Origin of the sequence: Streptomyces sp. NPDC051315, assembly GCF_044455165.1 — a bacterium.
Lineage (GTDB): Bacteria > Actinomycetota > Actinomycetes > Streptomycetales > Streptomycetaceae > Streptomyces.
The window spans coordinates 113,876-170,737 of record NZ_JBITEN010000003.1 but is presented as its reverse complement, the minus strand read 5'-3'; the positions used below and the strand labels follow the sequence as shown (position 1 = coordinate 170,737).

Below are 56,862 nucleotides of genomic sequence, written 5' to 3'. Positions count from 1 at the left end.
CGTCTCCGGACTGACCGTGGTGGGCGCCGCTCTCGTGGGGGCGCAGGCCGTCGGCGACGGGCGGCTGGACGGCGTGACGATGGCCGTCGTCGTCCTCACTCCGCTGGCCGCCTTCGAGGCCGTTCTGGGACTGCCGCTGGCCGTCCAGTACCGCCAGCGGGTACGCAGGAGCGCCGAGCGGGTGTACGAGGTGCTCGACTCCCCCGAGCCGGTGCGTGAACCGGAGCGGCCCCGGCAGGCGCCCGCCTCGCCGTTCCCGCTCGTCGTCAAGGCACTGTCCGCCCGGCACGCCGGCCAGGAGCGGGACGCGCTCACCGGTGTCGACCTCACCGTGACGCAGGGGCGCCGGATCGCCGTCGTGGGGCCCTCCGGTTCCGGCAAGACGACGCTCGCGCAGGTGCTGCTGCGGTTCCTGGACACGGGCGCGGGCTCGTACACCCTCGGCGGGGTCGACGCGTACGACCTGGACGGCGACGACGTACGGCGGCTGGTCGGGCTGTGCGCGCAGGACGCGCACCTCTTCGACAGTTCCGTCCGCGAGAACCTGTTGCTGGCGAAGAAGGACGCCACGGAGGACGAGCTGCGGGACGCGCTGGCGCGGGCCCGGCTGCTCGAATGGGCCGACAGCCTGCCCGACGGGCTCGACACGCTCGTCGGTGAGCACGGTGCCCGGCTGTCCGGCGGACAGCGGCAGCGGCTCGCGCTGGCCCGCGCGCTCCTCGCCGACTTCCCCGTCCTGGTGCTGGACGAGCCCGCCGAGCACCTCGACCTGGCGACCGCCGACGCACTCACCGCGGATCTGCTGGCCGCCACCGAAGGCCGGACGACGCTCCTCATCACCCACCGGCTGGCCGGTCTCGAGGCGGTGGACGAGGTAGTCGTGCTGGACGCGGGACGGGTCGTGCAGCGCGGCGCGTACGCGGAACTGGCCGACGTCGACGGGCCGTTGCGGAGGATGGTCGAGCGGGAGGCGGCGGTGGAGGAGCTGGTCGGGGCGCGGTGACCGTCACCACTGCACCGCCTCGGTCCGGGGAGGACGGCGGCGGTGCGGCGGGTGTCGTACCGACAGCCGTCCGCGATCACACCTTTCAGGGAGAAAGCTGGGCCATTCGGCGCGAGCGGTCCCCCGGGTGTACGACTTGAACAGGACCGGGGTCGGTTCGCCGGGACACGATCGCTGACATGCGCTCACCTCGCCGTCATCCGCTGCTCGTTCCGGCCCTGCTGTGCGCGGCCGCGGTGCTCGCGGCATGGCCCGCGGCGGCCGACGGGGAGCCCGGTGGGCACGACGGTCCCGCCCCGGACTCGATCAGCGCCCAGGTGGCGAGGCTGTACGAGGACGCGGCCGAGGCCACGCAGCGGTACGAGGCGGGGAGGTCCGAGGCGCAGGCCCAGTGGACAAAGGCCCAGCGGCTGGAGCAACTCGTCGACAGCGAACGGCAGGAGACCGCGGTGCTGCGCGATGACCTGGGGCGTATCGCGCGCGCCCAGTACCGCAGCGGCGGCGGTCTGCCGGCCGTCGCGGGGCTCGTCCTGGCGCGCAACCCCGACGAGTGGATGTGGGGGCAGCACGTCCTCTCCAGGGTGAGCGGGAAGGTCGACCGTGCGATCGCCGAGAGCCGGCGGGCCGAGGCACGGCTGGCCGCCGCCGAGGCGGAGGCCGCCGAGGCCTGGCAGGCGCTGGAGCGGCGCAACGCCGAACTCGCCGGCCTGAAGGCGGGCATCGAGCAGAAGCTGGAACAGGCGCGGTGGCAGTTGCAGGGGGAGGCGGACGCCTCGGTCGCGGCCGGTTCGTGCCGGGGAGCCGCGCGGCTCGACCAGCCACCGCCGCAGCTCAGCCAGGACTGGGTGCCGCCCGTCGAGGGCTACACCCTGTCCGCGAGCTTCGGCAGCGGCGGTGCCCGCTGGGCGAACCGGCACACCGGGCAGGACTTCGCGGTGCCGATCGGTACGCCGGTGCGGGCGGTCGGGGCGGGCCGCGTCGTGCGGGTGTCGTGCGGTGGCGCGTTCGGCATCGAGATCGTCCTCGAGCACGCCGACGGCTACTACACGCAGTACGCCCACCTCGCGGCCGTCGCCGTCGACCAGGGCGAGAGCGTCACTCCGGGGCAGTGGATCGGGCAGTCGGGCACCAGCGGCAACTCCACCGGCCCGCACCTGCACTTCGAGGCGCGGGTCACACCGGAGATGGGGTCGGCGGTGGACCCGGTGCCGTGGCTGGCGGCACGCGGGGCGTCCGTCGGTTAGGTCCGGTCCGACATCGTCCGGCGCACGGATCTACGACCGGACCCGCTCGGCGACGAGCTGCTCGATGACGACGGCGACACCGTCCTCGTTGTTGGCGACCGTCTGCCCGGAGGCCGCGGCGATCACGTCCGGGTGCGCGTTGCCCATGGCGTACGACCGGCCCGCCCAGGTGAGCATCTCGACGTCGTTCGGCATGTCACCGAACGCGACGACCTCCTCGTGCGAGATGCCGCGCTCGGCGCAGCACAGGGCGAGTGTGCTGGCCTTGGAGACTTCGGGGCCGCTGATCTCCAGCAGGGCGCTCGGGCTGGAACGGGTGACGTTGGCCCGGTCGCCGATGGCCAGTCGCGCGAGGGTGAGGAAGGCGTCGGGGTCGAGCGTGGGGTGGAAGGCGAGGATCTTCAGCACCGGCTCGTCGGCCCCGGAGGCGTCCGGCGCCAGCAGTTGCTCGGCCGGCGCCAGGGAGTCCGGGATCTCCATGTGCATCTTCGGATACTCCGGCTCCTGGTGGAAGCCGTACGTCTGCTCGACGGCGTACATCGTGCCGGGCGCCGCCTCGCGCAGCAGCCGTACGGCGTCCAGCGCGTTCTCCCGGGCCAGCTCGCGCACCTTCACGAACCGGTGGGCGCCGGGGCCGCCGTGCAGGTCGACCACGGCGGCGCCGTTGCCGCAGATGGCCAGGCCGTGCCCGTGGACGTGGTCGCTGACGACGTCCATCCAGCGGGCCGGGCGGCCGGTGACGAAGAAGACCTCGATGCCCGCCTCCTCGGCGGCCGCCAGGGCCGCGACGGTGCGTGGGGACACCGACTTGTCGTCGCGCAGCAGGGTGCCGTCGAGGTCGGTGGCGATCAGCCGTGGCGGGAGGGTGGCGGCCGGGGTCTCGGGCTGTCGAGTCGCTGAGGTCACCGGGCCATTCTCCCGTATCCGCCCGCACGGCCGTGCGAGAGTCCGCACAGATGAGGTGCGGGCGGCCGACGGGCGAGGCGGACACGGAGCGGAAGGCGGCCGGTCACCGAGGTCGGGCGGAGGTGAGGAGCGGCCGGCTGCCGAGGTCAGCGCAGCTGCGCCGGTGCCTCCATGGCGATCTGCTCGAAGACCTTCTCGTCGGCGGCGAAGTCGGAACCCGGGATCGGCCAGTGGATCACGAGCTCGGTGAAGCCGAGCTCCAGGTGCCGGCCCGCGAAGTCGACGAAGGCGTCCAGGGACTCCAGCGGACGGCTTCGGTCCGGGGTGAACCCGGTGAGCAGGATCTTGTCGAGCGTGTGCACCTCTCGTCCGAGGGTCGCGCAGGCGTCCGTGAGCTTCTCGACCTGACCGCGGAGGGCCTCCACCGACTGTTCAGGGGTGCCGTTCTCGTACAGCTTGGGGTCGCCGGTCGTCACCCAGGCCTGTCCGTGGCGGGCGGCGAGCTTCAGGCCCCGCGGACCGGTCGCGGCGACCGCGAAGGGCAGCCGGGGACGCTGGACGCAGCCGGGGATGTTGCGCGCCTCGTGTGCCGCGTAGAAGTCGCCTGTGTAGGACACGGAGTCCTCGCTGAGCAGCCGGTCGAGCAGTGGCACGAACTCGGCGAAGCGGTCGGCGCGCTCACGCGGCGTCCACGGATCCTGGCCGAGTGCGGTGGCGTCGAAGCCGGTTCCGCCCGCCCCGATGCCCAGGGTGACGCGCCCGCCGGAGATGTCGTCCAGGGAGATCAGCTCCTTGGCGAGGGTCACCGGGTGCCGGAAGTTCGGGGAGGTCACCAGCGTGCCCAGACGCAGACGGTCGGTGACGGACGCGGCGGCGGTCAGGGTCGGGATCGCGCCGAACCAGGGGCCGTCACGGAAGCTGCGCCAGGAGAGGTGGTCGTAGGTGTACGCGGTGTGGAAGCCGAGCTGCTCGGCGCGTGTCCAGGCCGAACGGCCGCCCTCGTTCCAGCGGCGGTACGGGAGGATCACGGTGCTCAGTCGCAGACTCATGGCATCGAGCGTATGCGGACGTCCGTGTTTCACGTGAAACAGTCACCGTGCGCGGTCGGCCAGCCACGGACTGAGCCCGACCAGGATGAACTCCTTGTGCACACGATCTCCCGGCAGCGGCACCATCAGGAACTGGCTCGGCGGGAAGCGTCGACTCTGGACCCAGGCGTGGCCGTCGTAGAGGGAGCGGAGGAAGGCGGGGACGTCATCGCGGGCCACGTCGGGGCATTCGACGCCGTCGACCGTGATCAGCGCGTCGCCGTCCGGGTGGAGCCGCACGCTGACAGGCGGCCGGCCGCCGAGCTCGACGTAGGCCTCATGCGGCAGGGAGCCGTCCGGGTCGGTGGTGACACCGACGCCCGCGGCGGTGCGGCGGGAGGTCTGATCGGCGCCGACGTCATGGGTGACCTCGATGGCGTGCCCGTACTCGGAGGCGATCGCCCGCAGGGCGGTGACGGCGGCCTCAGTGGTGGGGAGATGGTCCATGACGGCGATCATGCCGAAGGAGGGCCCTGCGCGGTTGCCGAACAGTGATCCAGCGCGGCGCCGGGCAAGGGCTCAGCGCGGCTCGGGAAAACGCAGGTACTGCGGGGGGACGGCTTTCGTCAGCCACACCCCGTTCGCGCTGACGTGGAAGACGTGGCCGTCGCGGTGCATGGCCGCCGCGTCCACGGAGAGGACCACCGGTCGGCCGCGACGGGCACCGACCCGGGTCGCGGTCTCACGGTCGGGCGAGAGGTGCACGTCGTGCCGGTTCATGGGCCGCAGTCCCTCGGCCCGGATCGCGTCGAGGTAGCGGGCAACGGTCCCGTGGTAGAGATACGGCGGCGGGGTGGCCGCGGGCAGGCCGAGGTCCACGTCGATGCTGTGGCCCTGGCTGGCGCGGATACGGGTGCCCTCGATCGCGAAGCGCTTCTTGTCGTTCGCGGCCACCACATGGTCCAGCTCGTCCCGGGTGAAGGGGAAGCCGTGGGCCGCGGCGGCCGCGATCAGCGTGTCGATCTCGACCCAGCCGCCCTCGTCGAGCGTCAGTCCGATGCGTTCGGGTTGGTGGCGCAGGTGTTTCGAGAGGTACTTCGACACCTTCACGGTGCGTCGTTCGTCCATCCACTCAGCATGGTGGGAGAGACGTGGATCACGCATGTTGTTTTGCGTCCGATGTTTGGTCCACAACCAACTGTGGTTATCCACAGGCGGATTGGCATTGCTGTGGACAACTGGCCGTCGATTGGCGGTGATTCGCCTAAATGGTCTGGTGAACGGTCACTTAGCCGGGAGGCGCCTAACGCAACCTTCTGGGAGCCCGGTTGGTGGGCGCGTATGCCGACCTGCGACAACTGCCCTACAGAGGGGGCTTCACGCGCGCCAACCGCCTCAACGCCCCTGGCGCGAAGCGGGACAACGCGTACGCCACCCGCGCTTCCGGTGTCACCGGGACCACCGCCTCGTTGAGAGTGACCGCTCGCAGGATCGCGTCGGCGACCTTCTCCGGTGGGTAGTTGCGGAGCCTGTACGCGCGCGCGGCGCGCTTCTGGCGGCGTTCCTCCTCCTCCGCGTCCACCCCGACGAACCGTGCCGTGGCCGTGATGTCGGTGTTCACCAGGCCGGGACAGACCGCCGTAACACCGATGTCCTGACCGGCCAGTTCGGCGCGCAGGCACTCGCTCAGCATCAGGACCGCCGCCTTCGAGGTGCTGTAGGCGGGCAGGGCCCTGGTCGGCTGGAAGGCCGCCGCCGAAGCGGTGTTGACGATGTGGCCGCCCTGCCCACGCTCGGCCATCTGCCGTCCGAAGAGACGGCAACCGTGAAGAACACCCCACAGGTTGACGTCCAGGACCTTGCGCCAGTCCTCGGGCGTCGTGTCGAAGAAGGAGCCCGACAACCCGATGCCCGCGTTGTTCACCAACACGTCCAACACGCCGTGTTCAGCGGCGACTTTGGACGCGAGCTTCTCCATCGCCTGCTCGTCGGAGACGTCCACTTCCTCCGCCCAGGCCTCCGGCGAGCCGATCAGCCGTGACGTCTCGGCGGTGCGGGCCGCGCCCTCCGCGTCCCGGTCGACGGCGATCACCCGCGCACCGGCCTCCGCGAAGGCGAGCGCCGTGGCCTGCCCGATTCCGCCGGCCGCGCCGGTGACCAACACGAGCTGACCGCCGAAGCGTTCGCCGTACGCATCGCCCGCCGGCCGAACCCCCCGCCGGGTACGCCGGCGGCGAGGCGCACCCTCGCGCCGCGCCTCGTGGGCCTCACCGCCCTCACCTGCACGCCCCTCGGCCTCCACCGACGTGACGAAGTCCGCGATCCAGGAGGACAGTTGGTCGGGACGGGTGCGCGGCACCCAGTGCTTCGCCGCGAGTGTCCGACGTGTCAACCGCGGTACCCACTGGTCCAGTTCGTCGTACAGCCGAGGCGAGAGGTAGGTGTCTCCCAAAGGCGTGATGAGCTGCACGGGCGCGTGTGCGTGCGCGTCGGTGCGTGGGCGGCGCAGCCGGGTCCGCACGTTGTCACGGTACAACCAGGCACCGTGGGCGGCGTCCTGGGGGAGCGAGGACGTCGGATAGTCGCCGTGAGGAACCTTCTCCAGCCGCCGCAGGATGCCCGGCCAGCGTTTGCCCAGAGGGCCGCGCCAGGCGAGCTCGGGCAGGGCGGGCGTGTGCAGCAGGTACACGTACCAGGACTTGGCGCCCTGGCCGAGGAGCTGGCCGACCCGGCGCGGAGTCGGCCGCCGCAGACGCCGGTCGATCCAGTGGCCGAAGTGGTCGAGGGACGGGCCGGACAGCGACGTGAAGGAGGCGATCCTGCCCCGAGTGCGCTCGACCGTGACGAACTCCCAGGCCTGGACGGAGCCCCAGTCGTGGCCGACCAGGTGCACCGGTCGGCCGGGGCTGACCGCGTCCACGACCGCCAGGAAGTCGTCGGTCAGTTTCTCCAGGGTGAACCCGCCCCGCAGCGGCTTGGGCGCGGTGGACCGGCCGTGGCCGCGGACGTCGTAGAGGACCACGTGGAAGCGGTCGGCCAGCCGGGAAGCGACCTCCGACCACACCTCCTTGCTGTCCGGGTAGCCGTGCACCAGGACGACCGTCGGCCGCTCGAGGTCCCCCAGCTCGGCCACGCACAGGTCGATCCCGCCGGTCCGCACCCGGCGCTCGCGCGCACCTTCCAGCATCGTCACTTCGCCTCCGCCTTCCCGTCCGCCTTCGCTCCGGCTCCCGCTGCCGCTTGCGTCTTCGTCTCCGCAGCGGCCTGCGCTGCCGCCGTCCCCTTCGTCTCCGCTTCCCCTGTCCCCTGCGTTTCCGCTCCCCCTGTCCCCTTCGTCTCCGCTTCCGCTGCGGCCTTCGCCTCCGTCCAGTGCCGCACGTGCGGCAGGTGGTCGTCCAGCCGGAAGGCGCGCTCCTCGGTGTCACGGGAATCGTTGACGACCAGGATCTCCTCGAATGTCACGCCGGGCCCCCGGAAGCCGAGGTGCGGCTCGACCGCCCACAGACCCGGCGGCGGTCGGTGATCGGAGAGGCGGTGCGGTGGCCGCAGCGGCGACCAGCCCTCACGGTGGCCGTGCGAGACGTCGGCCGCCAGGCCCTTCAAGGCCTGCGCGCCGCGTCCGAACCGCTGCGGCGACCGGCGGCGTTCACGCACCCTGTCCACCGTGTGGGCGATCACCCCGAAGGGGTACGCGTGGTGCCGGTTGGCATAGCCCTGGCGGACCAGGAATCCCCGCAGGTGGAGGGGGAGCGCGCGTGTCTCTGCCGTCGTCATGCCACCTCGTCCCGACCGGTCCGCGCTGACTGCGGTACGTGTCCGTAACTTGACCCCGCCGAATCTGGCACTTGTTAGAGAAAGCGTCAATAGCGCGGGACGGGGAGCCGTCGATCATGTCCCGTAACTCTCAAGCAGGGCATCCCCTACGGGCCCGTACACCTGAGGTCTGACGCGAAGACGGCTCTGAGGTCTGACGATTTCCGTGGTCTGCGTCACTACTTTCGACTACGTGACTGTGATCGCGACCGAAAGCCTGAGCAAGCGGTTCCCCCGGGTGACCGCGCTCGACCGGCTGTCCGTGGACGTCGGGCCGGGTGTGACCGGACTCGTCGGTGCCAACGGAGCCGGCAAGTCCACGCTCATCAAGATCCTGCTGGGTCTCTCGCCCGCCACGGAGGGCCGCGCCGAGGTGCTCGGCCTCGACGTCGCCACCAAGGGCGCCGCCATCCGGGAGCGCGTCGGCTACATGCCGGAACACGACTGCCTGCCACCCGACGTCTCGGCCACCGAGTTCGTCGTGCACATGGCGCGCATGTCCGGCCTGCCACCGACGGCGGCACGCGAGCGCACCGCGGACACCCTGCGCCATGTCGGCCTGTACGAGGAGCGCTACCGCCCCATCGGCGGCTACTCGACCGGCATGAAGCAGCGCGTGAAGCTCGCCCAGGCCCTCGTCCACGACCCGCAGCTGGTCTTCCTGGACGAGCCGACCAACGGTCTCGACCCGGTCGGCCGCGACGAGATGCTCGGCCTGATCCGCCGCATCCACACCGACTTCGGCATCTCGGTCCTGGTCACCTCCCACCTGCTGGGCGAGCTGGAGCGGACCTGCGACCACGTCGTCGTCGTCGACGGCGGCAAGCTCCTGCGCTCCAGCTCCACCACCGACTTCACCCAGACCACGACCACCCTCGCGATCGAGGTCACCGACACCGACGACCACCCCGACGGCACCCGCGCGGTGCGCGAGGCGCTCCACACACGCGGCGTCGACGTCCTCGACGCCGACGGCGGGCTGCCGGGCTCGGGCCACATCCTGCTGCTCACCGCGCGGGGCGAGGAGACGTACGACCTGGTGCGGGACGTGGTCGCCGACCTCGGCCTCGGCCTGGTGCGCATGGAGCAGCGCCGGCACCACATCTCCGAGGTCTTCAAGGACAGCGACGAGCAGCGGAAGGAGGCCGTCGGCCATGGCGGTTGAGCACCCCGTCACCACCCCCTCGGGTGGGGACCAGACCCGCATCCACAACATCGGCTACCGCAGCTACGACGGCCCGCGCCTGGGCCGTGCCTACGCCCGCCGCTCCCTCTACTCGCAGTCCCTGCGCGGCGCCTACGGCCTCGGCCGCTCGGTGAAGTCCAAGGTCCTGCCCATGCTGCTCTTCGTGGTCATGTGCGTGCCCGCGGCCATCATGGTCGCCGTCGCGGTCGCCACGAAGGCCAAGGAACTCCCCCTGGACTACACGCGCTACGCGATCGTCATGCAGGCCGTCATCAGCCTGTACGTCGCCTCGCAGGCACCCCAGTCCGTCTCCCGCGACCTGCGCTTCAAGACCGTGCCGCTGTACTTCTCGCGGCCGATCGAGACCGCCGACTACGTGCGCGCCAAGTTCGCGGCGCTCGCCTCGGCACTGTTCATCCTCACCGCCGCACCCCTGCTGGTCCTCTACGTGGGCGCCCTGCTGGCCAAGCTCGACTTCGCCGACCAGACCAAGGGCTTCGGCCAGGGACTCGTCTCCGTGGCCCTGCTGTCCCTGCTCTTCGCCGGCCTCGGCCTGGTCATCGCCGCGGTCACCCCGCGCCGCGGTTTCGGCATCGCGGCCGTCATCGCCGTCCTGACCATCTCCTACGGCGCGGTCTCCACCCTGCAGGCCATCGCCGACGCCCAGGGCAGCACCGGTGCGACGCCCTGGATCGGCCTGTTCTCGCCGATCACCCTCATCGACGGGGTGCAGTCCGCCTTCCTCGGCGCGACCTCGGCGTTCCCCGGCGGCATAGGCCCCTCGAACGGGGAGGGCGTGGTCTACGTCCTCGTCACCCTGGGCCTGATCGCCGCCAGCTACGGCCTCCTGATGCGCCGCTACCGGAAGGTGGGACTGTGACCACGCTCTCCATCGACCACGTCTCCCGCTGGTTCGGCAACGTGGTCGCCGTCAACGACATCACCATGACCATCGGCCCCGGCGTCACCGGCCTGCTCGGCCCCAACGGCGCCGGAAAGTCCACCCTCATCAACATGATGGGCGGCTTTCTCGCCCCCTCCACCGGCACCGTCACCCTCGACGGCCAGCAGGTGTGGCGCAACGAGCAGATCTACCGGCACATCGGCATCGTCCCCGAACGGGAGGCGATGTACGACTTCCTCACCGGGCGCGAGTTCGTCGTGGCCAACGCCGAGTTGCACGGCCTGGGCGCCAAGGCCGCCCAGAAGGCCCTGGCGACGGTGGAGATGGAGTACGCCCAGGACCGCAAGATCGCCACGTACTCAAAGGGCATGCGCCAACGCGTCAAGATGGCGAGCGCCCTGGTCCACGACCCGTCGCTGCTCCTGCTCGACGAGCCCTTCAACGGCATGGACCCGCGCCAGCGCATGCAGCTCATGGACCTGCTGCGGCGCATGGGTGACGAGGGCCGCACGGTGCTGTTCTCGTCCCACATCCTCGAAGAGGTCGAGCAACTCGCCCGGCACATCGAGGTCGTGGTCGCGGGACGCCATGCCGCCAGCGGCGACTTCCGCAGGATCCGCCGGCTGATGACCGACCGCCCGCACCGCTATCTGGTGCGCTCCAGCGACGACCGCGCTCTCGCGGCCGCGCTGATCGCCGACCCGTCGACCTCCGGCATCGAGGTCGACCTCGCCGAGGGCGCGCTGCGCATCCAGGCCGTCGACTTCGGCCGCTTCACGGCCCTGCTGCCGAAGGTGGCGCGCGACCACGGCATCCGCCTGCTCACGGTCTCGCCGTCCGACGAGTCCCTCGAGTCCGTCTTCTCGTATCTCGTCGCGGTGTAGGAGGCCGAACATGTACGACCCCACCGTCGCCCGGCTCACCTACCGGGCCCTGCTCGGCCGCCGCCGGGCCCTCATCCTTGGCGCGCTGCCGCTGCTGCTCATCGTGATTGCCGTGGTCGTGCGGGCCCTGGCCGGCGCCGACGACCAGACGGCGTCCGACCTGCTGGGCGGGCTCGCGCTCGCCACCATGGTGCCGATCATCGGCGTCATCGCGGGCACCGGCGCGATCGGCCCGGAGATCGACGACGGCTCCGTGGTGTACCTGCTGTCCAAGCCGCTGAAGCGGCCGACGATCATCTTCACCAAGCTCATCGTCGCCATAGCGGTGACCATGGTGTTCTCGGCGCTGCCCACCCTGATCGCCGGGTTCATCCTCAACGGCAACGGCCAGCAGATCGCCGTCGCCTACACGGTGGCCGCGCTGGTCGCCTCCATCGCCTACGCCGCGCTGTTCCTGCTGCTGGGCACGGTGTCCCGGCACGCGGTGGTCTTCGGACTCGTCTACGCCCTCGTCTGGGAAGCCCTGTTCGGCTCCCTGGTGCCGGGCGCGCGCACGCTCAGCGTCCAGCAGTGGTCGCTGGCCGTCGCGGACAAGGTCGCGGGCGGGGACCTCATCACCTCCGACGTGGGGCTGACGACGGCCACGGTCCTGCTGGTCGCGGTGACCGTGCTGGCCACCTGGTACGCGGGACAGAAACTGCGGGCGCTGACGCTGGCGGGCGAGGAGTAGGCCGCCCAGGCACGGTTCTTGACGAGGGCTTCACCTCTGTCCGGGCACACTGGGCAAAGGGGATACGACGGGAAGGGCGCCCGGAGGGACGAGATGGCGGACGAGGCGGCGTGGTACGACGGCCGGGAACCCGAGGGAGACCGGGGGCGCTCCGGGGACCGGGACGGCCACACGGAACGGGGCCCGGACGGGACGTGGGACGACCTGGTCCTCGACGAGGACTTCATACGCGCCGCCGAGACGTCCGAGCCGTCCGCCCGCGCCCGGATGCTCACCGCCCGTTGGCGCACCGAGAGGCCCGAGCCGCAGCCGTGGCGCTCCGACGAACCGCCCGCCGGCTGGTTCTTCAGCAAGGCCCGCCGACGGCGGTGGCGGCGCCGGTAGGCGCGGTGGGGCGGAGCCGTGGACGGACCTCGGGCGGCCCGCCCCTCGGACGGTTGCGGCCCGGCCGCGACCCCCGGGCGGCTCCCTCAACCCCGGTAGGGCTCCCCAACCCCCGTGACGCTCGCTCGCACGACCTGCTGCTCGTACGGCTCCCCACCCCCTTACCACCCGTTGCTCCTACGGCTCCGTCCGTCGTGAAGTCGCCTTGCTCGTAGGGCTCCGTCCGGTCGTGAATCCACCTTGCTCGTACGGCTCCACCCACCGTGAAGGCACCTGCCTCGTACGGGCGTTTTATTCGGTGGCGTCCAACTCGTCCGGCGGGCACAGTTGTTTGTGTCCGCAGCGCCGGGACGGTCCGGCGTCAGGTACTGGGAGAGGAGCGGGGCGATGCCCATGCACGGCAGTTCGTTCCGCTCCCGTCAGGGCAGCCCGCGGTGGGCTCCGGAGTAGCTACCCCTCCGTCGAGCTCGCCCCGCACGGGGAGCTGCCCGGGGCGGCCGCTTCGAGCACGCGATGTCGCTCTCGCGTGAGGCCGCCCACCCGGAGGATTGGCCGAGTGGTAAGGCACCGGCTTGCGCTGTGCTCCCGCACAGACAGGTCGCGGTCGGGTCTGAGAAGCCCGCGCACGTTCGAGTCGTGCATCCTCCGCGAGACGTTGTCACTGGGACTGGGGCAACATTCTTGGCCTGGGGTAGGCCGAGAAGGGCCCGGGGGTGGGCTACAGGGGGCGGGCCGTCGTGCGGGTGCGGGAGTGCTTTGGCTGGTCGCGCAGTTCCCCGAGCCCCTGATCGCCTTCGGCGATCGTCGCGGCGGGCAGCGTGCAGCTCGCCCTCCGAAACCCGCGGCCCTCCGGCACCGCATCACCCACGGGCGTCCTGTGCGCCCCGGCACCCCGCCGCCCGCGGGCGTCCCCTACGCCCCGCCACCCCGCGGGCGACTCGTCCACCCCGGCACCCCGGCACCCCGCCCCCCGCGGGCGACTCGTCCACCCCGGCACCCCGGCACCCCGCGGGTGACCCGCCCGCCCCGAAGCCCCAGCGAACCGGCGGGCCACCACGCCCCGCAGCCCCGGGCCCGCGTCATCTCGGCCACCCAGCCCGCTCTTCGCCCCTTGGCCCTTCGCTCTTCGCCCCCGCGAGCTGCTGAGTCCGGGGCTCTGGCGCCGAGCCTGCCGACGCGGTCTGGGGCCCGAAGCAGCCCCGTCCTTCGCTTCCGTCGAGCCGAAGTAACCCCGCCCCTCGTCCCTTCGCTGCTTCATCCCTACGCCGCTTCGCCTCTTCGGCCCTTCGCAAAGACGGTCCGAGACGACCGATGAGTTTCTCCGTGGTGCACGGTCAGAGAAGGTGGTTGGGTGCTGAGCCGTGCGTGTCGGCGAAGCGTGTACCGGCCGCACCTGTCGACATCCAGTCGACATCCATAGGACGAGAGACCGAGGAACCTCAGATGCGTACCTTGATCAGCACCGCTTTCATCTCGCTCGACGGCGTCGTGGAGGCCCCGGGTGGTGAGCCCGGTTACCGGAACGCGGGGTGGACGTTCAAGGACGTCGAGTTCCTCCCCGAGGCGTTCGACATCAAGGGCCGGGAGCAGAAGGAAGCCACGGCGATGCTGCTGGGCCGGGTCAGCTACCAGGCGTTCAGCCCCGTGTGGCCGGACATGGAGGACTTCGCCGACTACAAGGTGATGCCGAAGTACGTCGTCTCCACCACCCTCACCGAGGACGACCTGGTGTCGAACTGGGGGGAGACCACGATCCTGCGCTCGCTCGACGAGGTCGCCGCGCTGAAGGAGACCGAGGGCGGCCCGATCATCATCCACGGCAGCGCAGCCCTGAACCAGAGCCTGTCGGACGCCGGCCTGATCGACCGCTACCACCTGCTCGTCTTCCCGCTCCTGCTCGGCGCGGGCAAGCGTCTGTTCAGCACCACGGACAAGGACACCCAGAAGCTGAAGCTGGTCGAGCACGAGGCCTACGCCAACGGCCTGCAGAAGAACGTGTTCGACGTCGTCCGCTGACAAGGCCCGGCGTCGGCGCCGACGCCGGCTGGTCAGCCCAGCAGCCTCTCCACCACCACCGCGATCCCGTCGTCCTCGTTCGAGGAGGTCACCTCGTCGGCGACTGCCTGGAGTTCCGGGTGGGCGTTGGCCATGGCGACGCCTCGGGCGGCCCAGGCGAACATCGGGATGTCGTTGGGCATGTCGCCGAAGGCGATCGTGTCGGCGGCCTTCAGGCCCAGGCGGCGGGCGGCGAGGGAGAGGCCCGTGGCCTTGGACAGGCCGAGGGGGAGCAGTTCCACGATGCCCGCGCCGGCCATCGCGACGGTGACGAAACCGCCCGCGGCCTGGCGGGCCGCCTCGGCCAGCTCGTCGTCCGACAGCTCGGGATGCTGTATGTAGATCTTGTTCAGCGGGGCGGACCACAGATCCGACGCGTCCGTGAACGGCGTCGCCGGAAGCTTGCCGGTGACCGCGTATCCGGGGCCGACCAGCACCTCCCCCGTCAGCCCGTCCCGGCTCGCCGCGAGGTACAGCGGGCCGACCTCCGCCTCGATCTTGGCGAGCGCCACCCCGGCCAGCTGCCGGTCCAGGGTCACCGAGGTCAGCAGGCGGTGCTTGCCGGCGTCGTAGACCTGCGCGCCCTGGCCGCAGACGGCGAGACCGTCGTAGCCGAGGTCGTCGAGGATGTGCCGGGTCCAGGGGACCGCGCGGCCGGTGACGACGATGTGGGCCGCCCCCGCCGCGGTGGCCGCGGCAAGGGCGTCACGCGTGCGCTGCGAGATCGACTCGTCGGAGCGCAGCAGCGTCCCGTCGAGGTCGGTCGCGATCAGTCGGTAGGGGAAGCCCGGGACAGCGGCCTCTTCCTCGCCCTGGCTCACTTCGCCACCGGCTCCAGGACCTCTCGGCCGCCGAGGTACGGACGCAGCACCTCGGGCACGCGCACGGAGCCGTCGGCCTGCTGGTGGTTCTCGAGGATCGCCACGATGGTGCGCGGTACGGCGCACAGGGTGCCGTTCAGCGTGGCCAGCGGGCGGACCTGCTTGCCCTCACGGACCCGGATCTGCAGACGGCGGGACTGGAACTCGGTGCAGTCCGAGGTCGAGGTCAGCTCGCGGTACTTGCCCTGGGTCGGGATCCACGCCTCGCAGTCGAACTTGCGGGCGGCCGAGGAGCCCAGGTCGGCGGAGGCGACGTCGATCACGCGGAACGGCAGCTCCAGCGAGGTCAGCCACTGCTTCTCCCACTCCAGCAGGCGCTGGTGCTCGGCCTGCGAGTCCTCGGGAGTGACGTAGGTGAACATCTCGACCTTGTCGAACTGGTGCACGCGGAAGATGCCCCGCGTGTCCTTGCCGTGCGAGCCGGCCTCGCGGCGGAAGCAGGGCGAGAAGCCCGCGTAGCGCAGCGGCAGGCGCTCGGCGTCGATGATCTCGTCCATGTGGTACGCGGCGAGCGGGACCTCGGACGTGCCGACGAGGTAGAGGTCGTCCTTGTCCAGGTGGTAGACGTCCTGGGCCGCCTGGCCGAGGAAGCCGGTGCCCGCCATGGACTGGGGGCGCACCAGCGCCGGGGTGAGCATCGGGGTGAAGCCGGCGGCGGTGGCCTGCGCGATCGCCGCGTTCACCAGCGCGAGCTCCAGGAGCGCGCCGACGCCGGTGAGGAAGTAGAAGCGGGAGCCGGAGACCTTCGCGCCGCGCTCGACGTCGATCGCGCCGAGCAGCTGGCCGAGTTCCAGGTGATCCTTGGGCTCGAAGCCCTCGGCGCCGAAGTCGCGGATCTCGCCGTGCGTCTCCAGCGTGACGAAGTCCTCCTCGCCGCCGACGGGTACGTCCGGGTGGACGAGGTTGCCCAGCTGGAGCAGCAGTTCCTGGGTCTCGGTGTCGGCCGCGTCGCGCTCGGCGTCGGCCGCCTTGACGTCGGCCTTGAGCTGCTCGGCGCGCTTGAGCAGCTCGGCCTTCTCCTCCGCGGAGGCCTTGGGGATCAGCTTGCCGAGCTGCTTCTGCTCGACGCGCAGCTCGTCGAAGCGGACGCCGGACGACCTGCGCCGCTCGTCGGCAGACAGGAGAGCGTCGACGAGCGCGACGTCCTCTCCACGGGCACGCTGGGAGGCGCGCACACGGTCGGGGTCCTCACGGAGCAGGCGAAGGTCAATCACGTGCTCAAGGCTACCGGTGCGGGGTTGCGGCTCACGACTCACTATTGCCGGACATGCCTTGCGTTCCGAAATGGGATGGATCGACCTGTCTGTTCCATCCCCCCATACGTGATCCGACAGAGTCAAGGAAAAGGTGTCTCACTCCCTGGAACGGGGCGGGCGTACGGTGCCGTGTTGACTCGATTTCCTTGTGGAGAACGGGACTTGAGGGGCCTTGAGGCACTCGTTGTCCACAGGAATCCACACCCCGGAAAAGTTATCCACAGGCTGTGCGAAAGATCTGTGGACATCGGAGTGGATCATTCCGTTATCCGGTCACCGGGTGGGTAATTCCTTGGTCAAACCCTTCTCGCACCCACTTTCGGGTGGAAATGGGTCGCTCCAAAGGAGTGATCGAAGGAAACAGGTGGACGAAGAGTGATCTGTCGGGCTGAGGGCGCAGTTGAGCGCTGTAGGGCGATTTGTCGACTGAATGGCGCTTCGATGTCGACTTGTCCCCAGGTCGAGAAGCCGCCCTGTGGATAACTTCTGTGGATAACGAAGATATGCAGGTAGGACTGGCTAGAAACGGCCGTCCTGGCAGCGCGCCACCCAGTCCGACGCCGCCACGAACTCCTCGTCCGAGGTCCCGGGCAGCGGAGCCGGTACGTCCGCGGCGGTCACGTCCGCGCGCGGGTACGAGCCGAGGAAACGCACGTCGCTGCAGACCCGCTTGAGCCCCATGAGCGCCTCGGCCATGCGGCGGTCGGTGATGTGGCCGGCGGCGTCGATGCAGAAGCAGTAGTTGCCGATTCCGGCACCGGTCGGCCGGGACTGCAGCACCATGAGGTTGATGCCGCGGGTGGCGAACTCGCCCAGCAGATCACGCAGGCCACCCGGATGGTCGTCCCGCTGCCACAGCACGACGGAGGTCTTGTCGGCCCCGGTCGGTGCCGCGGGCCGGGCCGGTCGGCCCACCAGCACGAAGCGCGTCTGCGCGTTCTCCGCGTCGTGGATCTCGGTCTCCAGGGCCTCCAGCCCGTACCGGGCGGCCGCGAACTCGCCCGCGAAGGCGGCGTCGTAGCGGCCCTCCTGCACCAGGCGGGCGCCGTCGGCGTTCGAGGCGGCCGACTCCCAGACCGCGTCCGGGAGGTTCGCCCTCAGCCAGTTGCGCACCTGCGGCTGCGCGGCCGGGTGGGCGGTGACCGTCTTGATGTCCGTCAGCTTGGTGCCGGGCCGGACCAGCAGCGCGAAGGTGATCGACAGCAGCACCTCGCGGTAGATCATCAGCGGCTTGCCCGCGACCAGCTCGTCCAGGGTGGTGGTGATCCCGCCCTCGACGGAGTTCTCGATCGGCACGAACGCGGCCTCGGCCTCGCCGGTGCGCACCGCGTCCAGGGCGGACTGCACGGAGACGTACGGGATCAGCTGCCGGGTGGCCGTTTCGGGCAGCGTGCGCAGGGCGACCTCCGTGAAGGTGCCCTCGGGGCCGAGGTACGCATAGCTCGCTGGCATGACCTCACCCTAATGGCCCTTGTGGAACCGGAGCGCGCGCGTTTCACGCCAGCCGCTCACGCGAGTGAACTCGCGTGACCCGCACCCGGCGTGTCTCATCCCGTCCGTGACCCGCACCCGGCGTGTCTCATCCCTCCAGCAGTCGCTGCCCCACGTACTCCCCCTCCGCCGCCCCGCCCGGCACCGCGAACAGCCCGCTCGCCTCGTGGCGGATGTACTTCGACAGCGCGTCCCCACGGTCCAGCTTGCGCTGCACCGTGACGAAGCCGCGCAACGGGTCCGCCTGCCAGCAGATGAACAGCAGCCCCGCGTCCGGCACCCCGTTCGCGTCGATGCCGTCGTGGTACGAGAACGGGCGGCGCAGCATCGCCGCGCCCCCGTTCTGGTCGGGGCGCGTGATCCGGGCGTGGGCGTTGAGCGGGACGACGAGATCGCCGTTGGCGTCGGTCTTCTCCAGGTCCATCTCGGACGTCTCGGTGCCTCCGGACAGCGGCGCCCCGTCGGACTTCCGGCGCCCGATGATCTGCTCCTGCGTCTTGACCGACAGCTTCTCCCAGTCGTCGAGGAGCATGCGGATACGGCGGACGACGGCGTATGAGCCGTGGGCCATCCAGGCCGGGTCGTTCGATCCGGACGCCGGTACGAAGATCCGCTTCTCGAAGTCGGCGTCGGTCGGCTTGGGATTGCGGGTGCCGTCCATCTGGCCCATGAGATTGCGGGTGGTCATGGGGTGGGCGGTGGCGCCCGGTGTGCGGTTGAAGCCGTTCATCTGCCAGCGGACCTTGGCGGCGCTGCCCGCGTCCTTCTGGATCGCGCGCAGGGCGTGGAAGGCGACGAGGGCGTCGTTGGCCCCGATCTGCACCCACAGGTCACCGTTGCTGCGGGACTTGTCGAGCTGGTCCGAGGAGAAGTCGGGCAGCGGGTCCAGGGCGACCGGGCGCTGCTTCTCCAGACCGGTGCGGGAGAAGAAGCTGTGGCCGAAGCCGAAGGTGATCGTCAGCGAGGACGGTCCGGCGTCCCGCGCCACGTCCGTGTCGTCGTGCGGTGCAGCCTCGCCCGCCATCAGCCGCCGGGCCGTTTCCGACCAGCGCCGCAGCAGCGCGGCGGCCTCCTTGCGGCCCGCGCCGGCCGCGAGGTCGAAGGCGACGAGGTGGCCGCGGGCCTGGAGGCCCTGGGTGATACCGGGCTGATGTTTCACGTGGAACATCACCTGCTCGGACCCGATGGAGGACAGCGGGGTCGCCTGCGCGGGCGCGGCGGAATAGCCGGCGGCCCCGCCCGCGGCGCCGAGCACGAGCCCGGTGGCGCCGGCGGTGCCGAGGAGCTTGCGCCGGGTCAGACCCCCGGCAGCGGAGGACTCCCCGGGGGCGGAGGACTCCCCGGGGGCGGCCCCGGGCACGGTCTCGGAGGAGCGGACCGTCGGAGTGGACTGGTCGGGCATGGTGCGGTTCAGCCGATCTGCGCGTTCTTGGAGACGGTCACCTGGTCGATGTCGGAGGTCCGCACAGTCACGGCGACCTTCCATTCGCCGGCCATGGGGAGCTGCACTCCGTTCGCCGACCAGTGGCCGGTGGTGATGTGGTCGGGGACGACGGGCAGCGGCCCGATGCTCTTGGCCTCGAGGGTGAAGGCGATCTTCACCTCGGGGACGTCGAAGGCGCGGCCGTTGGGCCGGGTGACGTAGACGTGCATCTCATTGGCGCCGGTCCGCGCGGGGTCGAGGTCCACGCTGACGACGCCCCTGCCGTCGGTGCCACCGGTGTCGAAGGGCATGTCGAGGGTCAGGGCCCCGGAGGTGGCCGACGAGGACGACGACGAGGCCGCCGTGGCCGCCTTGGCCTCCTGCTCGGTACGGCCGGGCTCGGTGGACGTCAGCGCGGTGGTGACGGCGAGCAGCACGACGGCCACACCGGCCTCGGCGAGGACCGAGCGGCGCAGGCCGAAGCGGTGGGGGTCGGCGTCGCGCAGCCGCTTCTGCCGCGCGGTCTCCACGGCGGCCCGCTGCCGGGCGAGCTGCGCGGCCCGCTCGGGGTCCCCGGTCCCGGCCGTGGCCCCGGAACCGTCCGCCGCCGGGCCGGCACCGGTCTGTGCGCCTGCCGTCTCGCCGGACGACGTGCCGGTCGTCGTCTCGCCGGACAGCGCGTTCGCGGCGGCAGGCTCCCTCTCCTCCCGCGAGGTTTCCTCCCGCGAGGTTCCCTCCCGTGCGGTCCCCTCTCCCGGGTGCGTCTCCCCGGGGGTTTGCTCCCGTGAGGCTCCCTCCCCCGGCACCCCCCTGTGGGACGTCACCACCGTCTCCGCCAGTCGCGTCGTCCAGCGGCGCGAGATCCAGGCGATGCCGACGAGCAGGGCCACCAGGCCGATCTTGACGAGCAGGAGCTGCCCGTAGCGCGTGTCGGTGAAGGCCGACCAGGAGCCGAGCTGGCGCCACGACTGGTAGACGCCGGTCGCGACCAGGGCGAGGACGCTGCCGAAGGCGACCTGCGAGAACCGGCGGACGGCCGAGGTCTCGACCGGTGTGTCCGACCGGTACAGCGCCACGAGGAGCGTGCCCAGCCCGCCCAGCCAGGCGGCGACGGCCAGCAGGTGGAGGACGTCCACCGGCATCGCGATGCCCGTCTGCAGCCCGGTGGAGGCGTGCTCGGCCATCGCCCAGCTCGCCGCGAGGCCCGCGGCGACGACCGCACCGCCGACCGCGAGCCCGAAGGTCAGGTCCCGCTTCTCCTCGTCCTCGCGCTTGTCGTACGCGCCGAAGAGCACGGCGATGAACAGCGCGGCGGCGGCGAGCAGCAGCAGCCGGGAGACCAGCGCGGCGCCCGTCTTGGTCTGCAGGACCTGTCCGAGCAGGTCGAGGTCGAAGACGTCGCCCACCTTCCCGGAGCCGGTGTAGGAGCCGCGCAGGAGCAGCAGGAACAGGGTGGCCGCGGTGAGCGCGAGCCAGCCGGAGACGACGAGCCGCTGCACGGCCCGCACCCCGGTGCCACGCGGCCAGCAGGCCAGTACGAAGGCGGCCCCGCCGATCATGACGATGAACCCGGCGTACGACAGGTACCGCCCGAATCCGTACAGCGCGCCGACGACACCTCCGCCGGCTGCCTGGTCGGCAACCGAGACGCTGGTCTTCGAGGGGGCGCCGATGGAGAAGGTGTAGGCGCCGGCGACGGGGTGGCTGTCGGCCGACACCACCTGGTAGGTCACCGTGTACGTGCCGTCGGGCAGCCCCGAGTGCAGCCCCACGGCATAGGTCGTACCGCTGACGCCGGACGGCTTGCCGGTGTCGACGCGGTTGCCCTTCGGGTCGAGGACGCGCAGCGAGTCGCCGCCCAGCGCGACCTGTTCGGAGAAGGTCAGCGACACCCGCGTGGGCGCCTTGTCGACCACCGCCCCCTGCGCGGGGTCGCTGCCGGTCAGCGCGGCGTGCGCGGAGGCAGGCCCGGCGCCGGCGAGGAGCACGCCGATGACGGCGAGGAACAGCAGCACCAGCGTCCGGACCCGGGGAGCGAGCGCCCGCGTCCGGACCCGGGGGTCGGCGGCCCGGAGTCCCGGGGCGATGGTCTGGGTCAAGGCGGTCCCTCCCTCAGTGCCCGGTCTTCGGGGTGTAGGTGGCGGCTTCCACCGGCATCTCGACCTCGACGGTTCCGGACTCGGCGAAGTGCAGTTCCACGATCACCTTCTCGCCCTGCTTCGGCTTGCGCTTCAGCTTCTCGAACATCAGGTGGTTCCCGCCGCTGGCGAGCACGAGCCGGCCGTGGGCGGGGACGTCGAGGGAGCCGGCCTCCCGCATCGTCCCGTCGACGGTCTCGTGGACGGTGACGCTGCCCGCGACGTCGCTGGTGACGGAGGTCAGCTCGTCCTTCGTACCGCCGTCGTTGGCGATCGTCAGGAAGCCGGCCGCCATGGTGTCGGAGACCGGCTGCGGCATGTAGGCGGCGCTCACGGACAGGTCGGCGGCGGTGTCGTCGGTCTCGCCGGATCCGCAGCCCGCGAGGAGGAGGGCCCCGGTCAGCACGGTGGCGGCGCAGGCGGCGAACCGCCTCACGGCTTCTGTCCCTTGACGATCTCGGGCAGGTCCTTGGTGTAGTCGTCGACCGTGGCGTCCTCGCCGTAGAGGAGGTAGCCGCCGTCGGTCTTCGGGGAGAAGGCGATGACCTGGGTGCCGTGGGTGGAGACCAGCTTGCCGTTCTTGTCCTTGTGCGGCGGCTCGATGGAGATGCCGAGGGTGCGCGCGGCGGTCTGGATGGTGGTGAAGTCGCCGGTCAGACCGACCACCTGCGGGTCGATGCCCTTGAGCCAGGTGCCGAGCGCGGCCGGGGTGTCGCGGTCCGGGTCGGTGGTGACGAACACGACGCGCAGCTCGTCCTGCTCGGACGTGGGCAGCTGCTTCTTCGCCACGGCGATGTTGCTCATCGTCAGCGGGCAGACGTCGGGGCAGTGGGTGTAGCCGAAGTACAGCAGCGTCGGGTGACCGTCGGTCTCCTTGCGGAGGTCGTACGGCTTGCCCTGGGTGTCGGTCAGCACCAGGTTCGGCTTGGTGAAGGGCTGGTCGAGCACGGTCACGGCCTGCTGCGAGCCGTCCGCGGAGACGGCCGCGACGGGGCTGGAACCGCTGTCGCCGCTGCCGCAGGCGGAGAGGGTGAGGGTGGCCGCGGCGAGCAGCGCGGCCGCGGCGTACGTCTTCTTGCGCATGGAGAGGTGTCCCAGGTGTGGTGAAGGGCGGCGGGTGCCGGGGGCCGGGAGCGCCCCGGCACCCACTGCGGACGGCCTGACGTCAGGAGGCGTCGCCGGTCGCGGTCCGGCGGCGGCCGGCGAGCACGCCGTACGCCACTCCGGCGGCGCCGACGACGATGCCGACGATGCCGAGGACGCGGGCGGTGGTGTCGCTGCCGCCGGAGGAGTCGGAGGCCTCGCTCGTGGCGGCGGTGGCCTCGGCGTCATCGGAGTCGTCGGAGGCGTCGTCGGTGGACGAACCGTGGGAGTGGCCGTCGGACGCGTCGGACAGGGTCAGCACCGGAGCAGGGGCGTCGGGCTCCTCGGCGCCCTCCGCCTGGACCTCGATCCAGCGTACGACCTCCTTGTTGGAGTACGTCTGGATCGCCTTGAAGACGACCTCGTCGGCGTCCTCGGGCAGCACGCCCACGGAGACCGGGAACTGCTGGATGTAGCCGGGCTCGATGCCCTTGTCCTCGGCGGTCCAGGTGACCTTGGAGACCGCCTCGGAGATCTGCTGGCCGTGCACCTCCAGCGGCTTGGCGAGCTTGCTCTTGGTGACGGCGATCTTCCAGCCGGGGACCTCCTGCGGCAGCACCGAGGAGAGCGGGTGGTCGGTCGGGAAGTTGATCTCGAGCTTGGTGGTCGAGGCGTTGTCGCGCTCGTTGGGGACGCGGAAGTTCACGACCGCGTAGCCGCCCTTGGCGGCCGTGCCCTCCGGCTGGACGGTGACGTGCGCGAAGGCGGGCGAGGACAGGACGAGAACGGCCGAGCCGGCGACGGCAGCGGCGGCGGCGAGGCGAGAGACCTTCATGACGGTGAAGCACTCCACTCTGAGTGAGGTCCGACGGTGAGAGTGGCGTGGGCACGAAAAGACGTGCGCACGCGCGCGTGCCGCACGACGGCGGCCGCCCCTCCCGTGTGGGGTGGAGTGCTGGTCGCGTCGTGTCAGGCAGCGAGGACGAGTGCGGCGGCGGCCGGCGGGCCGCGCCTGATCACCGTGTGCTGGAGTGCGTCGGCAGGCGGCCTGCGGGGTGCGAGCAGCGCGGTGCGCGGGGCGCGCGGGCCCCACTCGGGCGCCGTGGGCAGCCCCGCGATCAGGGCGCGCACCAGCGCGAGCGCTCCGCGCAGGGATCGTATGAACGCGCCCTCCGCGACGCCGTGCGCCGACAGCTCCATCAGCCGCAGCAGGGCGGCGTCGCCGCGCCGCAGCAGCCAGCCGGTGGCGAGCGCCGCGAGGACGTGGCCGAGCAGCATCGGCAGGGACGGCAGCAGCGACGCCGACGAGCCGGCGGTGGCCAGGGCGTCCGCCGGATGGTGCGTGGCACCCATGTCCGTGCCACCGGCAGCGACACCGCCGGAGCCGGTCCCGCTTCCGTTCCCGTAGACCCGCGCCTCGATGAGGATCCGCTGCGCCTGGGCGGGGCTGATCGCCGCCGCCGTGGTCCCGCACAGCAGTCGTGCGGCCCGTTCCACCAGCGCGGCGTCGGAGACGGTCGTCGCCGTGGACGCCACGGCCGTCGTGCCGTGCTGGCCGAGTCCGAACAGCGTGTGCAGCGCGGTCTGTCCGACGGCGAGGAGCGCGGCGATGCCCGGCAGCGACCGCTCGCGCCCGGCGAGCGGCACCACGACCGCGAGGGCCCCGAGGAATCCGGCACCCAGCGTCCACAGCGGGACCGTCGCGCAGGAGGCCATGGTGTGCCCGGCCCCGGCCAGCACGACGCAGACCGCGGCGAACACCGCGGCCCGCAGCAGCCGGAGAGCGCCTCCGGAGCGCGCCGTGCGCTGGTGGGGGTCAGTCATGGCGGGCTCATCATCGCACTGGACTTACGAGGCCCATACAGCAGGTCCACAACATGCCGGGTGACAGGGAAGATCACCTTCTGTGAGGAGTGGGGCGACTGGTGCCCCTGAGTCCCACATACACCGATTTTCTCGCGTCGTGCATCCCCCATATGGGCGGCATCACGCGGAATTCGTGCTTACACAGAGGGCTGGGCGGCAATACGTAAAGTTATGTCGAGCCGCGGCCAGGAGGCTGGAGCATGAGCATCTGGTGGTCACTCCATCTGCGGCGCGAGGCCGCGAGCGTGCCGCTCGCCCGGCGCCTGCTGCTCGGCACGATGGAGACGGCGGGGGTCGACCCGGACGTCTCCTACGACCTCTCCGTCGCCCTGAGTGAGGCCTGCGCCAACGCCGTCGAGCACGGCGGTGACGCCGCGCACGGCGGCTGTTCGGAGGCGTACCGCGTCACCGCCTACCTCGACGGCGAGAAGTGCCGCATCGAGGTCGCCGACTCCGGCCCGGGCTTCGCCGCCGAGCGCACGGTCCGCCCGGCGCGGACCCACGCCGACACCGACGCCGAGACGGGCCGCGGGCTGTACCTCATCCGGGAGCTCGCCGATCACGTCCACATCGGCAACAAGCCGGGGCGCACCGGAGCGGTGGTCAGCTTCGACAAGATCCTGAAGTGGCGCAAGGACGCCCCGCTGATGGCCGTGTGACGGCCGGTCGCCGAGAGGCGGCGGCCGAGTAGGGGCCTAGAGGCGGCCGACAGGCGGCCGATGAGGCGGCCACGAGACAGCCGATGAGGGGCCGACCGGCGACCGAGAGGGTCGAGAAGTGGTCGGGAGGCGTCGAGAAGCGTCGAGAGGCGGCCGACAGGCGGGGGCCCACGGTGAGGGGCGGCCGGGAGTCCGCCGAGGAGGGGCCCGGGGCCGACGGGCGGCCGCATGCCGCTCACAGCTGGTTCTCAGCGTCGGCTCATGTGCCTGACGGGTGGCGTTCCTACATTCCGTGCCATGACGGGAAACCACGAGAACAAGACCATCACCCGGCGCCGCGCCCTCGCGGTGACCGGCGGCGCGGTCGCGGCCGGCGGGCTCGCCGTCGCCGGGTACCAGTCGGCGTTCGCCGACACGGCCGACGCCGAGGCGGCCGCGTCGGCGTCGACCTCGGCGACCTCGACCGGCGGCGGCTGCATGACGCTGATGTCGAGCGTCACGGAGGGGCCCTACTACCTCGACGGTGCCTTGGTGCGCAAGGACATCACCGAGGGCAAGAGCGGCGTCCCGCTGACCCTGCGCCTGACCGTCGTCGACGCCACCGACGGCTGCACCCCGGTCCCCGGCGCGGCCGTGGAGATCTGGCACTGCGACGCGTGGGGCTACTACTCCGGCTACACCACGGCCAACCCCGGCGGCTCCGCGCCCGCCGAGAGCGAGGACGGCTCGACCGCCGACGACAACACGTATCTGCGCGGCTACCAGATCGCCAACGCCAACGGGGTCGTCACGTTCGAGACGATCTTTCCCGGCTGGTACACGCCGCGTACCTGCCACATCCACCTCAAGGTGCACACCGGCGGCCAGAAGGAGGACGGCACCTACGAGGGCGGCAGGGTCAACTACACCGGCCAGCTCTTCTTCGCCGACGACATCGCCGAGGAGATCTTCACGCTGCAGCCGTACGCGCAGCACTCCGGCTCCTACACCCGGCTCGACGACGACATGGTCTACGACGGCGGCGGCGCCTCCGGCGGCCTGCTCACCCTCGAGCGGGTCAAGAAGGCCGACGCGTCCAAGGGCTACCGGGGCTTCCTGACGATCGGCATCGACCCGGACGCCGAGAACACCGGCGCGGGCAGCGGCGGTGGCGGCACGCCCCCGGCCGACGCCCCGACCGGCGCCCCGCCCAGCGACGCCCCGTCGGCCTCGGCGTCCTCCTGAGGTACGGCGATGACGAGCCGTGAGGACGAGGCGCTCGCGCAGGCCGCCGTGGCCGCGCTGACCGGGCAGCTGGCCCTGGCCCCCAAGCCGGGGCTGCCCGACCCGCGTGATCTCTCCGCTCGCGTCACCCGCGTGGACCACCGCGCCCTGCGCTGGTCCGCCAAGGCGCTGGCCCCCGGCCTCGCGGCGATGTCCGCCGCCGCCCGCCGTACCGGCGAACCCACGCCCCGGCTCCGCGCGGAGCTGGGCGCGATCGGGCGGTCCACCGAGCACTCGGTGGGCCTCGCCGGCGGCGGGCACCGGGGCGCGCTGTGGACGCTCGGCCTGCTGGTCGCGGCGGCAGCGCTCGACCCGCGCGCGCGGGGCTCCGAAGTCACCGCCACCGCCAAACGGATCGCCGCGCACACCGACCGAAACGCCCCGCGCCGCCCGTCACGGGGCTCCACGGTCTCGGCGAGGTACGGCGCGGCCGGCGCCCGCGGTGAGGCCCGGGCCGGCTTCCCGCACGTCCGGCGCGCCCTGGACGCGCTCGCCCGGGCCCGCTGTGCGGGAGCCACCGAGCCACAGGCCCGCCTGGACGCCCTCCTCACCGTGATGTCCACCCTCCAGGACACCGAACTCCTCCACACCGCGGGCCCGGTGGGCCTGCGCCACGTCCAGGCGGGCGCCCGTACGGTCCTGGAAGCGGGCGGCACGGCGAGCGAGGCGGGCCGCGAGGCCCTCTCGGCCCTCGACGCCGACCTCCACGCGCGCGCGTGGAGTCCTCGGGGGAGTGCCGGTCTGCTGGCGGGGGCGTTGTTCGTGAACTCGCTGCCGGTGGCCGTGCTCGTGCGGGCTGCCTGATCCCGTCCGGGCGCGCGGCGGCCGGGGTGGCCCGCCGCCGCCCGCCCCGGGCGGATTCCCGGTGGCGGGCGGTACGGCGACGAGGCGGGCGGGCCGCGAGGTCTCCCGGGCATCGGGGTCGTCCCGGGCTCGACGCGCCCACAGGATTCCGGCCGCGGGCCGATCAGGAGGCCGTCCGTCAGCTCACCGGCGAGGGCCGCCCGACCTCGTCGTTACCCCGGCCGACGGCCGCCCGGCGCGCCGCCGGGCCCATCGCGTACGACGCGGCCAGCGTCACCCCGCCCAGCAGCAGCCAGCCCGGGGTGCCCCACTCCACGAGCAGCCAGGTCAGGATCAGCGGGCCCGCGGTGCGGGCGACGGTGACGCCCGTGCCGAAGAAGCCCTGGTACTCGCCGACGCGATCGGCCGGCGCCAGATCGAACGACAGCTGCCAGGAACCGGCCGACTGCCCCATCTCCGCCGCGACCTGGAGCACCGCCCCCAGCACGAGGACACCCGCCGCCACCCCCGGGGAGGCGCCCGCCGACAGCGCGAACACCGCGCACGCCGCGCACATCACCCAGCCCGAGCGCCGCACCGCGCGCGTGGCGCTGCCCAGGCCGGTGACGCCGCGCGCCGCCCGCACCTGGAAGACGGTCACCGCGGCGGTGTTGAGCACGAACAGCGCGGAGACCAGCCACGCCGGCGCCCCGGTCCGCGAGGTGATCCACAGCGGCAGGACGAGGCTGAGCAACGGCAGCCGCAGCAGCAGCACCGTGTTGAGGAGCGCGACGAGCGCGTAGGGCCGGTCCCGCAGCACACCGAGCCCGCGGCCACGCGGACGCACCGGAACGGGCGCCACCCGGGGCAGCCCGAGCAGCAGCAGGGCGCACACCAGGAAGCTCACCGAGTCGACCACGAACACGGCGAGGTACGCCGTCCGCGTCCCGGCGTGCAGCGCGAGCCCGCCGAGCCCGGCCCCCACCGCCAGACCGGCGTTGAGCGTCGCCTGCAGCCGCGCCAGCAGCCCGGTCCGCTCCCCGGCGGACACCAGCCCCGCCAGCAGGGCCTGCCGGGCCGCCGCGAGCCCCGACTGCGCGGCCGCGTACCCGCAGGCGACCAGCACGAACGGCACGAACCCGCGCACAAGGGTGAACGACGCCACCGCGAGCCCGGTCGCCAGCGCCAGCAGCACCGCCGTACCGCGCGGCCCCCGCCGGTCGGCCAGCCGCCCCAGCGGCACCCCGGCCAGCGACCCGACCGCCCACCCCACGGTCAGCCCGAGCCCCACGCGCGCGGGAGCGAGACCGGCGATCTGCGTGAAGTACAGGGCCGACGTGGTGTAGTACGCCCCGTCCCCGACGGAGTTGCTCAACTGGGCCAGGGCGAGAAGCCGTTGCGGGGGAGTCCTCGTCATGCACCTGAAGTTAGAAGCCCAGTGGACCTGCAGACAGCCCCAATCCCTTGCTGTCTCAGTGGTCCAATCAGGCGCCGTCCAGCACCTTCGTGAGCACCTGCAACGCCTCCGGATACGCCCGCTCCCGGGGTGTCCCGTAGCCCACCACCAGCCCTTGCGGCCGTTTCTCACCGTTTTCGCGCGCGGGCGTGTGCCAGTGCTCGCCGAGCCGCCCGACCGCGAGGCCCTCCGCCTCCGCGCGGGCCAGCACCGCGTCCTCGTCGTCGACCTCCACCAGCGCGTGCAGCCCGGCCGCGACCCCGCGCACGCCCCGGCGCGCGCCCAGCCGGTCCAGGAGCAGGTCCCGACGGCGCCGGTAACGCAGCCGGCACGCGCGCACATGACGGTCGTAGGCGTGGCTGTCGATCAGTTCGGTGAGCGCGAGCTGGCCGATGGACTCGGTGTGGTGGTCGCTGTGCAGTTTGACGTCGGCCACCGCGTCGACCAGGTGCGGCGGCAGCACCATCCAGCCGAGCCGCAGCGCGGGCCCGAGGGTCTTGGAGGCGGTGCCCAGGTAGACGACCTCTCCGGGCGCCATCCCCTGGAGCGCGCCGACGGGCTGCCGGTCGTACCGGAACTCCCCGTCGTAGTCGTCCTCGATGATCAGCCCGCCCCGCGCGCGTGCCCAGTCCGTCAGTGCCCGCCGGCGCTCCGGATGCAGGGTCACCCCGGTCGGGTACTGGTGCGCGGGCGTGACCACCACGGCCCCGAGGTCCCCCAGTTCCCGTACGCGCACCCCCCGCTCGTCGACCCGCACCGGCACCACGTCCCCGCCGTTGCGCCGCACGACCTCCCGGTGGAACGGCAGCCCGGGGTCCTCCATCCCCATCCGCGCGCCCTCCAGCACGCGCGTGAGCAGCGCGAGCCCCTGCACGTACCCGGAGGTGACCACGATCCGCTCCGGCGGCGCGACGACCCCGCGGGCCCGACCCAGATACCCGGACAGCGCCCTGCGCAGCTCTGTCCGTCCCCGCGGATCGCCGTAGTCGTAGGCCAGCGAGGGTGCCGTCGCGATGGCGCGGCGCAGCGCCCGCAGCCAGGCCGCCGCCGGGAACGCCCCGACGTCCGGACTGCCGGGCCGCAGATCGAAACGCGGCTCACGCGCGCGTGCGGCGGCCTCCGGCGGTTGCGCGGTGACGGAGGGGAGCGCGGCGACCCGTGTGCCCGACCCCTGCCGGGCGGTGAGGTACCCCTCGGTGACGAGCTGGTCGTAGGCGGCCTTCACCGTGTTGCGCGAGACGCCGACCTCGGCGGCGAGCCGGCGGGTGGCCGGCAACCGGCTCCCGGGCGCCAGCCGCCCCTCCCGCACGGCGTCCCGCAGGGCCCGCTCGAGCCCGGCCCGCCGGCCCTCGCCGGAGTCGGGTTCCAGATGCAGATCGACGCCGAAGCCGGCCCAGAAGTCGTTCACGATCCCCCCACGTGACTACCGCGCCCGAAGGGGCGCGGGGCTGCGTCCTGGTGCGGCTGCGCCGCGTGGCGCGACCAGCCCCCCACTACCCGCGGACCGCGAACACATGGCCGGGTACGGCTCCCGTACCCGGCCATGACGTCCGACGTCAGCCCTTCAGCGCGGCCATCCAGGCCTCGACCTCGTCGGACCGCCGAGGCAGCCCCGCCGACAGGTTCCGGTTCCCGTCCTCCGTCACCAGGATGTCGTCCTCGATCCGGACCCCGATCCCCCGGTACTCCTCCGGCACGGTCAGGTCATCGGCCTGGAAGTACAGCCCGGGCTCGACGGTCAGCACCATCCCCGGCTCCAGCGTCCCGTGGACATACGACTCCACCCGCGCGGCAGCGCAGTCATGGACGTCCATGCCGAGCATGTGGCCGGTGCCGTGCAGCGTCCAGCGCCGCTGGAGACCGAGCTCCAGCACCCGCTCCACGGGCCCCTCGACGAGCCCCCACTCGACGAGCCGCTCGGCCAGCACCCGCTGCGCGGCGTCGTGGAAGTCCCGGTACTTCGCGCCCGGCTTCACCGCCGCGATCCCGGCCTCCTGGGCGTCGTACACGGCGTCGTAGATCTTCTTCTGCAGCTCGCTGAACCGCCCGTTGACGGGCAGCGTGCGCGTGACGTCGGCGGTGTAGTACGTGTGCGTCTCCACGCCCGCGTCCAGCAGCAGCAGCTCACCCGAGCGCACGGGCCCGTCGTTGCGCACCCAGTGCAGCGTGCAGGCGTGCGGCCCGGCCGCGGCGATGGTGCCGTAGCCGACGTCGTTGCCCTCCACGCGCGCGCGGAGGAAGAACGTGCCCTCGATGTAGCGCTCGGAGGTCGCCTCGGCCTTGTCCAGGACGCGGACCACGTCCTCGAAGCCGCGGACCGTCGAGTCGACGGCCTTCTGCAGCTCGCCGATCTCGAAGTCGTCCTTGACCAGACGGGCCTCGGAGAGGAAGACGCGCAGTTCCTCGTCGCGCTCCGCGGTGACCTTGTCGGTGAGGGCGGCCTCGATGCCGGCGTCGTAACCGCGGACCACCCGCACCGGGCCGGTGGCCTCACGCAGCCTGTCGGCCAGCTCGCGCACGTCGGCCGCGGGGATGCCGTACAGCTTCTCCGCCTCGGTGAGGGAGTGACGGCGGCCGACCCACAGCTCGCCCTGGCCGGACAGCCAGAACTCGCCGTTCTCCCGGTCGGAGCGCGGCAGGAGGTAGATCGTCGCGACGTGGCCGTCATCCTTGGGCTCCAGCACCAGGACGCCGTCCTCGGTCTGGTTGCCGGTGAGGTACGCGTACTCGACGGAGGCACGGAAGGGGTACTCCGTGTCGTTCGAGCGGGTCTTCAGGTTGCCCGCGGGGATCACCAGGCGCTCGCCCGGGAAGCGCGCGGAGAGCGCGGCGCGGCGGGCGGCGGTCTCGGCGGCCTGGGCGATCGGCTCCAGGTCACGCAGTTCCGTGTCGGCCCAGCCGGACTTCATGTTCTCGGCGAGCTCGTCGGACACGCCCGGGTACAGGCCGTTCTTGCGCTGCTTGATCGGCTCTTCCGTCTCTTCCGGGGTCTCCGGGGTGAGCTCTTCGGCCACGGTCATCCTCCTAGGTACGGCACAGGACCCCCTCCATCGTACGGTCGTGACGAAGGGGGCCCAGGGCTCGTGGACCTCTTACCTCGGCGCACTCCGGCCGGCTCTTCCGTCCCGTCGCCTCCTACTCGAAACGCGCCGCGAGCAGCACCACGTCCTCCGTGCCGCCCGTGGCGTCCTGCTCCCGCGGCAGCATCGTCCGCAGCACGTGGTCGGCGATCGCGCCGGGGTCGTGCCGCAGCGCCCTGGGGACACCGGCCGCGGCCGCGTGCAGCCGGGCGAAGGCGCGGTCGACGGGGTCACCGGTGCGGTGCAGGAGCCCGTCGGTGTAGAGCAGGACGGTGTCGCCGGCCTGGGCCTCCAGCTCCACGCTCGGCGCCTCCCAGCAGGCGAGCATGCCCAGCGGCGCGGAGACGGAGGTCTCCACGAACTCCGTGCGCCGCGGGCCGACCAGCAGCGGCGGGCAGTGGCCGGCGCCGGCCAGGGTGATCTTGCGCAGCGCGGGCTCGCAGTAGGCGAACAGGGCGGTGGCGGAGCGGGCGGGCTCGGTCAGCCGCAGCAACAGCTCCAGGTCGGACAGGACGGCGACCGGGTCCTCGCCCTCCATCACGGCGTACGCCCGCAGCGAAGCGCGCAGCCGGCCCATCGCGGCGACCGCGCTCGGCCCGGACCCGGTGACGGAGCCGACCGCGAGGCCCAGGGCCGCGTCCGGCAGGGGCAGCGCGTCGTACCAGTCGCCGCCGGCGCGCGGGCCGGTGCGGTGCCGGGCGGCGAGCTGGACGCCGGCCACCCTCGGCAGCCGTGAGGGCAGCAGTTCCTCGGCCATCGTCGCCATGCCCGCGCGGGTGCGCTCGACCTCGACGATCCGGGCCAGGTGCTCGGCGGCGTAGCGGACGTACAGGCCGACCAGATGGCGCTGGCGCTCGACCGGCTCGGCGGGCTCGTCGTACAGCCAGACGGCGGCGCCCAGCCGGCCCGCGCCCTCGCCGGTGAGGGGCAGGGCGTAACTGGCGGCGTAACCGAGGCGGGCGGCCACCTCGCGGTGGCGGGGGTCGAGGCCGTCCTCGGCGAACAGGTCCGGCTGGGCGATCTCACCCTCGGCGCCGGGCAGCCCGTCGAGGATCCGGCCGAAGGACAGCGCGCTGCGCGGCACGGTCTCGATGTGGCCGAGGTCGGCGCGGCCGAGACCGAGGCCGATCGTGCTGTCCGGGCCGAGTCCGTCGGCCGGTTCCAGTACGACGAGACCGCGCCGGGCGCCCACGAGGGCGGCACCGGCGCGCAGCAGTTCCTGGAGGGCGTCGGACAGGGTGTCCGTACGGGCCAGTCGTTCGGTGAGTTCGTGGAGGGTGGTGAGGTCCGAGACCCAGCCGGCGAGGCGGTCCTGGAGGAGGGCTCCTGCGCCGGGGGAAACCGGTGGGGCGGTCGGGCTGGCGGGCGCGGGTGCGACAGTGTGTGCGGGCGGGGGAACCGTTGAATCGATTCCAGCCACTTTCGGAGGGTGAGGGGCGTTCATGGCGTCCGGCTCTCGGACCGGTGCGTATTGCGCAAAAGCATCGCAAACCCCCATGTCATTCTGCGCCGCTAGCAGTGTCTCCACATGTACACGCACTCGTGAGGGGATGTCCAGCATTGTCCTGCGGGTATTGCTGGTGTCCATGGGGCCAGTGGGGTTGTCGGGCACGCTGTTCCGGCTCCCTTGCAAAATGGCAAAGTTGGCTTAAAACTGCCTCGGGTAACGGGTGATTGCGGTCGACTGGGCTTGCTCCACGGAGCGTCACAGCGGTCGTGATGGGTACGTACTCGGTAAGAACCAGGGGTCGTCGGGAGCCACCCGGAACCTGGTGACGGACCCGGGCGTCTTAGCCACCGACGACCGTGCCCCATCCTCCCGTGGCGGCGGCGGAGAGAAATACGCGCACGGCAAAACGCCAGACTTCGCCACCCCACGCCATGCCCATGCTCGAGGTGGGCGCAGTATGGACGGAGTGGCCGCGGAAGCAGCCGACGATCGAACCCCAGGGGTTCCCCTTGTCCATGACAGGGGTGTGATGCGCCAACAGGTACGCCCAGTGAAGTGATCGACACATGGTGTGATGTGGTCCACGGTGTTGCCAGCGGTGCAACGGAAAGGAACGAGCGCTCATGCGCGAGATCCTCGGAAGGCGACGCAGGCTCCTGTCCCAGCGCAGCGACGGGGGGCCTGAACTGATCGACGCGGCCCTTGCCTTCGCGACGGAATGGCAGTGGCCCGTACTCCCGGGCGTGACGGCGGACCCGCAGGGGCGTTCCCGCTGCGGCTGCCCCGACCCGGAGTGCTCGGTGCCCGGCGCTCATCCCTTCGACCCCGGCCTCCTCGCGGCCACCACCGACGCGCGCATGGTGCGCTGGTGGTGGAGCAACCGGCCGACCGCGCCGATCGTCCTGGCCACCGGAGGCGCGGCGCCCTGCGCGGTCAGCCTCCCGGCCCTCGCCGCCTCCCGCGCGCTCGTGGCGCTGGACCGGCAGGGCATGCGGCTCGGCCCGGTCGTCGCCTCGCCCACCCGCTGGGCGATCCTCGTCCGGCCCTACTCCCTGGAGCAGTTGGGCGAGTTGCTCTACGCCAAGGACTTCGTGCCGGGCTCCTTGCGCTTCCACGGCGAGGGCGGCTACCTCGCCCTTCCCCCGTCCAGCACCGGCCAGGGGGAGATCCGCTGGGAGCGCGCGCCGCTGCCCGGCTCCGCCTCGCCCTGGGTGCCCGACGTGGAGGCCGTGGTGGACGCGGTCGTCGACGTCCTCACTCGTACGGGTGTGAGCGCGCCCGAGTTGTGAGGGTGTCGGGCGCGCGCGCCGGGGAGGCCCGCGTTCGCTCGTTATCTTCCGCTTCATGCAGCGACATTCTGGGGGCCCACCCCCAGGCCCCCGATGGGTTCGTCTCCTCGCCGTCGGGGGCGCCGTGGCGTGCGCGATCGCCCTTCCCTGGGCCATTGCGTCCGCGGGCTCCGTGGGCGAGGACGGCGGACCCGCCGTGCGGGCGCCCGCACCGGCCGACCCCGGTGCGGGTGTCGACAGCCGCACGGGCGTCGAGGGTCGCACGCACCCCGAGAGCCGTACGGACGAGGACCGCCGTACGGATGCCAAGGCGTCCCCCGGCATGCCGTCCCGGTCCCCCCTCTTGCTCGGGCTCGGGCTGGCCACCGCCGCGCGCTGCGGTCCTGAGCTCATCACACCCGACGGCGTCGAGGCGCAGACCTGTGTGCTGTTCCAGGGCCGGGAGACGTGGGCGCGCGCCTACTACCGCAACGCCACCGGCCGTGCTCTGAACGCCGTCCTGAGCCTCATGGGGCCCCAAGGGCGCACGGTGCAGATGCGCTGCGCCGTGGGCGCCGACGACGAGCCGGGGACCTGTGAGACGCCCCGTGAGCGCCGCCGGGGCGAGCCGGCGGCGTACACGGCGGTCGCGGAGTTCGCCGAGGCGGTCGGCGACTGGCCGCTGCTGCTGCGCGCCGGCAGCAACTCCCGTTAGTGCACCGGCAGTTGAAGTCCTGCGGCGGCGCTGCGTGAAGACGGCGGGGCATGAAAAGACCCGGTTGCTGGCGACGGGGGATGCACCAGCAACCGGGCTATTGGAACGGTAACAAGAGATCGGCTCCAAGCAAATTCGATCTCTTGTTTTCATCGGCTTTCCGGACACCGCCAGATGGCCGCTTCTGGCGCCGACTCACCTTGCACCGAAGGGAGTTGTGAGCGGAGTCACGCCTCCCGTCGGTCTGCGGGTGCTGACCGCTCGGTCAGCCGGGCCGGAACCCGGCCGGTGCGTCAGCTGAGCGTCACCTGTCGGTTGGTCAGACCGCCGCGCGCGCGTCGCTCGTCCGCGGTGAGCGGTGCGTCCGAGGCCAGAGCGGTGGCGAGGCGCTCGGCGAACTCGGCGGCCGGCTTCTCCACGTCGTCCGCGGACACCCCGGTCGGCAGGTCCCAGACCGGCACCGTCAGGCCGTGCGCCCGGAAGGAGCCCACCAGCCGGGTGCCCTCGCCCAGGCTCGAGCGGCCCGCCGCGTGCAGCCGCGCGAGGGCGTCCAGAAGTTGCTCCTCGGGATGCGGCATGACCCAGCGCAGGTGGTTCTTCTCCGGCGTCTCGCACCAGTACGCGGCATCCACGCCGGTCAGCTTCACGGTCGGGATCGCAGCGGCGTTGGCCCGCTCCAGGGAGGCGGCCACCTCCGGAGACGCGTTCTCCGGGTCGGGCACCCAGAACTCGAAACCGGTGTGCACAACTGGCTCGAACGCGCCTTCAGGGTCGAGCAGGTCCTGCATCCGCGGGCCGTCGGCCGGGGCCCGGCGGCCCTGCACGGGGGTGCCGGGCCGCGCCTCCAGGGCGCGCCGCAGGGTGTCGGCGAGGTCGCGGCTGATGTCGCCCGACGCCGTGTCGTTCTGCAGCCCGAGCAGGACCGAGCCGTCGTCGCGGCGCAGGGCCGGCCAGGCCATCGGCAGGACCGTGGCGAGCGTGACCGAGGGGACGCCCTCGGGCAGGCCCTCCCGGAGCGTCAGCTCGACCGTCGCCGCCGGGACCAGCTCGCGCAGCGCCACCCAGTCGCACTCACCGGGCAGGCCCTCGAACGGACGCTGCACCAGCTCGGTCACGGCGTGCGCGGCGGCCCGGCCGTGACAGGCCTTGTAGCGGCGGCCGCTGCCGCAGGGGCAGGGCTCCCGGGCACCCACGACCGGGATCTCCCCGTCGGTGAGCTGCGGCCGGCCGGCCTTCGTCTGGGGTCGCTTCTTGGCCATCTGGGTGTCTCCCGGGTACGGCTCGTCTGGTACGGCGGGAGCCTAGCCGTTCGCACCGTGAGTCACGGGAACCTGTGGACAACGGAGGGGTTCGTGGGCAACGGACGGGCGTGTGGACAAACCGACGGACCTGTGGACAACTCCGTCCCGCCCGGGGCGGGCGCTAATCCAGGTCGTCGAACGTGTCCCCGAAGTCCAGGCCCGGTATCGACGACACCGAGGGGGCCGCGATCCGGGAGGCGAAGTCGTCGCGCCGGCCCCCGGCGTCGGGGTCGTGGACGTCCGCGTGGACGACGACCCACACCGTGACCTCGCCCCGCGCGTCGTCCCTGACGCCCCAGTCGTCGGCCAGCGCCGTGATGATGTTGAGTCCGCGGCCGCCGTGCGCGGTGACCGAAGGAGTCGCCGGGGCCGGGCGGGTCGGGCCGCCGCCGTCGGTCACCTCGACCACCAGCCGGCCACCGGGGTCCACGCGCCACGCGGCCCGCACGTCGCCGTCCCCGGCGAGGGCGTCGCCCAGGGGCCGACCGTGTTTGCACGCGTTGCTCAGAAGTTCCGACAGGATCAGTACGGCATCGTCGATGACCGACTCCGAGACCCCGCCGCTGCGCAACTGGTCGCGCATGCGGTGCCTCGCCCTGCCCACGCCCGCAGGGCCATGGGGTACGGCCATGCTCGACGACGTGGGCACCTCCTGTGCCACCACCAACGCCACCCCCGAGACCTCCTTCGCCCCACGCCACGGTGTGGATGCCCCATTGGCCTGTACCGGAAACCGGCCAATCCCTGTGCGGTGACGCACTCGCGACGACCGGTTACGGACCGAACGCGCCGGAGCACTCCCAGTGAGACACGGTCCTTGTGTGGCTGGATTTCTTCGGTATGGCTGAGAACGGAGGATGCTTCAGCGGGGCGGTGTGGTCAAGGGGTGTGCATGGGTCTTGTGGGACTTCTGTGATGTCCCCCGGCGTGTCGACCGTCCCGCGAACACGCTGTACGGCCCGGCCGACCGGGCGCGCGCCCACGCGACCGCGCGCCGGCCCGATGGGATGCCGCCCGGCCGTGTGCCCCCCGGTGGTGTGGTCGCTCGGCCGGGCGCCCGACGGTGTGCCGGCTGGTCGGTGCCCGCCCGGTCGTGTGTCCGCCTGCCGCCTGCCGCGTGTCGACCGCGACCGCCGTGCGTCGGCGGTCGCGGTCGCGCTCGTCGTGCCCGGCGCGCTCGTCGTGCCCGTCGAGCCCGCCGCGTCCCGTTCAGCGGCCCAGTCGGCGCAGCACCGCGCGCGGGCGGTTGGTGATGATGGCGTCGACGCCCAGCGCGACACAGAGGTCGACGTCCTCCGGCTCGTTCACGGTCCACACGTGCACCTGGTGGCCGGCCCGCTTCAGCCGCTCCACATAGGTGGGGTGGCTGCGCACGATCCGGATCGAGGGACCCGCGATCTCGATGCCCGCCGGCAGCCGTCCGTCGCGCAGTCGCGGCGAGACGAACTGCATCAGGTACACCGTCGGCAGCGTCGGCGCGGCGGTACGCACGCGGTGCAGCGAGCGTGCAGAGAAGCTCATGACCCGCACCGGGGACTCGGCCGGCGTGGCCGGCGCGTCCAGGCCGAACCGCTTCAGGAGCACCAGCAGCCGCTCCTCCACCTGTCCCGCCCATCGCGTCGGGTGCTTGGTCTCGATGGCCAGTTCCACCCGGCGCCCCGCGTCGGCGACCAGCTCCAGCAGCCGCTCCAGGGTGAGCACGGAGGTGTTCTCGCGGTCCTCGGGGTGGACCTCCCAGTCCGGCTCCTCGCGCGTGCTCCAGGTCATCCGGGACCTGCGCCCCGTATGTGTATGCCGCGCCTCCCTGGCCTCGCGTACCTCCCGTGCCTCGCGGGCGGCCTCCCGCGCCTTCCAGGAGCCGAAGTCCAGCGCCGCGAGATCCGCGAGCTCCAGGGCGGAGACGGCTCCCCGGCCGTTGGACGTACGGTTGACGCGACGGTCGTGCACGCAGACGAGATGTCCGTCCGCGGTCAGCCGTACATCGCACTCGAGGGCGTCCGCTCCGTCCTCGATAGCCTTCTTGTACGCGGCCAGGGTGTGCTCGGGGGCCTCCTCGGAGGCTCCGCGGTGGGCGACGACCTGGATCGGGTGCTGTTGCCGTGCGTGGGTCACCGCGTCATGGTGCCACCGGGGCGGGGTACGCGTCCGGCCGGAGGGAAACGGGGCACCGGGGACCGGCCGTCTGAGAACCCTCTGAGATGTTCTGGCGATAGGCCCGAATTGCAGAAAATTGCCCCATATAAAGAATGGCCATGGACCCACAGCCACCGCTTATGGTGCTCTGACGGCCCGTGGGAAAAGCTGAGCGATACAAAAGCACATGCACAGCTGCAGCGCGCCGGGTCGACGACGAGCGTGAACGAGCGTGACCGAGTGCGACCGAGGACAACAGCCGTGGATCGAGGAGAAGAGCTGTGAGCACCGAGAACGAGGGCACCCACGAGGGCACCACGGTTCCCCCGGCCCCGTCCGCACCCCCCGTGCCGGTGGAATCTCCCTCGGCCTCGCCGCAGGCACCGGCACCGGCATCGGCACAGGTACAGCAGCAACCGCCGGTGCAGCACGCCCAGCCGCCGGCCCAGCCGCCCGCGCCCGACGCCGCCGCGCCCACCACGCCGCTTCCCGTGACGCCCGCGGGCGCCGCGCACGGCACGGCCAGCGCGCCCGGAGGCGAGTGGCCGCCGCCCACCGCCCCCCAGGGCGCGGTTCCGGGTCCGCACGGTTCCCCCGCACCCGAGGGCGACTGGCCGCCGCCCCCGCCGCCGGCCACCCCGTCGTACGCCGCCGGCTTCGGCGGGCACTCGGGCGGCGAGCCCGTCTGGGGCGCGGCCTACCAGCAGCCCACGCCCCCCAAGCCCCGCCGCGGTCGCGGCGGGCTCGTCGCCGCGCTCCTGGTGGCCGCACTGGTCGCCGGCGGCCTGGGCGGCGGCCTCGGCTACACCCTCGCCAAGAACGACGACACCGGCTCCACCACGGTCGCCGCCTCCGACAGCGGCGGCTCCGTCAAGCGAGACCCCGGCACGGTCGCCGCGGTCGCCGCCAAGGCGCTGCCCAGCACCGTGACCATCGAGGCCGAGTCCAGCAACGGCGAGGGCGGCACCGGCACGGGCTTCGTCTTCGACACCCAGGGCCACATCGTCACCAACAACCACGTCGTGGCGGACGCCGTCGACGGCGGCAAGGTCACGGCCACCTTCCCGAGCGGCAAGAAGTACGACGCCGAGGTCGTCGGCCACGCCGAGGGGTACGACGTGGCGGTCATCAAGCTCAAGAGCGCCCCCTCGGACCTGAAGCCGCTCACGCTGGGCGACTCCGACAAGGTCGCCGTCGGCGACTCGACGATCGCGATCGGCGCTCCCTTCGGCCTCTCCAACACGGTCACCACCGGCATCATCAGCGCGAAGAACCGCCCGGTGGCCTCGTCCGACGGCACCGGCAGCAGCGCCTCCTACATGAGCGCCCTGCAGACGGACGCCTCGATCAACCCGGGCAACTCCGGCGGCCCGCTGCTGGACGCGCAGGGCAACGTCATCGGCATCAACTCCGCGATCCAGTCCACCGGCAGCGGCGGGCTGGGCGGCACCGCGCAGTCCGGTTCGATCGGCCTCGGCTTCGCCATCCCGATCAACCAGGCCAAGAACGTCGCCCAGCAGCTGATCAAGACGGGCGAGCCGGTGTACGCCAAGATCGGCGCGTCCGTCTCCCTGGAGGACTCCACGGACGGCGCGAAGATCACCGACCAGGGCGAGGACGGCGCCTCCGCCGTCGAGTCGGGCGGTCCCGCTGACAAGGCCGGCCTGAAGCCCGGTGACGTCATCACCAAGCTCGACGACACGGTGATCGACAGCGGCCCGACCCTCATCGGCGAGATCTGGACCCACCAGCCCGGCGACAAGGTCACGATCACCTACGAGCGCGACGGCAAGTCCCACACCGTCGAGCTCACCCTCGGCTCCCGCCAGGGCGACAGCTGACCCACACGCGCGTACCTCCCCGGTTCAGCGACAACTGACCCACGCGCGCGCGTGCCCACCCGTTACTCTTGTCCCCGCGCCGCCCGTGATCGGACGGCGCGGGGTGGGTTGCCCGAGCGGCCTAAGGGAACGGTCTTGAAAACCGTCGTGGCGCGAGTCACCGTGGGTTCAAATCCCACACCCACCGCGTAGCAGGTCAGAGACTTGCAGGTCAGAAGGGGTGCCACTCTCCGGAGCGGCACCCCTTCCGCATGCCCCCTGTCTCCTCCCGGGCGGCCGGTACCCGACCTCTGGCCAGGGTGTGCGGCCATCCTGCGGCCAGCCCCGCCACCTGTTCGTCCCCCGGACCCGACCTACCCCAGCCCCCTCGTCATCCGTTCCGCCGAGGCGATCGTCGCGCGGGCCTCGCGGGGGGTGAGGCCGGTGTGGACGGCCGCGTCGATCAGTGCCGGGGCGAGCGCGGGGCCGAAGCCGTCCTCGTAGGCCCGGCAGGCCGCCCAGAACAGGCGGGTGTTGCGCTGCCCCTCATGGGCGGCGAGGACGAACTGGACCAGGCCACGGCCGTGCGCGCCGCCCGCCGCGGGGGGCGCGGAGCGGTGCGCGCGGGGCGGGGGGAGCAGGAGGCGCAGCAGGGCGCGTGGGCAGGGCGCGGGGGCGAGGTGCGCGGTGCCGGGGGCGGTGGCGTACACGCCGTGTGCGGTGCGGGAACCCGGGCCGACCAGGTAGCCCCCGGCGCCCCGGATGTCGATGCCGGGGGCGAGGCGGCCGGCCGAGTTGGGGACGACGACGTCGGGCGGGCCGGTGAGCCAGAGGTGACGGCCGCCGGAGGGGGTGAGGACGACGACCGTGGGCGGGATCGTGAACAGGTGGCGCAGGGCCAGTTCGCGCAGGGCGGCCGAGGAGTCCGCGTCGGACTTGGTGTCGAGGTCGACGCCGATCAGATGGTGCGGGGGCAGGCCGCAGGCGATGCCGTAACCGGTGGCCCAGGGGGCGGCGGCGAAGAGCTCGCGGATGCGGGCCGGGTCGGTGCTGGCGTCGTACACGCCGTGGCCGGGGCGGCCGCACTCGCCGTGGCAGGGCGGGGCGCTCGGGTCGTCGCGGTGGGGGGAGCGCAGGGCGGGGAGTTTCGTCCGGGACAGGGGGAGGACGGCCAGGCCGCGCTCGGCGGCCGACAGGGCGTGGGCGAGGGCCAGGGTGGCGGCCTGCCGGGGGTACCGGTCGGTGGTGGCCATGGCTCCATGTTCGTACGTACGTTCGAAAATGGAAAGGGGGAGGGTCGGGGGTGACGTGCCGGGGTGGACAGATTGGCCGAAATCTGCCGAAACGCTTCATTTCTTGTGGGGTCCGAGGGGTGGGTGTCTGTGTCTGCAGTGCGGGAAATTCCGGTCTCCCGCCTGAGAAAGGGGCCGTCAAACAGGGCGACAGCATTGTCGTGGTCGCCTTCGCGCCGTTGTGGTGGGTGGGCCGAAGGGCCGGCGCTCCCGGTGGCCGCCGCCGGGGGTGCCCGCGGGTGGGGAGGTGACGTGTCCGCGGATGTTTCCGGTGGCCCGCCGGGTGTGCCCCGTGAGGTGGGGGCGCGTCCGCGTGGTGGTGCTTCGGTGTCGCCGTGCAGCCGGGACCGGGTGACCTTGACAGGAACCGACATCTGACGGAAAGTCAGAAACCGTTCCGGTCCCGGTTCTGGGAGGAGTGCGGTCGTGGGTGAGGACGAGCTCCACGCACGGCTGAAGGCCTACGAGGGCCGCCCCGCCGCCGTCGGCGGCACCGGCCGGGATCCCGTCAACGCGCCGATGATCCGGCACTGGTGCGAGGCGATGGGCGACCGGAACCCCTCCTACACCGGGCCCGACGCGATCGCCCCGCCCACCATGCTCCAGGCGTGGATCATGGGCGGCCTCGGCGGCCACCCCGGACGTTCCCGGGCCTACGAGGAACTCCTCGCCCTCCTCGACGAGGCGGGCTGCGCGTCGGTCGTCGCCACCGACTGCGAGCAGGAGTACCTGCGCCCCCTGCGGCCGGGCGACGAGGTCAGCTTCGACACGGTGATCGAGTCGGTCTCCGGGCGGAAGACGACCAGGCTGGGCACCGGCCACTTCGTCACGACCCGCACCGACGTGCGCGTGGGCGGCGAACTCGTCGGCACCCACCGCTTCCGCGTCCTCAAGTACGCGCCCGCCCGCCGCCCCCCGAAGGAGCGCCGCCCCCGACCGGTGGTCAACCGTGACAACGCCGGCTTCTGGGAGGGCGTCGGCCGCCACCGGCTCCTCGTCCAGCGCTGCGCCGCCTGCGCCGCCCTCCGCTTCCCGTGGCTGCCCGGCTGCCCCACCTGCGGCTCGCCGGAGTGGGACACCGTCGAGGCGAGCGGCGAGGGCACGGTCTTCTCGTACGTCGTGATGCACCACCCGCCCTTCCCGGCCTTCGACCCGCCTTACGCGGTCGCCCTGGTCGAACTGGCCGAGGGCGTCCGCGTCGTCGCCGACGTGGTCGGCGTGCCGTACGACGAGGTCCGCGTCGGGATGCCGGTGCGGCTCGGTTTCCGGCGCTACGACGAGGAACTGGTGCTGCCCGTCTTCGAGGGGGTGGCGGGGTGAGGGCCGGGGACGAGCTGGGGCCGCTGGAGATCCCGATCACCCGCACCCTGATCGTGGCCGGCGCGGTTGCCTCCCGTGACTACCAGGACGTGCACCACGATCCGGAGGCCGCCCGCGCGAAGGGCTCGCCGGACGTCTTCATGAACATCCTCACCACCAACGGCCTGGTGGGCCGCTACATCACCGACCACTTCGGACCGGCGGCGGTGCTCCGCAGGGTCGCCATCCGGCTCGGCGCCCCCAACCACCCCGGCGACACGATGGTCCTGCGGGGCACGGTCGAGGAGGTCGACGGGGACACGGCGGTGGTGCGCGTCACCGGCGACAACGGCGTCGGACGGCACGTCACCGGCACGGTCACCGTCACCGTCCCCGCCCCGTCCGGAGGTGCGGCATGAGCCTCGGGGCGCGGGACTCCCTCGGCGGCCGGGCGGCGATCGCCGGGATCGGGGCGACGGAGTTCTCCAAGGACTCCGGGCGCAGCGAGCTGCGGCTGGCGGCGGAGGCGGTGCGGGCGGCACTGGACGACGCGGGGCTCACGCCGGCGGACGTCGACGGGCTGGTGACGTTCACGATGGACACCAGCCCGGAGATCACCGTGGCCCAGGCCTGCGGCATGGGCGAGCTGTCCTTCTTCTCCCGCGTCCACTACGGCGGCGGCGCGGCCTGCGCGACCGTGCAGCAGGCGGCGCTCGCGGTCGCCACCGGGGTGGCCGAGGTCGTCGTCTGCTACCGCGCCTTCAACGAGCGCTCGGGCCGCCGCTTCGGCGCGGGCGTACGGCACCGGGAGCCGTCGGCCGAGGGCGCGGCGCTCGGCTGGACGCTGCCGTTCGGGCTGCTCACCCCGGCCTCCTGGGTGGCGATGGCGGCCCAGCGTTACCTGTACGCCCACGGGCTGACCCCGGAGGAGGCGTTCGGGCCGGTGGCGGTCACGGCGCGACGGCACGCGGCGACGAACCCGGCGGCGTACTTCCACGGCCGGCCGATCACCCTCGCCGACCACGCGGCCTCCCGCTGGATCGCCGAGCCACTGCGGCTGCTGGACTGCTGCCAGGAGACCGACGGTGGCCAGGCACTGGTCGTCACCTCGGTGGAGCGGGCCCGCGACCTGCCGCGTCCGCCCGCCGTCGTGGCCGCGGCCGCCCAGGGCGCCGGGCGGGCCCAGGAGCAGATGACCAGCTTCTACCGCGACGACCTGACCGGTCTGCCGGAGATGGGCGTGGTCGCCCGCCAGCTGTGGCGCACCTCGGGCCTCGGACCCGCCGACATCGACGTCGGCATCCTGTACGACCACTTCACCCCGTTCGTGCTGATGCAGCTGGAGGAGTTCGGCTTCTGCCCGCCCGGCGAGGCCGCCGCGTACGTCGCCGAGGACCGCCTCCCCCTCAACACCCACGGCGGCCAGCTCGGCGAGGCCTACCTGCACGGCATGAACGGCATCGCGGAGGCCGTACGGCAACTGCGGGGCACGTCCGTGAACCAGGTGCCGGGCGCGGCCCGGGCGCTGGTGACGGCGGGGACCGGGGTGCCGACGTCGGGACTGGTGCTGGTGGCCGAGGGCTGAGCGGGGCGGGGCTCCGGCGGAACCGGGCGTGTACTCGACGGGACCGGGGTCCTGGCGGGGCCGGGCGCGTGCCCGGCGGGATCGGGGTCCCCGGCGGGATCGGGAAACGCCCTCGTACCCCCTACCGCCCGGGTCGCCCCCCAGGGGTTATCCCGCAGTGGCCGCCGTCCGCTCGTCCACCTTCAGGAGGTGGACCCCGGTGCACCCCTACAACCTGAGGCGGACTCTGCTTCGGCACCTGCGGGCGATCCGCCGCACAGGGGTCCGCTCCTAGCGTGGGGCCATGACCACACCCGTCTGCACCAGCGCTTCGAACGGCAGGACGCGGCCTTCCGCGTACCCGTCCTTCGCGTCGTACGTCAGAGCCCGTCAGCCGGTGCTGCTGCGCACCGCCCGGTCGCTGACCGCGAACCCGAGCGACGCGGAGGACCTGCTGCAGACCGCGCTCACCAAGACGTACGTCGCGTGGGAGCGGATCGAGGACCACCGGGCGCTCGACGGCTACGTCCGCCGGGCCCTGCTGAACACGCGCACCTCGCAGTGGCGCAAGCGCAAGGTCGACGAGTTCGCCTGCGACGACCTGCCGGAGCCGGACCCGCAGCCCGGCGAGGACGACCCGGCCGAACGGCAGGCCCTGCACGACGCGATGTGGCGGGCGATCATGAAGCTGCCCGCCCGGCAGCGGGCGATGGTCGTCCTCAGGTACTACGAGGACCTGAGCGAGGCGCAGACGGCGGAGGTCCTCGGCGTCTCGGTGGGCACGGTGAAGTCGGCGGTCTCCCGGGCCCTGGGAAAGCTCCGTGACGACCCTGAGCTGGACGTTGTTCGATAACGCGCCGACGTGGGGCTTTGCGTGCGCTCGAACGTGACCTGATCGATGGCCGTCCCCTAGTGACATACCACGCGGTATGTGCGCAGAATCAGCCGCAACCGTTACCACCGCGTAGGCAATGTCGCCGCACCTGGGAGGACGCCGTGCTGAGCACCATGCAGGACGTACCGCTGCTGATCTCGAGGATCCTGACCCACGGGTCCACGATCCACGGCACATCGCAGGTGACCACCTGGACCGGCGAGGGCGCCCCGCATCGCCGCTCCTACGCCGAGATCGGCGCCCGCGCGGCGCAGCTGGCGCACGCCCTGCGCGAGGACCTCGGAGTCGCGGACGACGACCGGGTCGCGACGCTGGCCTGGAACAACGCCGAGCACGTCGAGGCCTACTTCGCGATTCCCTCGATGGGCGCCGTCCTGCACACCCTCAACCTGCGGCTGCCCGCCGAGCAGCTCGCCTGGATCGTCAACCACGCGGCCGACCGGGTCGTGATCGCCAACGGTTCGCTGCTGCCGCTGCTGGCCCCGCTGCTCCCGCACCTGAAGACGGTCGAGCACGTGGTCGTGACCGGTCCCGGCGACCGCTCCCTGCTGGCGGACGCGAGCGCCCAGGTGCACGAGTACGAGGACCTGATCGCCGGGAAGCCCACCGCCTACGACTGGCCCGAGCTGGACGAACGCCAGGCCGCCGCGATGTGCTACACCTCCGGCACCACGGGTGACCCCAAGGGCGTGGTCTACAGCCACCGTTCGATCTACCTGCACTCGATGCAGGTCAACATGGCCCAGTCGATGGGCCTGACCGACCAGGACACCTCGCTGGTCGTGGTCCCGCAGTTCCACGTCAACGCCTGGGGCCTGCCGCACGCCACCTTCATGACCGGCGTCAACATGCTGATGCCGGACCGCTTCCTGCAGCCGGCCCCGCTCGCCGAGATGATCGAGAGCGAGAAGCCGACCCACGCGGCCGCCGTCCCCACCATCTGGCAGGGCCTGCTGGCCGAGCTGACCGCCAAGCCGCGGGACGTCTCCTCCCTCACCCAGGTCACCATCGGCGGCTCGGCCTGTCCGCCCTCCCTGATGTCGGCCTTCGACGACCTCGGCATGCGGGTCTGCCACGCCTGGGGCATGACGGAGACCTCCCCGCTCGGCACCATCGCCCGCCCGCCGGCCCAGGCGGTCGGCACGGACGAGGAGTTCGCCTACCGCCTCACCCAGGGCCGCTTCCCCGCCGGCGTCGAGGCCCGCCTCACCGGCCCCGGTGGCGAGCGCCTCCCCTGGGACGGCGAGTCCGCGGGCGAACTGGAGGTCCGCGGCCCCTGGATCGCCGGCGCCTACTACAACGGCCCCGGCGCCGAACCCCTGCGCCCCGCCGACAAGTTCAGCGAGGACGGCTGGCTGAAGACGGGTGACGTCGGCACCATCTCCGCCGACGGCTTCCTCACCCTCACCGACCGCGCCAAGGACGTCATCAAGTCCGGCGGCGAGTGGATCTCGTCCGTCGAGCTGGAGAACGCCCTGATGTCCCATCCGGACGTCGCCGAGGCGGCCGTCGTCGCCGTCCCCGACGACAAGTGGGGCGAACGCCCGCTCGCCACGGTCGTCCTCAAGGAGGGCGCCAGCACCGACTTCGCCGCCCTGCGCGCCTTCCTCGCCGACGAGGGCAAGATCGCCAAGTGGCAGCTCCCGGAGCGCTGGACGATCATCGAGTCGGTCCCGAAGACCAGCGTGGGCAAGTTCGACAAGAAGGTGCTGCGCAGGCAGTACGCCCAGGGCGAGCTGGACATCACCCGGCTCTGACGGCCGTACACGCCGGGCAGGGCACCTCGCGGCCCCTGCCCGGCGCCGGCGATGTCACGGCCGTACGCCCACCTCACGGCCGTACGCCCGTCTCACGGCCGTTCGGCCGGCTCACCGTCGCCCCGTCCTCGTCCCGCCGTCGTCCCCCACCCAAGGGCCAGCCACACCCCGGCGACCGCGACCACTCCGGTCCAGCCCCAGTGGGCGAAGGCGAGGCCCGCCAGGGCGGAGGCGGTGGCACCGCCGGTGAAGCCCGCGACGACGTAGGCGCTGTTGGCGGTGGCCGGGGCGGAGGTGGTGGTCAGGGCGAGGGTCTGGTTGGCGACGTGGGAGGCGACCAGGGCCGCGTGGATCGCGATCGCCGCCACGAACAGCGCCGGCATCACCTGCCCGCCCAGCCAGAACAGCGGTACGGACACGGCGGCGAGCAGATAGGCGCTGCGGACGATCCGGGCGGCGCCGAAGCGGTCGACCAGGTCGCCGGCGAGGGGCGCCACGACGCTGGCGGCCAGCCCGAAGAGGCCGAAGAGACCGGCGGTCGCGGTGGACAGGCCGTACGGCCGGCCGGTCAGCAGCAGCGCCAGCGAGGTCCACAGGGCGCTCCACGCGCCGTACATCCCGGCCTGCCGCAGGCACGCCCGCCACAGGTCGGGCGAGTGGCGCACCAGACCCGGCATCGCGCGCAGACCCGAGAAGAGCCCGCCCTCGCGAGGCCGGCGGCGTTCGGTGGGCAGGGCGGCTGCGGTCAGCAGGCCGAGGGCGGCGGTGAGGACGGCCGCGCCGGCGAACACCGCCCGCCAGCCGAAGGCCTGTCCGGCGAGTCCACCCAGGACACGGGCCGCGACGATGCCGGTGAAGAGGCCGGAGATGACGGCGGCGACGTGCCGGGCGCGCCGGTCGGCGGGGGCGCGTTCGGCGACCAGCGGCACGAGCAGCTGCGGCACCACGGTCGCCGCCGAGGCGACGAGCACGGCGGCCGCCAGCGCGGCGGTGCCGGAGGCCACGGCTCCGACGGCCAGCGCCGCCGTGGTGACCAGGGACAGGGCGGCGACCAGGGGCCGCCGGTTCAGCCGGTCGCCGAGCGGAGCGAAGAAGAGCAGACCGGCCGCGTAGCCGAACTGGGCGACCGAGGCGATCCAGGCCACGGCCGAGGGCGCGGAACCGAAGTCGTGGGCGATGAGGGGGAGCAGCGGGGCCGCGACGTAGATGTTGGCGGCCGTGACGGCGGTGCAGAGGGCGATGAGGGGGAGGAACAGACGGCCGGAGGCCGGGGCCCGCCTGCCGGGCTCGGTCTGCTGCCGGGTGCTGACTGCGGACGGCATGGCGGAGATGCTCCTTCGAGCCGACTTCAACAACTAACCAGTTGGTTGGAACAGCGGGGAAAACAGTCTGGGACCGTCGCGCATTCCCTGTCAACCAACCGGTTGGTTACCGCCGCTACCATGACCCCATGGCAACCAGCAGGCCCCGCACGACCGCCCGCGACCCCGAGGCCACCAAGGCGCGGATCTTCGACGCGGCGGTCACCGAGTTCGCGCGGTACGGCATCGCGGGCGCCCGCATCGACCGCATCGCCGCCGAGGCCCAGGCCAACAAGCAGCTCATCTACGCCTACTTCGGCAACAAGGCGGAGCTGTTCACCCAGGTCCTCGGCCGCCGCATGGTCGATCTCGCCGCCGCCGTCCCCGTCGACCCGGACGACGTCGAGGGCTGGGTGGACCGGCTGATGGACTACCACGCCGCCCACCCCGAACTGCTGCGCCTCCTCTACTGGGAGGGCATCGAGTACGGCACCGCCGAACTGCCCGACGAGGCGGAACGGCAGGAGCACTACGCCCGCAAGGTCGCCGCCCTCCGGGACGGCCAGGACCGCGGCGTGATCACCGACGCCATCCCGGCCGCCGACCTGCTGTTCCTGCTGGTGGCCCTGACGAACTGGGCCACCGTCGTACCGCAGATGAGCCGCATCCTGATCGGTGCCGGGGACGACGACCGCGCCCGCCTGCGCGCCTCGGTGAAGGAAGCGGCACGCAGGCTGTTCGCGCGCTAGACCGAGCAGCCGGGCGGGGTCAGTTGGTCCCGATCCGGGCCAGCAGGTCCACGATCCGGGCCTGCACCTCCGTACTGGTGGACCGCTCCGCGAGGAACAGCACCGTTTCGCCGGAGGCCAGCCGCGGCAGGTCGGCCTGGTCGACGGCGGCCGTGTAGACGACCAGCGGAGTGCGGTTGAGCTGCTGGTTCGCCCGCAGCCAGTCGATGATCCCGGCCCGGCCCCGGTGCACCTGCATCAGGTCCATCACGACCAGGTTCGGCCGCAACTGCGAGGCCAGGGTGACCGCGTCCGCGTCGCTCGCGGCCCGCGCCACCTGCATCCCGCGCCGTTCCAGCGTCGCGGTCAGCGCCAGCGCTATCTCCGCGTGCTCCTCGATCAGCAGCACCCGCGGCGGATGCTGCTCACTGTCCCGCGGGGCGAGCGCCTTCAGCAGAACGGCGGGATCGGCGCCGTACGCCGCGTCCCGCGAGGCCTGTCCGAGCCCGGCCGTGACCAGCACCGGCACCTCGGCGGCCACCGCCGCCTGCCGCAGCGACTGCAAGGCGGTCCGGGTGATCGGCCCGGTCAGCGGGTCCACGAACAGCGCGGCCGGGAAGGCGGCGATCTGCGCGTCGACCTCCTCCCGCGAGTGCACGATGACCGGCCGGTACCCACGGTCGCTGAGCGCCTGCTGCGTACTGACGTCCGGGGCCGGCCACACGAGCAGCCGGCGCGGGTTGTCCAACGGCTCCGGCGGCAGCTCGTCGTCCATCGGCTGCGGCCGCGGCGGATCCGCCACCTCGACGGCGCCACCGGGCCCGTCGAGCGGCTCGGGTCCCTCGGCGGCGTTCTCGTCCGGCGCGCCTATGGCGTACGACCGTCCGGCCCCCTCGGTCCCGGGCGCGAGCCGCGCCTGACCGGCCGGCGTCTGCCCGGGAAGCGGCTGCCCCCCGAGCGAGGGCTGCGGGCCGCCCGGCTGCGGCGCGGCGGGGGCCGCCGGAGCCTGCGGTGCGACGGGCTGCTCGGCCGGCGGATGCGGACGGGCCGTCTGTTCCGGGCGCGCGGCCGGGTCGGGCGGCGTACCCAGCTTGCGCCGCCGCCCGGAACCGCCGGGGGCGTGCGGGGCGGGGGTGCCGGTGGACTGGGGTGCCTGCTGGGCCTGCTGGACCTGGGCGGCCTGGCGGGTGAAGGGGACCCCTTGGCCGAGGGTCCGCACGCTGATCGCCCGGCCCTGCGTGGAGTTGGGGTCCACGGGCGCGGCGGCGGCCTCGGCGGGCAGCGGCAGCGGCTGCGCGGCCCGCGGCGGCTGCGGTTGAGTGACGGCTTCGGGCGGGAGCGGAGTCCCCGTGCTGGGAGTGTTCGTGCTGGGGGTGGTGCTCGTGCCCGGGGCGGGTGTCGCGGGGGCCTCGGCGCCGGGAACGGGGGTGGCTTCGGCGGGCAGCGGCTGGACGGCGGCGGGGGCCTGCGCGGGCCCGCCGACCTGCCCCGACGCGTCCGGCAGGGGAACGCCCGGGGCCGGCTGGGCGGCGGCGGGCTGACCGGGGGCCGGCTGCACGGGAACGGGCTGGACGAGTGCCGGCTGCCCGGAGACCGGCTGCCCGGAGACCGGCTGCCCGGGGACCGGGTGACCGGCGGCCGACTGACCGGGGAGCGGCTGCGCGGGCAACGGCTGCCCCGGCAGCGGCTGTCCGGGCAAGGGTTGTCCGGGTACGGGCTGGGCGGGTACGGGCTGGGCGGGAAGCGGTCCGCCCGGGACGGGATGCGTGGGCACGGCGTGTCCACCGGGAGCCGCGCCCGCCTGATCCGCGCCACCCTGCGCGGGGGTTGTCGCACCGGGCTGCGGCACGGCCACCCCCGGCTGGGCCTGCGCGACCGGCTGTCCGGCGCTGCCCGGAGCCTGAGCCGGAAGCGGAGTCTGCGGCGGCACCGCAACGGCCCCCGGAGGAACCGGCGAGGCCGCCCCCTCCGCCGCCGGCTGGGCCACCGCCCGCCGCCGACGGCCGGTGGGAGCGTTCGTCGGATGCGGCTGCGGCGGCGTGTGGTCGTCGGCCTGGTCGTGGGGGACGGCGTCGTGGCGCCCGTGGTCGATGGCGGCGTCCTCCGACCCGCCCGGAACGGGCCCCTGCGCCGACGGGGAAACCGGAGCCTGCCCCGGCGCGGGCATCTGTCCCGGAACCGGAACGGGAACCGGCTGCCCCGGAACCGGAACCGGAACCGGCTGCCCGGGAACCGGCGCCACCGGCGGAACCCCCGGAACAGCAGCCGGAGCACCCGGAGCAGCGGCCACCTGGCCCGCAACCGGCTGACCCACAACCGGTTGGCCCGCAGCCGGCACCTGGCCCACGGCCTGTGCCTCGCCGCCGCTGCCGTCCGCCGCGTCGGACGCCCGGTCCGCCTCGGCCGGCGGCAGGGCGAACACCGTACGAGGTCCCGCCTCCTGCGCGGCGGCACGTTGCGTGGCCGCGGCCAGCGCCCGCCGACGACGTCCCGTCGGCTGCGCGCCCTCCGCCTCGCCCCCCGCGCCCGCGGGCAGCGCGGCCGGCAGGGCCTGCGGCTCGTCGGCGGCACGCCGGGCCCGCCGTCCGCCGGACGCGGGCACGCCCTGCGGCGGAACGGTGCCGCCGAGTCCCGTACCCGCCGCGGCGGTTCCCGCCGCATGCTCGGCGGCCGTCACGACGGCGCCCTCGGCCACCCCGGCCTCGGCGCCCGCGCCGGGCTCGGGACCGGCGGCCGGCTGGGCCGCCCGCCCGCGCCGCCGCCCGGACCCACCGGAGGCCTCCGGGTCGTCCACCGGAGCGGGGACCGGCGTCTCCTCGGCGGCCGGACCACGCCGACGGCGCCGCCCGGTCGGGGCCGCGCCCTCCGCCTCGGCACCCCCGACCGCGCCGGCGCCGGGAACCTCACTCTCCAGGAAGGCGTCCACGGAGGCCCGCCGGGCCCGCCGCCGCCCCCCACCGGGACCCTGCTCGGCCGAGGCACCCTCCGCCGCGCCGTCCCCGGCCTCGGCGGTCTCCGCCGCCTCCGGGCCCGAGGCCTGCGGCTCCGACCCCGTGGGCAGGGCGACCGCGGAACCGGCGGCCGCGGCGGCCGGCGCGGTGGCGACCGCCCCCGCCCCACCGCCCAACGGCACTTCGAGGACGTACGCGCTGCCGCTCATCCCCGGCACCTCGTGCGTCTGCAGCACACCACCGTGCGCCCGCACGATCCCGCGCACGATCGGCTCGTGCACCGGATCGCCTCCGGCGTACGGCCCGCGCACCTCGATACGGACGACCTCACCGCGCTGGGCGGCGGCCACGACGACGGTGTTGTCCATGTAACCGCCCGCCGAGACGGGCGCGTTCCCGGTGGCGTCGACGCCCGCGACGTCGGCCACGAGGTGCGCGAGCGCGGTCGCCAGGAGCCGCGCGTCGACCTCGGCCTCGATGGGCGGCGCGTGCACGGCGAACTGCACCCGCCCCGGCCCGACGAGCTCCACGGCCCCGTCGACACCGGCGGCGACGACGGCGTCCAGCATCACCTTCGTACGGCTGATCGTCCCGCCGCCGGCGTCGAGGCGCTGGTAGCCGAGGACGTTGTCGATGAGGGTGGTGATACGGGCGTAGCCCGCCGACAGGTGGTGCAGCACCTGGTTGGCCTCGGGCCACAGCTGCCCCGCGTCGTCCGCGGCGAGCGCGGACAGCTCACGGCGCAGCTCGTCGAGGGGCCCGCGCAGCGACCGCCCGAGGAGGGTGAGGAGCTGTTCGTGCCGGGCGGCGAGGGCCTCGTAGCGGTCCTTCTCCCGCTCACCCAGCGCGGCGTAGCGCTCCTCGCCGGCGGCGAGCTCCTCCGCGTGCCGCTCGCGCAGCTCCTCCACCTCGGTGACGTGCTGCTGGCGCAGGGCGGTGAGATCGGAGGCGTGCTCCTCGGAGAGCCGTTCCAGCTCCTCCGCGTGCTTCTTCTCGAGGGCGGCCTTCTCGTCGGCGAGGGCGTCGAAGGTCCGCCGGTCGGTGAAGGTCATCACGGCCCCGACGAGCTGGTCGCCGTCCCGGACGGGCGCGGTCGTCAGATCGACGGAGACCTTGTCCCCCGCCTTCGACCACACCACCTGCCCGCGCACCCGGTGCTTGCGCCCGGACCGCAGAGTGTCGGCGAGCGGCGACTCGTCATAGGGGAAGGGGGAGCCGTCGGCGCGCGAGTGCAGCATGAGCGCGTGCAGCTCCTTGCCGCCGAGATCACTCGCCCGGTAGCCCAGGATCTGAGCGGCGGCCGGGTTGACGAGCACGATCCGCCCGTCGGTGTCGGTTCCCACGACGCCCTCGGACGCGGCCCGCAGGATCATCTCGGTCTGCCGCTGCGACCGCGCGAGCTCGGCCTCGGTGTCGACGGTTCCCGACAGGTCGCGTACGACGAGCATGAGCAGCTCGTCGCTGGCGTAGCCGTAGCTGTCGTAGGCCTGCTGGCCGTTCTCGAGGTTGGCGCTGGTGACCTCGACGGGGAACTCGGACCCGTCCGTCCGCCGGGCGATCATCCGGGTCGGCTTGGTCCGCCCGCGCGGGTCCATGTGGTCGGGCCGGCGCATGGACCCGGGGATGAGCTTGGAGTCGAACTGCGGCAACAGGTCCAGCAGCCCGCGCCCGACGAGCGCCGTGCCCGGCGCCTCGAAGGCCTCTAGGGCGATGGTGTTGGCGTTGACGACCGTCCCGTTGGCGTTGACCAGGACCAACGCGTCGGGAAGTGCGTCGAGTATGGCTGCGAGGCGAGCAGCGCCTCGGGATGGCCTGCTGCTCACGAGTCGCTTCCTCCCTGTTACCGCACCTTGCCGACCGCTCGGGCCATCTTGCCAACCGTCCCGCAGCGTGTCACGCGAGGGAGTCTAAGGGCTGGGGCGGCCCCGGCGGCGCCGGATGAGAGGGAGCTCGCACGACGAAGTGACACAGAACGTGTGACCGCCCGCTCCGGCTTCGCGGGACCTTCGCGTGACGTTTACGGGACGGGTGCTTTTGCCGTGCGAAGGCTGTGCGCGAGCCGAGCCCCCCTTCGGAGCGGAACCCGGGCAACCGCCCTCGGTGCCTCACCGCCCTCGGCACATGGCGGTCACCGCCCGGCCGACCCCACTTCCGGCAGCAACGGGACGAACCGGTCCCACCGCGCGATCTCGCACCCGTCGCTGCGGTCGTACGTCGCGTCGACGGCCCGCCCGGCCCACTGTCCGCTGACATGGGCGGTGGCCGGCCCGCCGTACCGCGCGGTGCACATGCCGCCGTCCGGTACCGGCGCGAAGGCGTCCCGGCCCCACCGCGTGTTCCGGTCCACCGCCCGACAGGCCCCCGCCACGTCCGGGTGAGTCCCGGCCCCCGGATGGCAGGACACCTGAAATGTCCCGTCCGCCCCCTTTCCCACGTCACGGACGGTCACGGTGAGGTGATCGCCGACGCCCGGGGAGCCGAGCGCCACGGCCGGCCCGGCCCCGGCGGCCAGGGAGCCGACGAGGGAGAGGGAGGCGGCGGAGGCGGCGAGAGCGGCCCGGCGCAGCGGTGCGGCCCGGGGCGGTGCCTGGGGCGAGGGCCGGGACCGGACCCGGGACGGGGGCTGGGGCGCGATGCGGAACGTGAGGGGGAACATGACCTGACCAACGCCCCGTTTCCGCCGGCGTTGCGCCCCATAACGCCTTTGCCCCGCGGCCCGCCTGCCTAGTACCGTGGAGGCCGATTGGTGACACGACGCTCGACTGTGTCATCATCTGCACGCACCACTCGCACACACGCGAGCGGTTGTGCTGGAGGCGTCGCCTAGTCCGGTCTATGGCGCCGCACTGCTAATGCGGTTTGGGCCTTAAAGCCCATCGAGGGTTCAAATCCCTCCGCCTCCGCTCCAAGAAGAAGCCCCGGTCCTCGAGACCGGGGCTTCTTCGTTGCGTCCCTCGCTGTGCCCCTCGCTGCGTCCCTCCACCCCCCCGTTCTGGGTGTTTTCGCTGGTCACAAGGGGTGTGGGGAACGGATTTCACATGACGGCGGCAGTCATGTAATGTTCTTCCTGTCGCCGCGAGCGGGCCGGAAGGGCCGGGAGCGAAAGACGAAAAACAGAAGATGGACAAGCACTCGTAGCTTAACGGATAGAGCATCTGACTACGGATCAGAAGGTTGCAGGTTCGAATCCTGCCGAGTGCACACAGACAAGAGGCCCCGGAGAGATCCGGGGCCTCTTGCGTGTCGGGGGGGCCGACAGCAGCGAAGTACGGCAACGGGCCCGAGGCGAGCCCGTTGCCGGACAGTGCGAGGACAATCGGTCCTCCTGCGGCCCCTCTACGTGAGCATCATCGCCACGATCACGGCAGCCGTGGCCGCCGCAAGGGTCAACGCCGGCACCACGGTCGGGTGCTCCTTGGCGACGTACGCCACGAAGGCCGCGCAGAGCAGGGTGATGATGAGCTGGTCGGTGGTCACTCACGTGCCTTTCGACGGGGGACCCGCCCGGGGGCCTGGCAGCTGCGGGGCGGGTCCCGTTCCTTCGGGCCTGCCGCGACATGCGGAAGGCCCCTCGTCCCTTTCGTGGGACGAGGGGCCTTCGACAGCACCGGCTGACGACCTACCTGTCCCTAAAAAGGGAGAGGACAGGTCATTCATGTGAAACGCGTGGAGCCCGGAGAGGTTACGGGCTCTGTCCTCCAGACTTCTCAGCCGCTGTCAGTACCGGTGCCGCCCATCGCTGCGGACAGCTTGCCGAGCGCCGCGCGCACTTCCTCCTCGCTCGCTTCCGCGTACACCTCCATCGTCATCGCGATCTGCGAGTGCCGGAGGATGCGCTGGGCCACCTTCGGGTGGACCTTGAGGGCGACGAGCAGCGAACTGCACGTGTGCCGAGTGTTCCGGAGCGGGATCACGCGGAGGCCGGCGCGGCGGGCGCGGCGGGCGCGCAGGGCGAACATACGGGTGAGGATCCCCGGCTCGATGGGTGTCCCGTACTTCGTGGTGAAGACCAGGCCCCGCGTGTCCTGCCAGAGCTCCGCCTTCCGGTCGCCGGTCTGCTGGGCCCGGCGCATGCGGAGCGCCTTGAGGCAGAACGCGGGGAGAGGAAGGAAGTCATCGGACTCCTCGGTCTTCGTCAAGCGGTGGAGGAGCTGACGGCCCGCCCGCTGGATCTGGTGATCCACATACAGTTCACCCGTCTCGAAGTCGATCGACTTCCAGGTGAGGCCGAGAACTTCACCCCGGCGGAGGCCGAGGCAGAGGACGAGGACCCAGGCGGCGAACAGCGGATCTTCGCGGGTGAGCGCGTCGGCGAGAAAGCGGCCCGCCTCGACGACAGATCAGGGCTTGATCCGCCGACGGCGCGGCTTGGGGACCTGATCTCCTCCTCGGTCACGGCATGGGTGGCGACGTCAACCAGCCGGTGACCGTCGAGGCACCACCGTCCGAAGACACCGCCGACCTCGCCGCACAGGTGGACGAGGCGCAGGCAGGCTGAGTAGCACCTGGGAAGACCTCGCCCGTCCCGGCGGCACCGTCTCGGTTTCCGTCTCGTCAGCGCCGTCCACGACTGTTCAGCCGAGGCCCCGTGGCCCCGTGGCCCCGTGGCCCCGTGGCCCCGAGGCCCCGTGGCCCCGAGCCCGCGGCAGCAGGGCGTCGCGAGGTTCCAGGCCTCGTCCGGGTCGGTGGTGTGCGGGACCGGCCACGCGCGTGTGGTCCTCGTGGGCGGGGTCCTGCCGGGCCGGGGCGGGAGCCGCCCGGCCTCAGAGCTCCGAACAGAAGGGGCGCCCGGCACGCGGCGCCTGGCACGCACGCTCGCCGCGTTGCCGGAAGGCCCTGGTGGCTCCGCTACGAGGACCTTCCGGCGCCTTG

The 56,862-nt window shown here is 72.6% G+C and carries 48 protein-coding genes, 4 tRNA genes and 1 pseudogene (1 of these 53 running past the window's edge); 25 read left to right on the top strand and 28 right to left on the bottom strand.

The window, feature by feature from the left end:
• Together cydD and ACIBBD_RS07135 are read left to right on the top strand one after the other, a co-directional pair.
• Positions 1-1,003: the final stretch of a thiol reductant ABC exporter subunit CydD gene (gene cydD / locus ACIBBD_RS07140; protein WP_399418284.1), read on the top strand. It extends 2,486 nt beyond the left edge of the window; the window shows 1,003 of its 3,489 coding nt (coding positions 2,487-3,489); the start codon falls outside the window, past its left edge; it ends in the stop codon at positions 1,001-1,003.
• A gap of 179 nt (positions 1,004-1,182) precedes the next feature.
• Positions 1,183-2,247 carry a M23 family metallopeptidase gene (locus ACIBBD_RS07135; protein ID WP_399418283.1) on the top strand — a complete coding sequence of 355 codons (1,065 nt, stop codon included), beginning with the start codon at positions 1,183-1,185 and terminating at the stop codon, positions 2,245-2,247.
• 30 nt (positions 2,248-2,277) lie between these two features.
• On the opposite strand, the gene ACIBBD_RS07130 is transcribed toward ACIBBD_RS07135, so the two are convergent.
• The 6 genes and pseudogenes from ACIBBD_RS07130 to ACIBBD_RS07105 all read right to left on the bottom strand — a co-directional run.
• Complete coding sequence (locus ACIBBD_RS07130; RefSeq protein WP_399418281.1) at positions 2,278-3,153, bottom strand: HAD family hydrolase; 876 nt, start codon at positions 3,151-3,153, stop codon at positions 2,278-2,280.
• Between the two features lie 146 nt (positions 3,154-3,299).
• On the bottom strand, positions 3,300-4,202 hold the full coding sequence (locus ACIBBD_RS07125; protein WP_399418280.1) for an LLM class flavin-dependent oxidoreductase: 903 nt from the start codon (positions 4,200-4,202) through the stop codon (positions 3,300-3,302).
• 42 nt (positions 4,203-4,244) lie between these two features.
• A complete protein-coding gene (locus ACIBBD_RS07120) occupies positions 4,245-4,688 on the bottom strand; it encodes a hypothetical protein (RefSeq protein WP_399418279.1) in 444 nt (147 codons plus the stop codon).
• A gap of 72 nt (positions 4,689-4,760) precedes the next feature.
• Positions 4,761-5,309, bottom strand: coding sequence for an RNA 2'-phosphotransferase (locus ACIBBD_RS07115; protein WP_399418278.1), 549 nt, complete (start codon positions 5,307-5,309; stop codon positions 4,761-4,763).
• Between the two features lie 235 nt (positions 5,310-5,544).
• Complete coding sequence (locus ACIBBD_RS07110; protein WP_399418667.1) at positions 5,545-7,368, bottom strand: SDR family oxidoreductase; 1,824 nt, start codon at positions 7,366-7,368, stop codon at positions 5,545-5,547.
• A 158-nt stretch (positions 7,369-7,526) separates the two neighbouring features.
• Positions 7,527-7,907: pseudogene (locus tag ACIBBD_RS07105) on the bottom strand (Xaa-Pro aminopeptidase); the annotation flags it as partial.
• A gap of 286 nt (positions 7,908-8,193) precedes the next feature.
• Between ACIBBD_RS07105 and ACIBBD_RS07100 the strand changes: the two are divergent.
• The 7 genes from ACIBBD_RS07100 (at position 8,194) to ACIBBD_RS07070 (ending at position 14,098) form a co-directional block, all read left to right on the top strand.
• On the top strand, positions 8,194-9,159 hold the full coding sequence (locus ACIBBD_RS07100) for an ABC transporter ATP-binding protein (protein ID WP_399418666.1): 966 nt from the start codon (positions 8,194-8,196) through the stop codon (positions 9,157-9,159).
• Entirely contained in the window at positions 9,149-10,060 is a 912-nt protein-coding gene (locus ACIBBD_RS07095) for an ABC transporter permease (protein WP_399418277.1), read from the top strand. Before ACIBBD_RS07100 ends, ACIBBD_RS07095 begins: the two co-directional genes overlap by 11 nt.
• Complete coding sequence (locus ACIBBD_RS07090) at positions 10,057-10,968, top strand: ABC transporter ATP-binding protein (protein ID WP_399418276.1); 912 nt, start codon at positions 10,057-10,059, stop codon at positions 10,966-10,968. The genes ACIBBD_RS07095 and ACIBBD_RS07090 overlap by 4 nt, the downstream gene beginning before the upstream one ends.
• 10 nt (positions 10,969-10,978) lie before the next feature.
• Positions 10,979-11,698 (top strand): ABC transporter permease subunit, encoded by a 720-nt coding sequence (locus ACIBBD_RS07085; RefSeq protein ID WP_399418275.1) that lies wholly within the window; start codon positions 10,979-10,981, stop codon positions 11,696-11,698.
• Between the two features lie 93 nt (positions 11,699-11,791).
• Positions 11,792-12,082: a hypothetical protein gene (locus ACIBBD_RS07080; protein ID WP_399418274.1), complete on the top strand. Its 291-nt coding sequence runs from the start codon at positions 11,792-11,794 to the stop codon at positions 12,080-12,082.
• Between the two features lie 542 nt (positions 12,083-12,624).
• Positions 12,625-12,730 (top strand) — tRNA-OTHER (locus tag ACIBBD_RS07075).
• Positions 12,731-13,525: 795 nt separating this feature from the next.
• Positions 13,526-14,098 (top strand): dihydrofolate reductase family protein, encoded by a 573-nt coding sequence (locus ACIBBD_RS07070; RefSeq protein ID WP_399418273.1) that lies wholly within the window; start codon positions 13,526-13,528, stop codon positions 14,096-14,098.
• A gap of 32 nt (positions 14,099-14,130) precedes the next feature.
• Here the strand turns inward: ACIBBD_RS07070 and ACIBBD_RS07065 are convergent, their stop codons facing one another.
• From ACIBBD_RS07065 to ACIBBD_RS07025, 9 genes are all read right to left on the bottom strand, one after another.
• Positions 14,131-14,958, bottom strand: coding sequence for an HAD family hydrolase (locus ACIBBD_RS07065; RefSeq protein WP_399418272.1), 828 nt, complete (start codon positions 14,956-14,958; stop codon positions 14,131-14,133).
• Positions 14,955-16,232, bottom strand: coding sequence for a serine--tRNA ligase (gene serS / locus ACIBBD_RS07060; protein ID WP_399418271.1), 1,278 nt, complete (start codon positions 16,230-16,232; stop codon positions 14,955-14,957). Before serS ends, ACIBBD_RS07065 begins: the two co-directional genes overlap by 4 nt.
• A gap of 561 nt (positions 16,233-16,793) precedes the next feature.
• A complete protein-coding gene (gene pheA / locus ACIBBD_RS07055; protein WP_399418270.1) occupies positions 16,794-17,726 on the bottom strand; it encodes a prephenate dehydratase in 933 nt (310 codons plus the stop codon).
• A gap of 127 nt (positions 17,727-17,853) precedes the next feature.
• Positions 17,854-19,167: an iron uptake transporter deferrochelatase/peroxidase subunit gene (gene efeB, locus ACIBBD_RS07050; RefSeq protein ID WP_399418269.1), complete on the bottom strand. Its 1,314-nt coding sequence runs from the start codon at positions 19,165-19,167 to the stop codon at positions 17,854-17,856.
• A gap of 8 nt (positions 19,168-19,175) precedes the next feature.
• Positions 19,176-21,287 (bottom strand): copper resistance CopC/CopD family protein, encoded by a 2,112-nt coding sequence (locus tag ACIBBD_RS07045; RefSeq protein WP_399418268.1) that lies wholly within the window; start codon positions 21,285-21,287, stop codon positions 19,176-19,178.
• A 13-nt stretch (positions 21,288-21,300) separates the two neighbouring features.
• Entirely contained in the window at positions 21,301-21,762 is a 462-nt protein-coding gene (locus ACIBBD_RS07040) for a copper chaperone PCu(A)C (RefSeq protein ID WP_399418267.1), read from the bottom strand.
• Positions 21,759-22,409 carry an SCO family protein gene (locus ACIBBD_RS07035; RefSeq protein WP_399418266.1) on the bottom strand — a complete coding sequence of 217 codons (651 nt, stop codon included), beginning with the start codon at positions 22,407-22,409 and terminating at the stop codon, positions 21,759-21,761. Before ACIBBD_RS07035 ends, ACIBBD_RS07040 begins: the two co-directional genes overlap by 4 nt.
• A gap of 82 nt (positions 22,410-22,491) precedes the next feature.
• Positions 22,492-23,244 carry a YcnI family protein gene (locus tag ACIBBD_RS07030; protein WP_399418265.1) on the bottom strand — a complete coding sequence of 251 codons (753 nt, stop codon included), beginning with the start codon at positions 23,242-23,244 and terminating at the stop codon, positions 22,492-22,494.
• A 134-nt stretch (positions 23,245-23,378) separates the two neighbouring features.
• Complete coding sequence (locus ACIBBD_RS07025) at positions 23,379-24,233, bottom strand: hypothetical protein (protein ID WP_399418264.1); 855 nt, start codon at positions 24,231-24,233, stop codon at positions 23,379-23,381.
• Between the two features lie 242 nt (positions 24,234-24,475).
• On the opposite strand from ACIBBD_RS07025, the gene ACIBBD_RS07020 reads away from it, so the two are divergent.
• From ACIBBD_RS07020 to ACIBBD_RS07010, 3 genes are all read left to right on the top strand, one after another.
• A complete protein-coding gene (locus tag ACIBBD_RS07020; RefSeq protein ID WP_399418263.1) occupies positions 24,476-24,934 on the top strand; it encodes an ATP-binding protein in 459 nt (152 codons plus the stop codon).
• A 297-nt stretch (positions 24,935-25,231) separates the two neighbouring features.
• Entirely contained in the window at positions 25,232-26,158 is a 927-nt protein-coding gene (locus tag ACIBBD_RS07015) for an intradiol ring-cleavage dioxygenase (protein ID WP_399418262.1), read from the top strand.
• Positions 26,159-26,167: 9 nt separating this feature from the next.
• Positions 26,168-27,001, top strand: a complete 834-nt coding sequence (locus ACIBBD_RS07010; protein ID WP_399418261.1) for a triphosphoribosyl-dephospho-CoA synthase — start codon at positions 26,168-26,170, stop codon at positions 26,999-27,001.
• Positions 27,002-27,179: 178 nt separating this feature from the next.
• On the opposite strand, the gene ACIBBD_RS07005 is transcribed toward ACIBBD_RS07010, so the two are convergent.
• The 4 genes from ACIBBD_RS07005 to ACIBBD_RS06990 all read right to left on the bottom strand — a co-directional run bounded on the left by ACIBBD_RS07005 (position 27,180) and on the right by ACIBBD_RS06990 (position 33,077).
• Complete coding sequence (locus tag ACIBBD_RS07005) at positions 27,180-28,397, bottom strand: MFS transporter (protein ID WP_399418260.1); 1,218 nt, start codon at positions 28,395-28,397, stop codon at positions 27,180-27,182.
• A 67-nt stretch (positions 28,398-28,464) separates the two neighbouring features.
• Complete coding sequence (locus ACIBBD_RS07000; RefSeq protein WP_399418259.1) at positions 28,465-29,844, bottom strand: PLP-dependent aminotransferase family protein; 1,380 nt, start codon at positions 29,842-29,844, stop codon at positions 28,465-28,467.
• A gap of 148 nt (positions 29,845-29,992) precedes the next feature.
• Positions 29,993-31,450: an aminopeptidase P family protein gene (locus ACIBBD_RS06995; RefSeq protein ID WP_399418258.1), complete on the bottom strand. Its 1,458-nt coding sequence runs from the start codon at positions 31,448-31,450 to the stop codon at positions 29,993-29,995.
• A gap of 121 nt (positions 31,451-31,571) precedes the next feature.
• On the bottom strand, positions 31,572-33,077 hold the full coding sequence (locus ACIBBD_RS06990) for a PP2C family protein-serine/threonine phosphatase (protein ID WP_399418665.1): 1,506 nt from the start codon (positions 33,075-33,077) through the stop codon (positions 31,572-31,574).
• Positions 33,078-33,589: 512 nt separating this feature from the next.
• Between ACIBBD_RS06990 and ACIBBD_RS06985 the strand changes: the two genes are divergently transcribed.
• Positions 33,590-34,255: a bifunctional DNA primase/polymerase gene (locus ACIBBD_RS06985; protein WP_399418257.1), complete on the top strand. Its 666-nt coding sequence runs from the start codon at positions 33,590-33,592 to the stop codon at positions 34,253-34,255.
• 196 nt (positions 34,256-34,451) lie between these two features.
• Complete coding sequence (locus ACIBBD_RS06980; RefSeq protein ID WP_399418256.1) at positions 34,452-34,949, top strand: hypothetical protein; 498 nt, start codon at positions 34,452-34,454, stop codon at positions 34,947-34,949.
• Positions 34,950-35,242: 293 nt separating this feature from the next.
• Here the strand turns inward: ACIBBD_RS06980 and ACIBBD_RS06975 are convergent, their stop codons facing one another.
• The 3 genes from ACIBBD_RS06975 to ACIBBD_RS06965 all read right to left on the bottom strand — a co-directional run bounded on the left by ACIBBD_RS06975 (position 35,243) and on the right by ACIBBD_RS06965 (position 38,362).
• On the bottom strand, positions 35,243-36,208 hold the full coding sequence (locus ACIBBD_RS06975; protein WP_399418255.1) for a DUF5926 family protein: 966 nt from the start codon (positions 36,206-36,208) through the stop codon (positions 35,243-35,245).
• 163 nt (positions 36,209-36,371) lie between these two features.
• Positions 36,372-37,010, bottom strand: coding sequence for an ATP-binding protein (locus ACIBBD_RS06970; protein ID WP_399418254.1), 639 nt, complete (start codon positions 37,008-37,010; stop codon positions 36,372-36,374).
• A gap of 449 nt (positions 37,011-37,459) precedes the next feature.
• A complete protein-coding gene (locus ACIBBD_RS06965; protein WP_399418253.1) occupies positions 37,460-38,362 on the bottom strand; it encodes a glycerophosphodiester phosphodiesterase in 903 nt (300 codons plus the stop codon).
• Positions 38,363-38,664: 302 nt separating this feature from the next.
• On the opposite strand from ACIBBD_RS06965, the gene ACIBBD_RS06960 reads away from it, so the two are divergent.
• Positions 38,665-40,224 carry a trypsin-like peptidase domain-containing protein gene (locus ACIBBD_RS06960; protein ID WP_399418252.1) on the top strand — a complete coding sequence of 520 codons (1,560 nt, stop codon included), beginning with the start codon at positions 38,665-38,667 and terminating at the stop codon, positions 40,222-40,224.
• 102 nt (positions 40,225-40,326) lie between these two features.
• Positions 40,327-40,411: transfer RNA gene (locus ACIBBD_RS06955), tRNA-Ser, on the top strand.
• Positions 40,412-40,577: 166 nt separating this feature from the next.
• Here ACIBBD_RS06955 and ACIBBD_RS06950 read toward each other — a convergent pair.
• Entirely contained in the window at positions 40,578-41,456 is an 879-nt protein-coding gene (locus ACIBBD_RS06950; RefSeq protein ID WP_399418251.1) for a bifunctional DNA primase/polymerase, read from the bottom strand.
• A gap of 465 nt (positions 41,457-41,921) precedes the next feature.
• On the opposite strand from ACIBBD_RS06950, the gene ACIBBD_RS06945 reads away from it, so the two are divergent.
• From ACIBBD_RS06945 to ACIBBD_RS06925, 5 genes are all read left to right on the top strand, one after another.
• A complete protein-coding gene (locus ACIBBD_RS06945; RefSeq protein ID WP_399418250.1) occupies positions 41,922-42,815 on the top strand; it encodes a bifunctional MaoC family dehydratase N-terminal/OB-fold nucleic acid binding domain-containing protein in 894 nt (297 codons plus the stop codon).
• Entirely contained in the window at positions 42,812-43,213 is a 402-nt protein-coding gene (locus ACIBBD_RS06940) for a MaoC/PaaZ C-terminal domain-containing protein (protein ID WP_399418249.1), read from the top strand. Before ACIBBD_RS06945 ends, ACIBBD_RS06940 begins: the two co-directional genes overlap by 4 nt.
• Positions 43,210-44,379: a lipid-transfer protein gene (locus tag ACIBBD_RS06935; RefSeq protein ID WP_399418248.1), complete on the top strand. Its 1,170-nt coding sequence runs from the start codon at positions 43,210-43,212 to the stop codon at positions 44,377-44,379. The genes ACIBBD_RS06940 and ACIBBD_RS06935 overlap by 4 nt, the downstream gene beginning before the upstream one ends.
• Before the next feature lie 283 nt (positions 44,380-44,662).
• Positions 44,663-45,211, top strand: coding sequence for a SigE family RNA polymerase sigma factor (locus ACIBBD_RS06930; protein ID WP_399418247.1), 549 nt, complete (start codon positions 44,663-44,665; stop codon positions 45,209-45,211).
• A gap of 143 nt (positions 45,212-45,354) precedes the next feature.
• Positions 45,355-47,010 carry a long-chain fatty acid--CoA ligase gene (locus ACIBBD_RS06925; protein WP_399418246.1) on the top strand — a complete coding sequence of 552 codons (1,656 nt, stop codon included), beginning with the start codon at positions 45,355-45,357 and terminating at the stop codon, positions 47,008-47,010.
• Between the two features lie 92 nt (positions 47,011-47,102).
• Here the strand turns inward: ACIBBD_RS06925 and ACIBBD_RS06920 are convergent, their stop codons facing one another.
• A complete protein-coding gene (locus ACIBBD_RS06920; RefSeq protein WP_399418245.1) occupies positions 47,103-48,332 on the bottom strand; it encodes an MFS transporter in 1,230 nt (409 codons plus the stop codon).
• Positions 48,333-48,460: 128 nt separating this feature from the next.
• Between ACIBBD_RS06920 and ACIBBD_RS06915 the strand changes: the two genes are divergently transcribed.
• A complete protein-coding gene (locus ACIBBD_RS06915; protein ID WP_399418244.1) occupies positions 48,461-49,060 on the top strand; it encodes a TetR family transcriptional regulator in 600 nt (199 codons plus the stop codon).
• Between the two features lie 19 nt (positions 49,061-49,079).
• On the opposite strand, the gene ACIBBD_RS06910 is transcribed toward ACIBBD_RS06915, so the two are convergent.
• The gene (locus ACIBBD_RS06910; protein ID WP_399418243.1) at positions 49,080-53,813 is read right to left on the bottom strand and encodes a PAS domain-containing protein; all 4,734 of its coding nucleotides are present in this window, start codon (positions 53,811-53,813) and stop codon (positions 49,080-49,082) included.
• A 305-nt stretch (positions 53,814-54,118) separates the two neighbouring features.
• Positions 54,119-54,646 carry an SSI family serine proteinase inhibitor gene (locus ACIBBD_RS06905; RefSeq protein WP_399418242.1) on the bottom strand — a complete coding sequence of 176 codons (528 nt, stop codon included), beginning with the start codon at positions 54,644-54,646 and terminating at the stop codon, positions 54,119-54,121.
• A gap of 156 nt (positions 54,647-54,802) precedes the next feature.
• Between ACIBBD_RS06905 and ACIBBD_RS06900 the strand changes: the two genes are divergently transcribed.
• A tRNA-Ser gene (locus ACIBBD_RS06900) sits at positions 54,803-54,893 on the top strand.
• 225 nt (positions 54,894-55,118) lie between these two features.
• Positions 55,119-55,191: transfer RNA gene (locus tag ACIBBD_RS06895), tRNA-Arg, on the top strand.
• 135 nt (positions 55,192-55,326) lie between these two features.
• On the opposite strand, the gene ACIBBD_RS06890 is transcribed toward ACIBBD_RS06895, so the two are convergent.
• Positions 55,327-55,467, bottom strand: coding sequence for a hypothetical protein (locus ACIBBD_RS06890; RefSeq protein WP_399418241.1), 141 nt, complete (start codon positions 55,465-55,467; stop codon positions 55,327-55,329).
• Between the two features lie 230 nt (positions 55,468-55,697).
• Positions 55,698-56,201, bottom strand: a complete 504-nt coding sequence (locus tag ACIBBD_RS06885) for a hypothetical protein (protein WP_399418664.1) — start codon at positions 56,199-56,201, stop codon at positions 55,698-55,700.
• On the opposite strand from ACIBBD_RS06885, the gene ACIBBD_RS06880 reads away from it, so the two are divergent.
• Positions 56,133-56,417, top strand: a complete 285-nt coding sequence (locus ACIBBD_RS06880) for a hypothetical protein (protein WP_399418240.1) — start codon at positions 56,133-56,135, stop codon at positions 56,415-56,417. The genes ACIBBD_RS06885 and ACIBBD_RS06880 overlap by 69 nt on opposite strands.
• Positions 56,418-56,862 lie beyond the last annotated feature (445 nt).

What these genes read in the sequence shown, in the direction of transcription:
- ACIBBD_RS06905 (WP_399418242.1), bottom strand. Translation starts at nt 54,646, where the DNA reads ATGTTCCCCCTCACGTTCCGCATCGCGCCCCAGCCCCCGTCCCGGGTC.
- ACIBBD_RS07015 (WP_399418262.1), top strand. Translation starts at nt 25,232, where the DNA reads ATGACGGGAAACCACGAGAACAAGACCATCACCCGGCGCCGCGCCCTC.
- ACIBBD_RS07005 (WP_399418260.1), bottom strand. Translation starts at nt 28,397, where the DNA reads ATGACGAGGACTCCCCCGCAACGGCTTCTCGCCCTGGCCCAGTTGAGC.
- ACIBBD_RS06985 (WP_399418257.1), top strand. Translation starts at nt 33,590, where the DNA reads ATGCGCGAGATCCTCGGAAGGCGACGCAGGCTCCTGTCCCAGCGCAGC.
- ACIBBD_RS06990 (WP_399418665.1), bottom strand. Translation starts at nt 33,077, where the DNA reads ATGCTGGACATCCCCTCACGAGTGCGTGTACATGTGGAGACACTGCTA.
- pheA (WP_399418270.1), bottom strand. Translation starts at nt 17,726, where the DNA reads ATGCCAGCGAGCTATGCGTACCTCGGCCCCGAGGGCACCTTCACGGAG.
- ACIBBD_RS06950 (WP_399418251.1), bottom strand. Translation starts at nt 41,456, where the DNA reads ATGGCCACCACCGACCGGTACCCCCGGCAGGCCGCCACCCTGGCCCTC.
- ACIBBD_RS06915 (WP_399418244.1), top strand. Translation starts at nt 48,461, where the DNA reads ATGGCAACCAGCAGGCCCCGCACGACCGCCCGCGACCCCGAGGCCACC.
- ACIBBD_RS07010 (WP_399418261.1), top strand. Translation starts at nt 26,168, where the DNA reads ATGACGAGCCGTGAGGACGAGGCGCTCGCGCAGGCCGCCGTGGCCGCG.
- ACIBBD_RS07120 (WP_399418279.1), bottom strand. Translation starts at nt 4,688, where the DNA reads ATGGACCATCTCCCCACCACTGAGGCCGCCGTCACCGCCCTGCGGGCG.
- ACIBBD_RS06930 (WP_399418247.1), top strand. Translation starts at nt 44,663, where the DNA reads ATGACCACACCCGTCTGCACCAGCGCTTCGAACGGCAGGACGCGGCCT.
- ACIBBD_RS06935 (WP_399418248.1), top strand. Translation starts at nt 43,210, where the DNA reads ATGAGCCTCGGGGCGCGGGACTCCCTCGGCGGCCGGGCGGCGATCGCC.
- ACIBBD_RS07030 (WP_399418265.1), bottom strand. Translation starts at nt 23,244, where the DNA reads ATGAAGGTCTCTCGCCTCGCCGCCGCCGCTGCCGTCGCCGGCTCGGCC.
- ACIBBD_RS06920 (WP_399418245.1), bottom strand. Translation starts at nt 48,332, where the DNA reads ATGCCGTCCGCAGTCAGCACCCGGCAGCAGACCGAGCCCGGCAGGCGG.
- ACIBBD_RS07080 (WP_399418274.1), top strand. Translation starts at nt 11,792, where the DNA reads ATGGCGGACGAGGCGGCGTGGTACGACGGCCGGGAACCCGAGGGAGAC.
- ACIBBD_RS07035 (WP_399418266.1), bottom strand. Translation starts at nt 22,409, where the DNA reads ATGCGCAAGAAGACGTACGCCGCGGCCGCGCTGCTCGCCGCGGCCACC.
- ACIBBD_RS07135 (WP_399418283.1), top strand. Translation starts at nt 1,183, where the DNA reads ATGCGCTCACCTCGCCGTCATCCGCTGCTCGTTCCGGCCCTGCTGTGC.
- ACIBBD_RS07025 (WP_399418264.1), bottom strand. Translation starts at nt 24,233, where the DNA reads ATGACTGACCCCCACCAGCGCACGGCGCGCTCCGGAGGCGCTCTCCGG.
- ACIBBD_RS07085 (WP_399418275.1), top strand. Translation starts at nt 10,979, where the DNA reads ATGTACGACCCCACCGTCGCCCGGCTCACCTACCGGGCCCTGCTCGGC.
- ACIBBD_RS06975 (WP_399418255.1), bottom strand. Translation starts at nt 36,208, where the DNA reads ATGGCCAAGAAGCGACCCCAGACGAAGGCCGGCCGGCCGCAGCTCACC.
- ACIBBD_RS07115 (WP_399418278.1), bottom strand. Translation starts at nt 5,309, where the DNA reads ATGGACGAACGACGCACCGTGAAGGTGTCGAAGTACCTCTCGAAACAC.
- efeB (WP_399418269.1), bottom strand. Translation starts at nt 19,167, where the DNA reads ATGCCCGACCAGTCCACTCCGACGGTCCGCTCCTCCGAGACCGTGCCC.
- ACIBBD_RS07020 (WP_399418263.1), top strand. Translation starts at nt 24,476, where the DNA reads ATGAGCATCTGGTGGTCACTCCATCTGCGGCGCGAGGCCGCGAGCGTG.
- ACIBBD_RS07095 (WP_399418277.1), top strand. Translation starts at nt 9,149, where the DNA reads ATGGCGGTTGAGCACCCCGTCACCACCCCCTCGGGTGGGGACCAGACC.
- ACIBBD_RS07070 (WP_399418273.1), top strand. Translation starts at nt 13,526, where the DNA reads ATGCGTACCTTGATCAGCACCGCTTTCATCTCGCTCGACGGCGTCGTG.
- ACIBBD_RS07110 (WP_399418667.1), bottom strand. Translation starts at nt 7,368, where the DNA reads ATGCTGGAAGGTGCGCGCGAGCGCCGGGTGCGGACCGGCGGGATCGAC.
- ACIBBD_RS07125 (WP_399418280.1), bottom strand. Translation starts at nt 4,202, where the DNA reads ATGAGTCTGCGACTGAGCACCGTGATCCTCCCGTACCGCCGCTGGAAC.